The organism is Natrinema sp. CRL1 (assembly GCF_059162405.1).
In genome coordinates, this window is the sequence record NZ_JBLVOY010000007.1 from 112,923 (window position 1) to 166,339 (window position 53,417).

Consider the following 53,417-nt stretch of genomic DNA (forward strand, 5'->3'; position numbering starts at 1 on the left):
CTCGCGGTAGACGACGTGGGGGAGCATGTTCGGGCTGCCCGTGTGGAGGTCGACGAGGGCGTCAGTGGCCGTGACGTACTCCCAGAGGCGCGCGGCCATGCGCTGGTGGAGGCTGCCGTCACCCTTGCCGGGCCAGGTCCGGTTCATGTTCGGGTTGACGCTGTCGAGTTGCTCCGGGGTGGTGTAGGAGACGCGATCGAAGGTGAGCGGGTTCGCGACGGGGACGGCGATCACGGTTCCCGACAGCGACTCGAGGGGCAGGCGCTCGTGAAATCGCCGCAGTACCTCCGTCCCGTTTATCTCGCGGCCGTGCTGGGCCGCCTGCACGTACAGCGTTTGGCCCGGCTCGTCGCCGTGATAGGTGTGGACCGTCGTCGTCAGTTCCACGCCCGAGGGCAACCGGGCGAGCGTGATCCGCTCGGCCGTGTGCGTGCCTGCACTCATGTCCGGCCGTTCGACGGCCGACGGTATGTACCTGCGGCCGGCCGTCGACGTTCGATACCGCAGGACCGGGGCGAGTCGGCGAGCGGCCGTCAGGATCGCAACTCGAGACCACTAGCGTTTTCACTCGTCCCGCCGTTCCGATGGGTATGGGAGACGTTACTGCGACGCTGCACACCAACAAGGGCGATATCGATGTCGAACTCTACGACGAGCGCGCGCCGCGGACCGTCGACAACTTCGTCGGGCTCGCGACCGGCGGCAAGACCTGGGAAGACCCCGAGACGGGCGAAGAGGTCGAGGGCGAGCCGCTGTACGACGACGTGGCCTTCCACCGCGTCATCGAGGACTTCATGATTCAGGGCGGCGACCCGACCGAGACCGGTCGCGGCGGCCCCGGCTATCAATTCGACGACGAGTTCCACGACGAACTCCGCCACGACGACGAGGGCATCCTGAGCATGGCCAACTCCGGCCCCGACACGAACGGCTCGCAGTTCTTCATCACCCTCGACGCCCAGCCCCACCTCGACGACCGCCACTCTGTCTTCGGCAAGGTCACCGACGGCATGGACGTCGTCCGCAACATCGGCACCGTCGACACGAACGCGAACGACCAACCGAAAGAAGAGGTCATCCTCGAGTCGGTCTCCGTCGACTACGAGTAATCGCCGGCGAGCGAGGATTTTTCGATCGGTTCGCGGTAGTTGGCGCGCTCAACCAGCGGGCTCGAGCGCAACCGGCCACCGATCGCGGTCCGAATCCGATACCGTTAGGTCGACCCCGCGCCCACGAGCGGTATCACTCGCTATCGACGACCGCTGCTGGCCGGTGTCGCCTCGAGTCTCGGGCTCTCGCTCGCGGGCTGTGCGAGCGACGGCGGGGACGATGCTGACGGAGAGACGGCTCCCGATGCCGATGAGACGAACGAAGAAACGGGTTCCGACACGGACGAGTCCGCGACGACGACCGCTGTGGACGGCACCCGCACGGCGACGCTGTACACGAACGAGGGCGATATCGAGGTCGAACTCTACGGCGACCGCGTGCCCCGAACCGTCGAGAATTTCGTCGGCCTCGCGACGGGCGAACGCGCGTGGACCGACCCCGAGACCGGCGAGGAATTCGAGGGCGAACCGCTGTACGACGACGTGGCCTTCCACCGCGTCATCGAGGACTTCATGATCCAGACCGGTGATCCGACCGGCACCGGTCGCGGCGGTCCCGGCTACCGGTACGAGGACGAATTTCACGAGGACCTGCGCCACGACGACGCGGGGATTCTGAGCATGGCCAACTCCGGCCCTGACACCAACGGCTCACAGTTCTTCATCACGCTCGCCCCCCAACCACACCTCGACGGTCGCCACGCCGTCTTTGGGAAAGTCGTCGATGGAATGGCGACCGTCCGCGACATCGGCGGCGTCGAGACCGACGGCAACGATCGACCGACGGACGATGTCGTCCTCGAGTCGGTCTCGGTCAGCGAGCAGTAACTGGCTCGCTGACTGTTAGTCTCCCCGTCACCGGCACGTACGTTAAGGGTACTCGTCGTCCCTAGGGAACGTATGGGCTGGACAGCAGACGAGATTCCCGATCAAAGCGGACGGACGATCGTCGTGACGGGCGCGAACAGCGGCATCGGTCTCGAGGCGACACGCGAACTCGCGCGCAACGGCGCGACGGTGATCATGGCCACGCGGAGCACCGAGCGCGGCGAAACCGCGGCCGACGAGATTCGCGAGGAGATTCCCGCCGCCGACCTCCGCGTCGAGGAGTGTGACCTCGCCGATCTCGAGTCGGTTCGTGCCTTCGCGGACCGACTCGCGGACGAAACGGTCGACGTGCTGATCAACAACGCGGGGGTCATGGCGATCCCGCGGTCGGAGACCGAAGACGGCTTCGAGACCCAGTTCGGCGTCAACCACCTCGGCCACTTCGCGCTGACCGGACTACTGCTCGAGAACCTGGCGACCGACGAGGGCGAGCCGGCGCGGGTCGTCACCGTCTCGAGCGGCGTCCACGAGCGCGGCGAGATCGATTTCGACGATCTTCAGGGCGAGGACGCCTACGACAAGTGGGACGCCTACGCCCAGTCGAAACTGGCGAACGTCCTCTTCGCGTACGAACTCGAGCGGCGGTTCCTCACCGCCGAGATGAACGCGGAGAGCATGGCGGTGCATCCGGGTTACGCGAACACGCAGCTACAGGTCCGCGGGCCCGAGGAGAGCGGCAGCCGGCTCCGGAAGGCGGCGATGCAAGTCATGAACGCGGTAGCCGCCCAATCGGCCGAAATGGGCGCGCTCCCGACGCTGTACGCCGCAACTTCGTCCGAGGCCGAGGGCGGCGCGTACTACGGCCCCGGTGGACTCATGAACATGCGCGGCACGCCCGAGCGACAGGCCTCGTCGGATCGCTCCTACGACGAGGAGACCGCCCGCCGGCTGTGGGCGGTCTCGGAGGAACTGACCGGCGTCACGTACGACCTACCGGAGCCGAAAGCCGAGGTCGCGGCATAAACCGTCGAGCTTCCGCGCTCGTCTTGCCCTGCGCCAACCGTAACGCGAAAGACGATACAGTCGAACACCCACGTAATGAGCGACGACGACGGCATTCAACGCGCGAGCGACATCGGGTCGGCCGACGAGCCGCCGGTCGAGGAGAAACCGTACAAGATAATCTTCGAGGCCAACAAGTGCTTCGGCGCGGGCAAGTGCGCCGAGGTCAGCACCAACTGGGAGATGTCCATCGCCTCGGGCATGGCCCAACCCGAGGAGTACTTCTTCGGCGAAGAGGATCTCGAGCACAACGTCCGCGCCGCGGAGGTCTGCCCCGCGAAAAAAGACGAGGGCTGTATCCACGTCGTCGACCGCCGGACCGACGAGGAGATCGCACCGAACCCCCACGGCGACGGCACACTGAGCGTCGACTGGTAGGGCCCGTCTCGAGGCACAGTGCCGCCCGCTCGGCCCGCTCGCTCCCGTCGGTCACTCGCGGGACACACCGAAACGCACATCCCCACCCCGTGACAACGATCGAGTGCCTTCTGTGCGAGGGTAGCCAAGCAGGCCAACGGCGGTGGGCTTAAGACCCGCTCCCGTAGGGGTCCGAGGGTTCAAATCCCTTCCCTCGCATACAGACGGCTCCGCCGTCTATTGATTTTCAGGCGTCCGAGCAATGTGTACGTCAACCAACTATCGCCCAACATCGTTCGATGTAACTGCCAAAAACGCAAGACGGCGGCGACTTTGACGATTGGGCTACACCCGCTCCCGTTCGATGAAATGGGTTCGGACGCAACATGGTCGAAATCAACTTCGAAATCGTTCCACGGAAGGCCGAAACGTATCTGAACAGCAAACAGCTCGTCGATTACGAGAACAAGCGCCGCGAGTTCATCGAGTGGCTCCTCGTGTTCGGTAAGCGACCCGAGAAGGTCGAAGGCTACTCCGAGTACACCGCGCGGGCCACGGCGTACCGCATCGGCGTCTTCGAGCGCTACGTGTGGGAGAAGGAAGATGAGTACGTCCCGGTGCTGACTCGAGACCACGCCGACGATTACGTGATGCACCTGGCGAAGGAGGACTACAGCGGTTCGCACAGGTGTAACACTCGAGACGCGCTGGTTCGTTACTTCAAGTGGCGACATCACCAGCACGGCGAGGAGAAGTGGGAACCGAAGATCTCCTTCTCGAAGGATCAGAACACGCAGCCGCGTGACTTCCTGACCGTGCAGGAGCGCAGAAAGGTGCGGGAAGCCGCGCTCGATTACGGCTCGATCCCGAGTTACCGCTCGCTCTCACCGGAAGAGCGTGCGGAGTGGAAGAAGTACGTCTCCCAACGGTTGCGGAAGCCGCTCGAGGAGGTGTCGCCCGACGACTGGGAGCGAGTCAACGGATGGAAATTGACGTCGATCGCGTGGACGAGCTTGGACGCGGGCCTCCGACCAGCGGAAGTTGGCCGCGCGAAAGTCTCGTGGGTAGACACGGAAAACGAAGTCCTCCGTATCCCCGTCGAGGAGTCCACCAAGAACCGCGACAACTGGCTCGTGGGCGTCTCTTCACAGACTGCGGAGGCACTCGAGCGATGGATCGAAGAACGCGACCAGCGGGAACTCTACGACGATACGGACGCCCTGTGGCTCACCCGCTTCGGAAACCCGTACGATTCGCAGTCGCTCAAACGGCTGCTCCACAACCTGTGCGAGGAAGCCGGTATCGACACGGAGAACCGGAAGATGAGCTGGTACTCGATCCGACACTCGGTGGGAACGTACATGACTCGAGAAGAGGATCTGGCGGCTGCACAGGCACAATTGCGTCACAGGAGCGTACAGACGACGATGAAGTACGACGCTGCCCCGGTCGAAGATCGCCAGGACGCACTCGACAGGATGGGATGACTATGACGACGTACAACACAGCGGAAGTGCAGGAACTGATCGACGCCTACCCGGAGGCGCGAACGCAGCGAGAACGCCGCCAGGTCGAGACCGCGATCCTCGAAGCAACCGTCTGGCGAACCGAGGAACTCGAGACCGAAGAGTGTGGGTTCGCGGCGTTCAGTGAAGATGAGCTTCGTCGGATCTACGCCTGTATCCCTGACGGGAACGAGGATGTCAAGCGGCTACTGAGACGGCCATACCTGAGGATGTTCTAACAACTCGGAACTCTCTTTCGGGGACAGTAGCTTCGAGACGCCCGGATACGGTGTTTTGGCAGATCAAGCGATAGAGCGTCTGAGAGGGATCTGATCCCAGGTACAATCACTTTAGCGGGATAGAGAAAAGCCGATAGCGGCGATTGTACGGATTCCGATTTTAGGAATAAAAGTGATTCCAGTCGTATGGTCCACTATCTCCAGAATTGCCTAACCGATTGGTTCTTCAGTCTTAAACCCGTAACTACTAACCTTACGTATGGGAGCTAACAGTCTCATCGAAACCAGTAAGAGGCTACCTCCCTAATGAATTGACAAGAACAGAAACTGCTCGTGGATAACAAATTCAGATTGGTATTATGAGAGAATTTAGACTCTGGGTGAAGATTGCGCTCTTCGCCAGTTCGTATATCCCTTTTTATGTTATAATGGCAGTGATAACACGGGACCTAACGGTCACTATCAGTGGTTATGAAATTCCGTGGTCCACTGTTCTCTTTACAGTTCTATTAGTCGGCTCTGGGGCTGTTCTTTACAAGATAATGAATCTGCGCGAGAGTGAAGAACCTAATCCAAAACATCTCTCATCAGTCCGTCGCCGCAACGACCTACTGACGAGCTACTTAGTTGCCTATATCTTCCCATTTGTTAGCATAGACTACGGACTATGGGAGAGCTGGTTCATTTTGGGCGTGTTCTTTGCAGTATTAGGATCTATTCAGGTCCAGTCAGACCAGCTCTATGTCAACCCCGTATTAGCTGCATTTGGCTACCACATTTACGAGGTCGAAGATGCAGATACAGGGAATGTTGATCTTGTCGTCGCTCCTCGATCTGAGCAGATCTCCACCGAAACCCACTTAGATGCAGTGCGTGCCGGATCGAACGTTTACATAGCAGTATAAGGATAGATTTTTAACATCAGTATTCAATCATCCCTACATCATGCCATTGAGCGACGAGGAACTCACAGAGACTTTTTCTGAAATTCCTGAGTTCCTTACGGATGATGGGGAGTTAGCAAGGAATGATGCTAACCGATATAGAGACTTCATTATCGCGAAGAAATACGATGACGGTGAAAATGTCTCATTCTCATTTGGTGAGGTAGAACTTCCACGAGAATCCTTAGATGAACTTCAAGAACTCGTTCGTAGACGAGTCAAAGTAAGTGCAGCGGCACTTCGTGATGATCGAAAGAGAATATGTAGGTACGGAGAGGCCAGAGATAACCTCGAATATATAAAATACCTCACAGAAGACGATTTTCCGCTACTTGAACAAATTGAGGAGCTTTTCAATGAACGTGACCTAAAGAATACCAAATACCACAAAGACATAGATCCCGATTTCCAGGCAGTTCGAATCCGTGATCATGAAGACAACATGGTCGTCGGGTTACAACACTACTGGAAGAATCAACTTCTGGGGAATACGAGCCTCTTTAATCTCTATTACAAGGATGAAGGCCACGTCCCTATGGACGAACCGATCATTTCGATCCCAGACCGTTTAGATGCAGTCTATTACGATGAGAAGCTATTCATATTTAATGACTGGCGGTTTGAACAAATGTTTGACTACCATAGGGTCTACGAAGAGGTCGCTGAAGACGTAATTGAGACTGTAAAGGATAATGATATTGAGTTTGAAGATATGGAAATGGTTGAGGATGCAGTTCTTAGCAATCCGATTATGATGAGAAAATTCGATGACATCCAACAGACGGGACTCTATGACGTGATCGATATGGATGATATTGAGTGGGTGATCACTGAGTACGAACGTGACGGAATTGACGTAGTAGAAGAAAACGGTGATCAATGGATCGAAGTAGAAAATAAGCAAAAGGTCTGGGAACTTATTCATATTCTCAACGACGATCACGTGGAATCTCGTCTAACGGAACGAGCATACCAAACGACAGGTGATAAGAAGGAAATTTGATTTTAAGAAATTCTGTCTTTAGAGCTTGTAGCATCCACACTCAGACGTTCGAGAAGCCTGCCTACCCAGTAGCTCTCAATGAGAGTATCTACTTCGCTGGTAGCAGAGAGAACACTGTGGTCGCCCGCCTTCTCGAACCATTTCCTGTGGATCGAGAAGGGTATCCAGTCAGTGTTTTTATGCTGTTGCAGCAAAGCCTTGTCAGTCACCATTGGTAACTAACCAGATTGTATTAACGGCCTTATGAAACCGCCCAGTTCGTTGGCGGGTTGCTGTACATCAGCCGCTCTTGCTTCGGACCTTCCTAAGAGATGTTAGTCGCCACGCACGATCATCGGTTGTACCAGGTTGTGTTCCCCAGTATTGACCTCTCGTACGTGGCCCCTCACCATCCGGACACAGGGGGCGAGATGCACACCCAGTGGAGATGCACCTTGACCTCGAGCGTACAGCGTATGTAGCTCACATACTGACGTTAGCCGTCAGTTCGATCGCTCGAGCAGCGTGAGCAACTACTCAAGTGGGAACTCCGAGTTACCAATGTCGATTTCGAAAACCGATTCACGGAGTAGGAGAGATAGCACAAAATAGCTGCGAGAGAGGCTGTATCCTCTCTTCTCCCCAATACCATCGCGCCTGAGAGATATAACACTTTCGCTAAAATAACTAATTAGTGATAGGATGTTCAGAAGACTTCTGTGGTTCCTACCAGTTACAGACGATGTCCAACGAGTCGTGTTGAATAGACAGAGCGTATCTTGCATAGAGATACATACCGACTGGGGTCCTCAAGTGGTTGAAACGCTCGAGCAACGGTGGTGTTTCTTCAGTGGCACCTCTATTTTAGATAACATCAGTGACAAGAGACACTTTGGAGATTATGGAAAGACGTCTGCCGACGAAAGCGGTATATGATTATAATGTGAAGCGAGGCTGTGGTGAAGCTGTCCACAAGAATAGATCATCTGAGAGAGCGAATATCTGGCTCTCAGGCGCGGGTTCAACGCTTTGCAAACGAGTACCCCCAAGTGACTCGTTACTGGGTTCTCATCCTGCTGGCCTCAGCTATAATTGCTGTTCCCACTACCCTCCTTTCTGATCAATTGACACGGCAGAATACCGTCAATCCGCTTCTAATCGGCGTTATCACGTTATTCACAATAAGCTTGACCGTCACGATAATGGGTATCCAGGTAGCTACTAATCGTTACTCCCACAGGGTCGATTCCACCGTCCTACAGAAATGGGCTATCTGGCTTCATTTCACACCCCATCTTATTGCTATCCTCTTCGCTATTTTTCTAATATCGACAGGAAACTACGTCTCTTGGGCGTTCGGTATCTATATCTTCTTCATATTAGCCTCTATTTTGAGCATCTTCCCTTTCCTCCGATGGCTTCTCCGTTCTCTATCACCGGAGGTGATGCTGGATACCTCTATCAACAGAATTGACTCCGAATTTCTTGAAAGGGTTGAGAATGTAGTCCAAGAGGAAAGAGAAGAAATCTACGAAAGCCAAGAACGAGAACAAATCATGGACATATTTCGAATTGTTTCCTACCTCGATATCTCGGAAGATGACCCAGTCGATATGTTCATGGATATTGTTCGATCAAGGATAATTGATGATGATACCGAGACTGTTACAGCGTTACTCGACCAGTATCAGGATCACGTAGAATCTGTTTTGGAAAACCGGTACTCGGAGTTCAAGGTATCACACAGTGATTCCCAACTCGTTGCCTGGTATCTTTTCAGCCCGTTCGAGGACACGTTCCGGATAGCTGTCAAGGAGGAGAACCACAGAGTTGCAGAACACGTTATCTCTCAGCTTAGAGCATCTATCCAGTCTTGGGCTGACAACAGCCCGAAAGGGATCCCTGAAGTCTTCTTCCGCATCTTTGGTGCTATCACAGTGGAATATGTTTCCCAGTGTGATCCAGGCCAAGCGAAATCGATTGCCGAAGATTACAACAAGATTTCCCGTGTTATTGCTTCAGATATTGATTCACCGGGTAATGAGGCTACCTCAGCTATGACTATGACTTTCGTCAACTTTTGCCTGGACTTTGCGGTAAGTTCTCTCAAGGAAGGGTATGACGAACCTGCTTGGGTGATCAATAATGGACTCCGTTCTATTGTCGAGGCGAAGTTACGGTACCCCAGCAGTAATCCTGACCGAACACTACTGATTATGGGTTTGATCGGCGAGCAGTTTGCTGTCGAGAGGGCGAAGTCGAAGACCATTGTCGAAATTGCGAATGAGGTCATGGTAAGGGACCGAGCAGAGTGGACTGTTACGACGCTTGTGACCTTTAAGGACAAAATCGAAGAGTATGGGAACGACTACGCTTCCCAGGATCAGTATCTGGAGTCAGTGATGCGGGAGATCGACCGTGTGAACGATGCTTTGGAGGATAAAGACCGTAGAATCGCCGAACAGGTTGACCAGAATGAGGATCTGGTGTTGCAGGTGGTCCGTGGAGGGAGATTATTCCGGAGCTCGTTTTCCGTCGAGGACTTGGTTTCTGAGTTAGAATTCTCAGTGTCAGAAGATGAGGTTGAGGAAGTTTGCAATTCTCTCGTTGAAGTTGGTGCTTTGGAATCTCGGGAGGGTGGTAAGTTTTTCAAGTCATACGAAGATTTCTAACCTGACAGCTACCGGAGGGATCGATTGCAACTCAGGTAATACCTTTGCCTACTTATCGTTGAGGTGAGACCAGAACAGTCTATTTTTCGTTGAACTCGTCAGGATCGTAGCCATCCTTCTCACCGACGAGATTTCCCATAACACTCACAATGTCGTCCATCAATTCGCTGGCGGACTCGGCCTTCTCGTTCTTCATCTGCTGCTTACGAGTGATACCGAGCGAGTCCTTGATCTTTTGGATGAGCCGGACCTGAGACTGCATGACTTCGGTTAGCGCCTCCGGTACGGTCTCCGAGTCGATCTGCTGGCCGTCAGGGAGATACACGGCCTTCTGCGTTACCTCACCGTGACGGAGCTGGTAGTCCTTGCCCCTCACTTCCCGAACGATTTCGATAGCCAACGTTTGGAAGTCGTGAGCAGCTGATGGATCGGACTCGAGGTCAATCCCATAGGCCTCTGGCCAGGAGAGAACCCAGTCGTAGAGTTGCTCCTCACGCTCGCTCATGTTCTCGAGAAGATGATCGTCTGTAGCGTACATACCGTGTTTGAGATTAGGCAGCTTTTCGAGGTTCTCGAGGCGGGGAACTACGCACCCACCGTGGTGCTTACATCGTCCGTTCTTCTTGACGTTCTGTGAGGCGCAATAGCGCGGCGGCCCGTCGTATTCGTCGGGCTGTCGTGGAATCTTTGCCAGGCAGTACTTCTCGTCAAAGGGTACAGGATGGGTGTGCGATCTCTGTAATTCCTGAAGTTCCGTCTTCGTCTTGCCGGTCACTTCGTTCGCTGCCATGTATCAAAAATTTGTTAGAGTGATGAGAGAGAACTTGCCATCCTGTCCGTACCGTTAGAAGTGCCACAAACTGGTGACACCCTCGAGTGCCTACTTCGTGTCCGCCTGTAACTGGTGAAAAGCTCCTTCGTCCGAGAAGGCCGCCGGACCCAGATTTGTCCTGTCCGCCACGCCCTGTAACTCGAAGTGGAATCGAAGGCCAGCTACGTGGTGAAACTGTAGAGAGGGAGTCCGCCGTGACCACTAATTAGTGACTCTCAGAGGTGGCCCGCTAACCCCGGAATCACTTCCTTCACCCTTAGTAATAGACACTGGTATATATAGGGGGTCAGGGGTTTATATACTACAAGTTGGGAATTTGTTACTATTGCCGGCAACAACATCCTATACCGAAAGATACCACTGGAGAATGTCGGAGTAGCACGGCCCCGGGCGCGTTTGCCGGTATCTCGAGATAGTAGCACGGATCACTAAACATAGCGCTGATTTTGAAAAATTTCTGAGCCAGTTGCCTCACACAGCAGCGCGTCCCCCGTTCGAATGGTGTTCTAACCTCCAAAGGGTAAGGAAAGGGATCAGGGATGATCGATTGGCTGGGCGCGTTCTCGCACGTCTGCCTGTACACGTATGCTTGAGTGGGTGAGCCGATCGTGTCCTATTCAATGAGGAAGGCAGAGCAATTAGATCCCTATAACTCACAGTAATCGTCCAAAGCTGTTGGTCCACGATTCGCTGTAAGTGCCAAATTCGAGGGTTTGAGCGAGATCACTACCTTGCTTCTGGCGACCCCTTCCACGATCCCCAGATTCGCCCAGGTGCGTCTTTTGACCTTCAATGATGGAATACATTCAGAAGATATGAAAACGCGACTCCGAGTCCCACAGGCCCCTTAGATTGGCTGGTAGCAAGAATGATCGGGTCGATTTCCGAGCTGGCACTCCGTATCGACCTGTCGAGTCGCCAATAAGGGGGACTATAGGGGAATTCACTACTGAGTGACCGGACACTTCTCGGTGAACTACAGCGTGACACGGTTCAGTGCAAGAGATGTGTGACTATTGAGTGTCCAAGTACTTGGTTCGAGAAGGCGGCATATACAGAGTAGAGTCTATTACTTAGTCAAGAGACATACAACTACTTGCTGTAATGAGTGTTACAGAGTGACCACGAATTACCCTCTTACCAGCAGGTTTGGGAATCGTCGTGTGAGTGAACCATACCTTTTTTGACCTACTACTGTCTCGGGACAATCCATGACCGACGCTGCGGAGTTCGTTGATACTCTCTACGGGATCTCGGAACGGATCGACGACGACATGAGCGAGAAGGACGTCGAAAACGCCTATCTCAACGAAGGATTCTACAACGATCTCGGCTACAGGGGTGCTGGCTACGATCTCCGTAGCGAGTGGTCTCTTCCTGATAACCGACGACCGGACTACGTAACGCTCGACGAGAACGAGTCAGTTACAGCTGTTTACGAGTTCAAGACGTCGGGAGAGGATCTCGGCTCACACACGGATCAGCTCTTCCACTACGTCGATGTGCTGAAAGCCGGCTACGGTGTGCTGACGAACGGAGAGGAACTCCGCTTGTATCGGCGGGACGAGACCGACCCCCTTCTCGAACTAACCCTTGCCGACGCGACCGAGACCCACGCTCGAGATCTAATCGCTGCACTCGAGAAACCCGACTGGGACATTACGGACCCGGAGAGCGTCAACGACTATCTGACTGGCCTCGATCCGGTTGGACTCGACAGCGAACTGGGGCAGGAACACTTCTTCGATACCTTCCGGTTGGAAGAGGGGAGTCCCTTTGCCGATCTCGTCGTCGCTTCGATGGATCTGCTCGAGGAGCTGCGCGACGAGCAAGAAGCCAAGTTCGTGAAAGGCGCGTACGATTTCTGGGATGCCAGCTACGCCAGCGAACCGGACGAAGTCCCCGATTCGTGGGAAACGTTCGTCGATGGCAACGGCGACCTCAGGGACTTCATGTTTTGCCTCGAGAGCGGGCACGCCCTTCTCGCACGGTTACTGCTCGCTAAGGCAACGGAGGATCACGACTTCTTCCCGGACGATCGCGGTCTCCGACGCTACTTTGACGAGTTGCAGGGCTTCAGTGACGAGATCAATCTCGACGCCTATCCGGTCGCAGCCAACGGGCTGATGGAAGATATGCACCAGCAGCTCGTGGAGAGCCTCTTCGAGGACGACATCTTCATCTGGTGGACGGACGGCTACCAGGAGGAGACATCTCGGCTACACGCCAACCCGTACAATCGCTTCCGTGACGTCGCTCAGGAAGGCAGTAACATCACTCGAGTCAGTTCTGCGACCAAGGAGCGATTCAGTCGTGCAATCGCCCACGTCTTCTTCTCGGTGTTAAAGTTCGACTTCGCTGCCATTGAGGGCGACCCACTGGGTGATCTGTATCAGCGGTACTTCGACCCAGAGACGCGCAAGGCACTCGGTGAGTTCTACACCCCACAGCCGGTGATCGAATACATCATGGACGGCGTGGGGTACGACGTCGGTGTCTCGAACGAGCGACTGATCGATCCCTCATGTGGGTCGGGGACCTTCCTGGTCGAAGCCGTGAACCGGTATCTCGAGGACGTCCGTCGCTACGAGGATGATCCCGATTGGGAAGAACACCTGACGGAGCTATGCACTCGACCCCGTATCGTCGGTCTCGACATTCATCCCTTCGCAGTCCTGATGGCACAGATCCGGTTCATGGTAGCGATCCTTCCCGAATACCGTGATGCCAAACGTCAGAACTCTTCGTTTACGATCCGTCGCTTGCCAATTTTCAGGACCGATACGCTGCGAAACGAGCGAGATCTAACTGGTGTTGATCTCGGTAATGATGGAGGCAAGCAGTTGACGTTTGAGGCGCTGACTGAAGACGAGCAGGACGTTCTGGTTCCTGTTCCGCTCCCTGTTGAGGTTGACGAGGAGGATGTCCCCGAAACAGAGCGTGACGGAGACTTCTTGCTCCAACGGGTTCGAATGCCGAAGTTCAATACGATCCGATTGGAAGCAGGGGTCCCCAATTTCGGAGAGTACTTCGCAGCCCTTCAGGGTGTTCTCGACGTGGTAAAGTACCACATGACTGAGAGTCTATGGGAATACCACGGCGGTCTCGAGGAAGGAGTTAATCGCTACACATCACAAGAGTACGAGGGAATTGAAGAGTTCTTCGCGCCGTATGTGGACAACATCCTCGAGACAGTGCAGTATCTCCGCGAAGAACACGGAGACGGACGTCTGTTCAAAATGTTCGAGGACAGCGTTCTTGCACTCGTCGTGAAGAATTATATGGAATATGAGTATGTTGTCGGGAACCCGCCATATGTTCGGAAAGAGTCTATCCCCGCAGATTACAAGGAGAATATCCTCAAACCCCTCTATTCGGAAACTTATACAGGGAACGCGGATCTTTCGATTTACTTCATTAAACGAGGGTCCGAGTTTCTCGCTGATAACGGAAAACTTGGCTATATTACGTCTTCAAGATTCACGAGTACTGCCTATGGTTCCGGTCTGAGACAGAGTTTATCTGAGAGTGTCACGATAAGCGAATATTCTAACTTTGAGCTGAGTAATTTCTTCGAAGACGCAACAGCATATCCGTGTGTTGTCATCCTTGAAAACAGTAAACCAAGTGACGACTACGAAATCGACGTAGTATATGGCCGAGAAAAGCCGGACGATTCGGAAGTCGAATCCGTTCTTGACGAAATACGGAACGTAATCTCCCAAGACCAACGAAAAACAACAGAACACTATGCGACCTATAAGACACTATTTTCCGACCTGACTAATCGAGAATGGCGGTTCACACCATATGAAGCAAATGAGGCGTTTCGGAAGTTGGAATCCCAAGCAGACTATCAGCTATCCGAAGTCACTAAGGAGATCTCCGCAGGGATAAAGACCGGAAAGAATACGGTTTTCATCCTGTCAGAAGATGAAGCAGAGGAATTGGACATTGAAGATTCAATACTGAAACCGATCTATAGAGGAAGTGACATAGAGCGCTACCAGATGGCAGAGCCGGAGGAGTATCTAATTTACACAGAAGGCATAGATATTGAGGAATATCCCAACGCACACCAGTATCTTAAACAGCACAAAGAATCTCTTGAAAACCGAAAGGATGCCACTTTCAGGAATAAAGACAAGGAATGGTATGAGCTAAACGTTCCATATTCGGCTGAGGTGATGGAATCAGATAAAATAATCTGCCCGGAGATGTCCCGCAGAAACAACTATGCTCTCGACAAAAGTGACCGATATATCCTCAATAAAGTCTTCTTCTTACGGACGGAAGAGGACTTTGAGGGGAGCTTAGAGTTCCTTCTTGGTCTTCTCAATTCCTCTACGCTCGAGTTTTTCGTCAAGCAAACCAGTTCACCGCTTCAAAATGGCTACTATCAGTTCCTTACTCGGTATCAAGAAAGACTCCCTGTGAAAATGGATGATCAGAAAGAGGCAGAGATCTCAGACCATGTTGCATCTATTCGAGAATTTATTGATATACGAAATCGAGTGGAAAGCTTCCCTGCACGGTACATTAGAGAGTACAATGGTGAACTCGAGTATATCGACTACGAGTGGCAGACTCGTCGGTATCCTGTGAATGCCAGCGTAGAAGAAATTGAGGACGAACGCTTCGCCGTGACCGCAGGAAGGTCTGACGAGATCACCGATCCCCGGATGGAAGCCTCTACGGAAGATATGCGAGAGCAACGAGCAAAGTACGTTCACGCCGCAGTAGATGGTCGTAACGTAAAGAAAGGCGAAGAAATGACGATACCGATCCCACGTGATGGCGATGACGTATTGGCTCTCCTCGACCAGTGGGAGACAGATAAACAGATCGTTGAAGAAACGAATATCGAAGAACTCGAGGCAGAGATCGACGAGACGGTGTATGATCTCTTCGATCTCACGGACGATGAGCGCGAAGTGATTGAAGAATACTTGGAAGTCTTCTGAGTACGTAATTACATATAATTAGACAATCACGTCACAAAACATATATTGTAGAAAAACGTTTGTTAGAATGTCTCCACCTGAGAGTAACCCGGAGACTGAAGACAAATGCTCAGCACGTACATCCCGATTCTCCGAAATAAGCAGAATGAGCGAGAAGTCCTCCAATCGTTCGGCGGCTTCTCGAACTTTGAAGAAGAGAATCAGTTGGACTTGTCGCTTCAGCCGGTCGTGGAAATCACCAGCGAGGAAGATCTCGAAAGCCTCGGACCATTCGAAGACGCCGCTGATTCGGTTTTCATCGACTTGCCGGAGTACCATGCCCGACGAGATACAGAGTTCGGTAACGAGATCGAATCGACCATTGAAGAGCATGGTAGCCGCGAAGAGTTCTACTTGAAACACGCTGACGAGATCGATCGGCCAGTTATCTCTGGGACAGTCGAGCATATAAACGACACAGCTGACTACGAAATTCACCAGCAGATACACAGAGAACTCGAAGACACGTACCCGTCTATTACTCATCGAGTGATGGTCCGTATGAATGGACCGTTCACTGATGACCAGCAAGAAGCTCTAACTGACTTAGAGCGAAGTCTCCGCACCGAAGACCGTGTGTTCTTCGACGTAATTGACGTAGGGGTTGATGACGACCTGCTCGAGGATCTCCAATTTCTTTCGGAAACCTTCGAAAGCTACGATCGGGCAGTTCTCAACGTCTTCAATCCGTTCGATAATGATCGGCGGAACCGAAGCCCGGAGATAGCAGAGAAATTAGGAGTTCGCGCGTTCGGTGACTTCGCGATCAACGTGCGCCATCCTGACGGTGGAGGGCGTAGAAACGGAGCGACGATCAGGCACTACCATCCAAACCATGCTGTCGTTCGCGAATTTGAAGGTGGTACGTACGAGGAGGCTTCAGACGAACTCGTAGCATGGGAAGAGTGGAAAACAGACCACTGTGGTTACTGCCGGGACGCTAAGCGCCTCTCCAAGGGCGATCCCAGTACGTGGAAACGGATTCGAATGGGACACTACCTCACATCTGTTCTGCGAAACGAGATCTGAGGATCAGTAGCGACATTTTTTGGTTCGGGAAGGTCCCTTATTCAGGTTCTGTTCCGCTACTGGTGCTTCTCTACCGCGTTCACGGTATTTTTATAATCCTTTAGACATACCAGCCACCATGGTAAGCTCTAATATGGACCTTGAGGCGGAGGAATTGCGCCTCATTGACCTCTTGGGGGAAAAGACTCGGATCTTCAAAGTCCCGATCTTCCAACGAGAGTACAAATGGAAGGAAGAACAACGAGTAGCCCTGTGGAACGATATTAGCAGTATCGGGACCGATTACAAGGGATCTCATTTCGTTGGGCAGGTCATCCTCGTAGAAGACCACGATGAGGGTGATGACGATGTTCAGGTCTACAAGATCGTTGACGGGCAACAGCGACTGACTACGTTTTCGATCCTCGTCTGTGCTATCCGTGACATAGCAGGACTCCCTGACGATCATAAAAACGTCGAGAGTATCCTTACTACGCACGATCAAACTGGGGAAGCGGTTCGTACACTACATCTTCTCGATAACGATGACCCTGCCTATCAGCACATCTACGACGGAAATGTAGAAGAGGTAGATACCGATCATCCTATCCGAGAATGCTACGACTTTTTCGCGGACAAAGTGTCTGATCTGACTGCAGAGGAACGAGAAGATGTCCTTCGAAACGCCGTTCATAATGTAAATCTCGTCCGGACCTCCTGCGGGAGCATGACTGCTGCCTACCAGGTGTTTCAGACGCAGAACGAGCGCGGACTCGAGCTGTCTCCGATCAATCTCGCCAAAACTAAACTTTTAGAAGAAGCTACGAAGGCGGGATTAGACGAAGAAGACGTTCGACGACGATGGGAGGACATTAGTACGCGACTCGAAGAGAACGACAAAGTCAGCAGTGCAGCCCCACGACGGGCGATAACTCACTATCTCATCGTAGATGATCAGTATCAGGCACGTGGACGGATTACGACCAAGGACTTCTATCGCGCCTTCACTGAAGCCCTCGATACCCACGACGGTCCCACGGAAATTCGACAGTTCGTCGGGAAGTTAGAGAACTACACGGACACCTATATCGATCTTCACGAGGGTACGGTTCGGAAGTACCCCCGAAACAAGCGTAACCAGATCAACAAGCAGATGCGGTTCTTCCAATGCAAAAATGCGCACGCACCAATTGTTCTACTCTATCTCGTAGAGAACGTTGACGACGCGGATGAGATGGAGAAACTTCTCCGACTCGCAAATAAGCTCAACGTACGGCTAAATCTCGAGGACGCGAATCCGGCTCACCATCGAGATAGTATGTATCAGTTCGTGAGCCAGCTGAAGGACGCCGAGCGGAGTAATTGGGAGTCCAAGATCGAGAAGTTGATCAAAGACCGCACAGTCGAAGACGAACAGTTGTTCGAGATTCTGAAGGGGCGTGAGCTGCCAAACAGCGCGTTCACCCGTAATATGCTCCGTACGCTCGAGGAGGATTACTACCAGGCAGGAACACCCGAAACGCAGCTCGATTTCGATCGGGTTGAGTTAGAGCATATCGCCCCACAGAGAGCGATGTCATCGAACAAGTACAGCTCCTGGCAAGCAGTATTCGATAACAACGAAGAGCGGTTCGATCTCTACAAGTCCCGACTGGGGAACCTGACACTGCTCGCAGATAGCCAGAACGTTCGAGCGAGCAATAATCCGTTCGCCGAGAAGTGTGCCGAGTATCGCAACTCGAAGATCGAGATGACGAAGGAAATCCCTGAAAAGCACGATGAATGGGGATTCGAGGCTATCGATGATCGAACAGAGCAACTCGCGGATGACATTATCAACTTCTGGGGGACGTAACTCCTCCTGCTTAGACTGACTTGGCGAAGAGATCGGTTTGCCTGCTCTGCAAGTCATTGAAGGTTGGTTGGGCTATGACCACCCTCGTTGGGATTTATATAGATACGGTACATTCTAATTGACAAGGACGCCCGAAATCGTTGCGAGGACTCCGAAACGAGGCACGCTTTGCCGGAATGTCTGAATTTCGGTAACGAAGCGGTGTCAGGGCTTAAGACCCGCTCCCGTAGGGGTCCTTGGGTTCAAATCCCAACCCTCGCATGTCGCCGCGAACACATCGTGAGCGGCGACTGCGCTCTTGGATTTGAACGAGAGAAGTCGCAGCCCGGACGTGAGCGAACGCGAACGTCCCGGAACGTCTTCGCGTTGTTCAAATCCCAACCCTCGCATGTCGCTGCGAGCAACCCGCGAGCAGCGACTGCGTTCTTGGATTTGAATCAGACCGAGGTTCAAATCCCACCCCTCGAGAGCGACGTTGGCAAGAGTAGCCATCTCGAGGACAACGGATAGCCGGGACAGCCGAGCGGTCGACCGGCTGCTGGACCCCACCGTGCAGGAGCGCGCAGGTCCAACTGTTTCACCCGATCGGGTGGGAGTCGCCGGCGTTCGATGAGTGATCGGAACACCGCGAATCGAGACGGCGAGGGGTCACGGATCGCGACGAATCGAGCGGCGGCCGCTATCACCGTCGGGTCGCTGCTGGCCGCGGGCGCGATCGCGTTGCTCGCCCGGTGGGGCCTGCTCGAGGTCCTCACCGCCCGCGGGATCGCCGTGGATGCGCTGCCGATGTATCTGCTGTTCGTCGTCCTCGTACTCTGGCTCGTGATCTGGAGTTGGAGTCGGCTGGTGTCGCTTTTCCAGTGAGACCAGCGGTTCGACTCGAGTATAGCGCTGCCGCCGCCGTCACGCGTAGCGCCGGGGGAGCAAGACCGCGAGCGGGGCGTAGATCGCCGCCGTGATGACGAGCGTCGCGAGGACGCCAAAGCGGAGGTTCTCGGAGACGAGCCGCCACGTGAGCAGCAGAATTCCCGCGGGCGGCAGCGCGAGACCCGCCGCGGTTCGGTGGAACTGGCGGAGCCGGCGGCCCGCTTCTACCGACGTAAGCGCCGGCTCGCTGTGCTCGTCGCCGTCGTCATCCGCCATGAAGGCGGGCATGGAGAGGTACATCCCGAGTCCGACGACGAGCCCGACGAACGCGCCGAAGACTGGATCACCAAAGAGTTCGAGTCCGACGTAGGCAAAGACCGGCACGTCGAGCGCTCCGACGGCGACCCCGATCAGTCCGGGCGACAGCTGTCCCTCCGTGGCTGACTCCGATCGCTGACGACCTGACCCGCTCATGCGTACGTCGACCGATTCACCCCAGCCATATGACGTTGCTGTCACGCGAGTCAGCCGGCGGCGGTCGTGTGCGCTATCGCGGGTCGCGATTCAATTCGGCCGGCCGCCGGCTCAGTCGTCGCCGTCGACGACATCCTCAGTGCGGAGTTCCTCGCTCGCCTCGCGGACCTCCCGCATGACCGTCGAGATGCGCTCTTCGGCCTCGAGTTCGTCCTCGACGGAGAGGTCGACACCCTCGACCTCGAGGAGGAACTTGGCGACCTCGGTGGCCTCGTACATCACGTCGTCGAGCTCCTCGGCGGTAAAGAAGTCACACATCGCGCCGTAGAGGAAGGTCGCGCCGGCGGTACGAACCTTGTCCTCGAAGGAGGAGCGGGCCTGATTGACCGCCTGTGGCGTGTAGGTGTCGGTCATGAACGGGACCAGATCGGGGAGGTTCTCGCCGATCTTGGTCATCTCGACGCCGGTCTCGGTCCGGAAGTCCGAACAGAGGCGGGCGATGGCCCACTCGCGGGCGGTGATGTAGGTCCGATCCCGCAAGAACTCGTTGACACGGTCGTACTGCGCGCCGTCCATTTTCTTGAAGCGGGCGTATTTCTGGACATCCTCGGGAACGTCGTTTTCTTCGGGTTCGGGATCCGGAACGCCCGGCATGGATCCCTCGCCGTCGCTCGCGGACGCCTGTTCGTCGCTGTCCGCCGCGGGTGCATCGTCGTCCCTCGGCGGCTCGCTCGCGCCCGTTACAGCGTCCGCGCCACTCGAGTCCTCGTCGGCTCCGGCCGACCCGTCGGATCGTTCCGGGCGGTCGGAATCGGCCCGATCGACCGTCTCGTTGCCGTCCATGGAGGGCCATTACCAAACGGCGGGCAAAAGGATTCCCCTCCCCCGTTGCGGTTTGCGATAGAACCGGATCGCCGGCAGCGGCCGCTCAGACGCCAGTCGGCGGTCGTAAACGGTTTTCCCGTCCTCGAGAGTTCGACCGGATTTAAGGTCGTGAGGGACCTTCGGTAGTATATGTCACAGACGCCAGTCGTGGTCAAGGCAGTCCGGACGCCACAGGGGAAAGAAGACGGCGTGTACGCCGACGTTCGCAGCGAGGACCTCTCGGTGCCGCTGATCGACGAAATTCTGGCCGAGACCGGCCTCTCCGGCGAGGAGGTCGACGATCTGATGTGGGGCTGTGCCCAGCAGCGCGGCGAGCAGGATAACAACCTCGCCCGGGTTATCGCCCTGCTCTCGGAACTCGGCGAGTCGGTGCCGGCGACGACGATCAACCGCTGGTGTGCCTCCTCGATGCAGTCGGTCATCTCCGCGTCCGACGCCATCGCGGCCGGCAACCGCGACGCCATCATCGCCGGCGGCGTCGAGAGCATGAGCCGCGTCCCGATGGGCGAGGGGTACGGACACATCCACCCGCGACTGGCCGAACTGTACGACCTCGGTGACCTCCAGATGGGAATGACCGCCGAGAAGGTCGCCGAAGAGCACGGGATTAGCCGCGAGGAACAGGACGAGTACGCCGCACGAAGCCAGCAGCGAGCCGTCGAGGCCACCGAAGAGGGCCGCTTCGACGACGAGATCGTCCCGATCGAAACCGAGGACGGCACCGTCGAGGAAGACGAGGGCCTCCGTCCCGGCACGACCCCCGAGAAACTCGCCGAACTGCCGACCGTCTTCAAAGACGACGGCTCGGTCACACCCGGCAACGCATCCCAGATCTCCGACGGTGCCTCGGCCCTGCTGATCACGAGCGAGGCCTTCGCCGAGGAACACGACCTCGAGATCATGGCCGAGATCGGCAAGAACAACGTCGCCGGCGTCGACCCCACGGTCATGGGTATCGGCCCGGTGCCGGCGACGAGGGGCCTGCTCGAGCGCAACGGGCGCGACATCGACGAGTACGATCTGGTCGAACTCAACGAGGCCTTCGCCAGCCAGTCGATCTACTCCCGCGACGAACTCGGCATCGACCCCGAGATCTTCAACGTCAACGGCGGTGCGATCGCGATCGGCCACCCACTGGGAGCCTCCGGCGCTCGTCTCCCGGTGACGCTGATCAACGAACTCCAGAAGCGCGGCGGCGGCCTCGGGCTGGCGACGCTGTGTGTCGGCTTCGGGCAGGGTGCGGCAATCGAATTCGACGTCAACTAAACAGCGGCCACTGGCCCTTTTGGTCCAGATTTTTCGAGGAGGGGCGTGAGCGGAGCGAACGTCCGCTCCGAAATAAAAGGTGGTCGCGTCAGGGTGCAGCGATCGAGTTCGACGTTAACTATAGTAGCCACTGACAGTCAGTGCACACCTGATCGCACGACAGCGTCGTGATCAGTGTGTACATCGTTTCAGTGGCTACTATAGAGAGTGCGGACTGGGCAATAATGTGGCTGGACAGGTACTGGCGAGGGCGAAGCGGTCGTCTTGCTCCCATGGCAACGATGAGATACCACGCCCACCCCAGCCGACTCGTTCGCTTCGCTCACTCGTCCCTCGCGCGGGTTCGAAACGCGGTTCACCGGTGGCTCACCGCGTTCCAGCACGCGCCACAGCGGGGGTAACGCGCTGGTACTCGGCAAACCAGTAGTATCGTCCGAGTCACGAAACCCGCGTCCCTGAGCCCCCCGTCATTTGGCCGGTCGTTTAGTACCCTCGAGTCCGTACGTTCGCGCATGCAAACCGGCCTCCTCGCAATAATCGTCGGAATCCCGCTCGCGTGGCATCTCGGGCTCACCGCGCTCGCCTACTGGGACGCCGGCCGGGTCGGGCTCGAGCCGCCGCGGAAATGGGCGGCAATCACCTTCTGTCTCCCGCTGATCGGCTTTTTCATCTACCTCTTCGAGCGCAGCGAACTGTCCTACGACCCCGAGAGCGACCCCTACCGCGGGAACAACGTCAACATCCATCCCTCTCGAGCCGACGACACGTCGCTGCCGTCGCGGGGCGACGATCGGCTGTCACCGAACGACGGCCGGGACGACGAGGAGTAGTCGATCACTGTCGGATCGGGAGACTGGCACTCGCGACAGAAAAGAATCCTCGAGTCGCACCGAAACGTGGTCAGGTTAGCCGCTCAGTCGTCGGCCGGCGTGCCGTGACCGCTCTGGAACTGCGCGTCGGGGACCGTTCCGTCGTCGTTCCAGCCGCGTTCGGCGTAGTACTCCGCGAGCCCTTGCTCGAAGTCCGGAATCTCGTAAGGGAGTCGATCGTCGGCCCGATCGAAGCCGCGCTGGTTGTTGAAGTGGCGCTCGAGCGTGACGACCTCGCCGCCGAGTGCGAGTAGCTCCTCGTAGTCGGCGTCGAGCAGGCCTTCGAAGCGCTCCTCGGTGATGAAGTCCCGCGAGAACTTACAGAGGACGGCGCTGTCTTTGATGACGTTGATGTTCTCGAGTTCGACGACCTTCGGCGGTTTCCCCTCGAGACCTGCCTTGTCGAAGGCGTCGTCGGCGTCGACGAGCGGGTACTCGTAGGGGTAGAACTCGGCGTACATGTGGTCGGCACCGCGGTTCGAGGTGGCGAAGGCCAGTCCCTGTCCGTTCAGGGTGCGGCCGTCGTGGGCGGCGAACTCCATGCCCTTGACCGACCAGTTCTCGACGCCGAGGTCGTCGTGGATGCGGTCGACGCCCTCCGCGAGCTGATCGCCGACGCCCTCGCGGTAGGCGATCTTCTCGACGAGGTCGTGGATCAGGTCGACGTTGCCGAACTCGTCTTCGCTGGCGAGGTAGGCCGCGATGGTGTCGCCCGCCGAAATCGTGTCCAGTCCGTACTCGTCACAGAGCTTGTTCGACTGCATCACGTCGACGATGTCGTCGACGCCCGAGTTCGGGCCGAAGGCCATGAGCGTCTCGTACTCGGGACCCTCGGTCTCGAGGCCGGATTCCTCGTCGCGGGTCGGCAGTTTGCAGGCGAAGGCACACGACGAGCAGGTGCCTTTCTTGTACTTCTTCTCCTCGACTCGGTCGCCGTTGACCCCCTCGATACCCTCGAAAGAGAGCTCCGAGAAGTAGTAGCTCGGCAGGGCCTCGACCATGTTCGCGTACTCCGCGACGGAGGTGGTCCCCTGGTCTCGCATCGGGCTGTCGGAGTTTGCGGCCTCGCCGTGGATCTCCATCTGGAGCGACGGGATCTCGACCTCGCGGGTGGAGTCGCCGTCGAAGGTAATCGCCTTGACGTTCTTCGATCCCAGCACGGCACCGAGACCGCCGCGGCCGAAGGCTCGCTCCTCGGAGGTCATGATCGAGGCGAACCGGACCTGATTCTCGCCGCCCGGCCCGATAACGGTCGTGTGCTCCGAGCCGAGGCCGTGTTCGTCCTCGATGTACTCGCAGGTCTCGGGGACGGTCGCCTCCTCGAGTTCGGGTACGGGTTCGAACTCGACGCCCTCGTCGGTGACGTGGACGATGACGAGTTCGTCGCTCGCGCCGGTAATTTCGACGGCGCTGTACCCCGTGCCGGTGAAGTTTCGTGAGAGGAACCCGCCGGCGTTCGAGGACAACAACCCGTCGGTCAGCGGCGAGACGCCGGTCGCCGACATCCGGCCGGTAAAGCTCATCATCGAGTGCTGGAGCGGCCCCGTCGCGAAGAACAGCCGGTTTTCGGGGCCCAGCGGGTCGGCGTCGAACGGGATCCGGTCGTGGGCGAGTTTCGTCCCGAGCGCCCGTCCGCCGATCGACGACTCGAGGAGGTCGTCGATGTCCTCGGTCTCGGCACTGCGCTCGCCGACATCGATCGAATACAGCGGTCCCCGTACGTGTTTCATAGTCTCACAGTGGTGGACACGGCCGCAAAACGGTATCGGTTTTCGAGGTTGCGGTCGCGGTTCCACCGGCGACGAGAGCTGTCACGGGCGGTCGACGGCGTTAGAGCGGAACGAGACGCCGCCGCGAGCGGGTCGGTGACGGGTGTCCCCAGCACCCACTCTCGAGAGAGCAGAACGTTTATCCGAATACCGGAGAAGCCGCCCGCATGGTCAGTACGGCGATTCTCTTCGCACTCGGTGCATTGCTCTTGTACGGCGGCTGGGCGGTTGCCGGCGGCGTCGCGACGCGGTCGCTCTCGCCGGTGAACGCGGTATTTCTCTCCTACGTCGCGAGCATCGTCATCGCCGGCGGCTACGTGCTCTCGCTGCGGCGTCCCATCTCCGGGACCCGCATCGACATCGCCTTCGCGCTCGTCTCCGGGGCGTTCCTCGCGGCCGCGTCCATCAGCTTCTACGCCGGTCTCGCTCGCGGAAACATGGCGATCGTCTCGGCCATCGCCGCCCTCTACTTCGTGATTCCGGCGGTCGTCGGCGTCCTCTACTTCGAAGCACAGCTCTCCCCGACGAACGTCGTCGGCTTGGCGCTCGCGGTCGTCGCCGTCGGCCTCGTCGCGGCCTGAGTCGGGACTCGCTCGATCGATCGATTTCAGAGTGTCGCGTCGCCGTCCCCCGCAACCTCCCGCAGGTGATCGATACCCAGCGGCGGGCCGCGGACGAGCAGCGTCTCGCTGGCCGAACACGGGCGGTCGGCGGCGGGGTCGAACGTCCAGCCGTCGCCGGCGTGGATCGCGAGGACGACGACGCCGGTCCCCTCCTCGAACTCGAGGCCGGCGACGGTCGTCCCGTCGAGGTCGCTGCCCGCGCCGACCGAAACGGCCGCAATGGCCTCCTCGCTGTCTTCGAGGGCCGCGCCGAAGACCGGCGGCAGTTCCACCTCGCGGAGGACGACCTCGGCGATGTCGACCGCGGCGTCACAGATGGCCTCCGAGGCCGCCGCGAGGTGGAGCAGCCCGCGCAGTTGCTCTGGGCTGCCGATCTCGTCGCCGGCCTCGATGAGCCACGTCTCGAGGCGTGTTTCGTGTTCGTCGGAGGCCGCCTCGAGCGTGAGTACTTCCCGGGCGAGGTCGTCGCTGTCGAACCGGGCCGCGCCGTAGGCCAGCCCGGCCGCGAGTTCGGCTATGTCCTTGAGTTCGACGACGGCGTCGGCCGCGCGGGCGATGTCCTCGTTTTCGGTCTCGGCTGCCGACGGTTCGGGGGCCGGGAACGACTCGCCGGTCGCCCGCCGGTAGACCGCCTCGATCCCTTCGCGCGGGCCGCGGCCGACGATCACGTCACCGGCCGAGAGCCTGTCCTCGCCCTCGGGTGCGAACGACCACTCGCCCTCGCGGCGGATGGCGATGAGGAACACGCCGGTCTCGCGGTCGAGCTCGAGGTCGCGCAGGCGGGACCCCGCGAGGTCGGAGTCGGCGGCGATGGTCGCCCTGACGAGCCGTTCGTCCGCGTCGGGGAAGGCCCGCTCGAAGGCGTCGGGGACGCCGCCGTTAGCGCGGACGATCCGGGCGATATCGGCCGCGGCCTCGGTGATGCGAACGGCGCTCGCGGCGACCTGAAAGAGGCCGACTAGTCGCTCGGCCTCCTCGGCGCGCTTGGCCGCGAGCATCAGCGCGATCCGGGCGTGGTACTGTAGGTAGCTGACCCGCGACTCGAGTTCGAGCACCTCGTCGGCCAGGGCGGGGTCGTCGTACCGAACGGCGGAGTAGGCGAGATCGACCGCGAGCTCCGAGGAGTCTTTGAGTTCCACGAGGATCTCCCGGACGTTCCGGGGCTCGTAGCTGATTTCGCGCATTATCCTCCCGTCGCTCGGGAAAGTAATCAAGATTAGGCCCGAGAAGCGGGTCGGCGAACCAATGCTTAATGCATCGGCGATACACCTTGTGACAGATGTTGGGTCACGACTCCGCCCTCGACGTGTATCGGCAGGCGCTGCCGGTCGTTCTCGTCAGCCTCGTCGCAGGCCTCTTCGCTGGAACGGTATTGGGAACCGAAACGATGCGCCAAGGGATCGAGAGCGTCCCCGGAATCCTGCTGTTGCTTCCCGCCTTTCTGGCCACCCGCGGCGGCGTCTACGGTTCGCTCGGCGCGCGCCTCTCCAGTGGCCTCCATCAGGGCGTTATCGAACCCCGCTTCGAGTGGACCGGGCAACTGCGAAACGCGATCGTGGCCTCCTTCCTGAACGGGATGATCGTCTCGGTCTTCATCGCTGTCCTCGCGTGGGGCGTCATGCTCGCGCTTGGCCGCCCGGCGAGCCTGCTCGAACTGCTCATCGTCCTGTCCGTCGCCGCCCTGTTGAGCGCGGTCGCGATGCTCGGGGTGTTGCTGACCGTGATCTTCAAAGGCTATCGGCGGGGGCTCGACCCCGACAACGTCATCGGCCCGGTCGTGACCACCGTCGGCGACGTCTTCGGCGTGGTCTTTCTGCTGACCGGCATCGCCGCGGCAGGGGTGGTGCTGTGAGCGTCGGCGGCGACCTCCTCCACGGCGAGGACCTCGAGAACGACCTGCTCGACGACTGGGGCGTCGGTCACATCGTCACCACGCTCGTGCCCCTGCTGGCGATTCTCTCCGTCCTGCAGATGGTCTCGGGGACGGTCCTCGAGAGCTACGAGGAACAGCTACTCGAGAACCCGTCGCTGCTCGTCTTGGTCCCGGTGATGATCGGAACCGCCGGCAACCTCGGCTCGATCATGTGCGCCCGGCTGTCCACGCAGTTGCATCTGGGAACGCTCGAGTTCTCGCCGTCGAATCCGAACATTCGGGCCAACATCGGGGCGGTCATCGGGCTGGCGGCGACGGTGTTCGTGCTGCTGGGAATCGCCTCGTGGGGGATCGGCCGGGCCCTCGGCGGGACGCTCGGGCTCGGACGGCTCATGGTGATCACGGTCGTCAGCGGGATGGTGCTCGCGGGCTGGGTCGTCGTCGTCAGCTCCGTCGCCGTCTACGCCTCCTATCGACTCGGCTACGACCCAGACGACACGACGATCCCGGTGGTGACGAACGTCTGTGACATCACCGGCGTGCTTATTCTCTTTGCCGTCGTCGGGCTCGTGCTGTAAATCGGCTGCCCAGTGGCGCAGTAGAGCCTATATCGGCGTTCCACACTGCTCGATCGTCTCGCGGACCGCCTCGGTCCGGCCGATGAGCGTGATGTGATCGCCCCGCTGGAGTTCGACATCGGGCGTCGGCACCTCACTGGTCCCGTTCCGACTCACGAGTGCGATGAGGACGCCGTTGGGGAGTTCCCCACCGATGTCGGCGATCCGCTTGCCGATGAGGTTCTCGCTGGTGACTTCGATCTCCTGGACGTCGCCGGAGCGGCCGAGTTCGGACATCCAGTTCGACAGCGCGGGCCGTTCGATCTGATTGTCGATCGCCCACGCGGTCGACTCGGCCGCCGAGATGGTCTGGACGCCAAGTTCCTCGAACGCCGACGCGTTCGACGGATTGTTCGCTCGAGCGATCACGTTCTCGACGTCGAAGTTCGACTGGGCGAGCTGTGCCACGAGGAGGTTCGCGTCGTCGTCACCGGTCGCCGCAACGACGGTCTTGGCGTTTTCGGCACCCGACTCGCGTAACACCTCGACGTCGGTCCCGTCGCCCCGCTGAGCGGTGAAACCGTCGTTGCGAAGTTGCTCGAGGACCGCTGGATCCTCTTCGATCAGCACTACGTTTTCACCGCGCGCTTCGAGCCGTTCTGCCAGCGAGCGACCGACGCGGCCGCCGCCGATGATGAGTACACGCATTGGAATCACGTCGAGTGTCTCCGCGATTTGTCGGGCGAGCCCGCCCTCGAGGACGACCGTGATGAGGATGACGAGAAAGACCGTGCCGACGAGCAGGTCCGCACCGGCCGGGTTCGTCGGAGCGGTCTCGGTCTGGAGCCGGATCGCGAACAGAGTCGCGACCGACGCAGGGATGATGCCCCGCGGGCCGACGAAGCTCATAAACAGCGTCTCTCGGAGCGTAAACCGGTCTCCACGGGTCGTCAGAAAGACCAAGAGCGGTCGCAAGACGAACATCACGACGAAGACGACCGCCACGCCGCCGAGCCCGAGCGCGAACAACTGGTCGAACTCGAGCAATGCCGCGAGCGTGATGAAGACGAACGAAAGGACGATCAGCGTAATATCGCCCTTGAACGCCTCGATATCCTCTTCGTAGGGGAGCCCGGCGTTCCCGAGGATCAGTCCGGCCGTGGCCGCGGCCGCCACGCCCGCCTCCGAAAAGACGTAATCGGCCGTTCCGTAGGCGATGATCGCCCCCGCGAGCGTGAGCAATCGAGCGTTTTGGGGCGCGTTGTCCGGTGAGAGATCGACGTACTGAAGCACCGACCAGACGACCGCGGCGACGACGACGCCGACGAGCAGTCCCGTGCCGAGCCGTTCCGCGAACAACTGGAGGTAGAGCTCGGTGGTTAGCGTCTCCTCCCCGACGGTCATCGCCTTGAACAACACGACCGCGAGGATCGCCGCCGTCACGTCGTTGACGATCCCCTCCGTCTCGAGGGTCGCCGCGACCCGGTCGCGGACGGGGACGACCTTCAGAATCGGCGTGATAACCGTCGGCCCCGTCGCGATCAGGAGCGCGCCGATCAGCAGCGCGATGTCCCAGTCGGCCCCGAGGAAGAATCGCACCGCGCCGGCGGTTCCGAGAAACGCGATCACCGCGCCGATCGTGGTCAGCCGTAACACGGCCCTCGGCGCTTCTTTGATCTTGTCGATCTTGAGGTGGAACGCGCCCTCGAAGACGATGACGGCGACGGAGAGGCCGACGATCGTCGAGAGCCCGCTCTCGCCGAAGGAATCGATGGTCAACACGCCGAGCCCTTCCGGGCCGATCGCGACCCCGGATGCGATCAAAAAGAGGACGCTCGGCACGCGGAACCGGGCCGAGAGAAGCTGTGAGAGAACGCCGAGGCCGACGATCGACGCGACCAAGAGGAGCAGATCGGCACCGCCTTCCGCGCCGGTCATGGTCGTCGGTGTCGTCCCGCGCTCGAGTCGCGTCCCGCTACTGCCTGTCCGTCCATTCGTGCGACTTCACTCGGTCCACTCGGTTAAATCCTGTGAGAAACGGCTGTAATTTGCCCGAAACGGGTTCCGATCGTCACAGCGAGCGCCCGCGAGGGGACGGCATTATCGCGCCGAGAACGGAGCAGTCAGTCGTCTTCGTAGAGCCGATCGACGCGGTCGTCGAAGCGGTCAAGGATGACGCGGCGCTTCTTTTTCATCGTCGGAGTCAGCATGTCGTTTTCCTCGGTGAACTCCAGGGGCACGAGTTCGAACCGCTTGATGGTCTCGTGTTTCTCGAAGTTCTCGTTGACTCGGTCGACTTCCCGCTGGATGTACTCGCGGACCCGCTCGTCGTCACACATCGCCTCGGGGTCCTCGGGCAGGTCGATCCCCTGCTCGTCGGCCCACTCGCTGACGTGGTTCGCGTTGGGGACGAGCAACGCGCCGATGAACTTCTCGCCGTCGCCGACGACCATCGCCTGCTCGACGATCTCGCTGGCGGCGAAGGCGTCCTCGATCGGACCGGGCGCGACGTTTTTGCCCGTCGAGAGAACGATGATCTGTTTGAGTCGATCGCGAAACTCGAGGTAGCCGTCGGGCCGCAGGTGGATGATGTCGCCGGTACGGAACCACCGTGTGCCGTCCTCGTCTTCCGTAAACGCCCCTTCGGTCGCACCGGGCTTGTTCCAGTAGCCTTCGGTGACGTTCGGTCCGTTGACGAGGAGTTCCCCGACTTCGCCGGGGTCGTCGGCGAAGGCCTCCTGATCGGCGACGGTTTCATCGACTGTCACGTCGACGTTGGACAGGGGTGGGCCGATCGTCCCGATCTCGACCGCGTCTTGGGGATTCGTCGCGACGACCGGCGAGGTCTCGGTCAGCCCGTACCCCTCGAAGATGGGCAGCCCCATCGCGTGATAGAGCCGACAGAGTTCCGGCGAGAGACTCCCGCCGCCGCTGATGAGCAGGTCGATCTCGCCGCCTAACGCCTCCCGAACCGACGAGAAGACGAGTGTGTCCGCGACCGCCTGCTTGGCCGACAGGATCGGTCCCGGCGAGTCGGCGAGTTGGTACTCGACGCCGACGTCGGTGGCCCACTCGAAGATCCGTTCGGAGACCGCAGACCCGCTGGCCTCCTCGCGGATGGCGTCGTAGATCTTCTCGTAGACCCGCGGCACGCTCGTGGCCGTCGTCGGTTCGACGATACTGAAGTCCTCCTGGAGCGTGTCCGGGCTCTCCGCGTAGGCGACGCAGGCACCGCTCGCAAAGAGCACGAAGTGGCCGGCCGTCCGCTCGAAGACGTGGGCCAGCGGCAGGTACGACATCGCCACCGACTCCTCGTCTAACACCGGCACGTCGTCTGCCTTGTCCGGCCGCGGCGCGAACCGCTTCCGGATGCCGTTGACGTTCGACCGGAAGTTACGGTGGCTCAACTGGACTCCCTTCGGCTGGCCCGTCGTCCCACTGGTATAGATCAGGCTCGCCAGATCGTCCAACTCCGTCTCCGCGATCCGTTCCTCGTAGGCCTCGAGCTCGAACGTCTCCTCGCCGCGGGCGTAGACCTCACCGAGGGTCAGAACGTCGTCGCGGTCCTCGTAGCCGTCGATCTCGTCGATCGAGACGATAAACTCGAGGTCGAGGTCGTCCTCGACTTCGAGAACGTCCGCGAGCAGTTCCTCGTTTTCGACGACGACGCCGTCGGCGTCGGGGTCGTCGAGCAAGTAGCGGACCTGATCGGGCGAGGAACTCGTGTAGACGGTAGTAACGACCGCGCCGGCCGAAAGCAGGGCGAAGTCCGACTGGGCCCACTCCATGCGGGTGTTCGCAAAGAGGCCGACCCGATCGCCCGTTTCGACGCCCAGATCGCGAAAGCCGGCCGAGAGCGTGCGGACGATATCGCGCATCTCGGCGTAAGAGATCGTCCGGAACTCGCCGGGCGTCGCGGCGGGAAGGACCGACTCGGTCAGCGATCGCTCGTAGATGCCGCCCTTGTACTGCTGTGCCGGTCGGTTCGCGTTCCGCTCGGCCGCGTCCTCGAACAGCCGCGCGAGGGTCGTCTCGCCGATTACCTCGTCCTCGTACTCTCGTTCGGCGTCCCGCAAGTCCATATCCCTATGAGAGTATCTCCCGTACGATAAAACGTGATGAAACTAATTGCATCGTCGACTACGTTTCTCGCGCGCTCTCGAGGTCCCGAATCCCGACGAAACGGCCGGTAACCGGCCGTTCCGCGGAATCGAAACAACCGGCGGGGAGTTCCGGGGTCGGCCGGCGCTGCCGGCAGCCGCCCGCCGGTTTGTGGGCCACGATTCGCTGCTCGAGACCTCACTCCCGGTGCTCGAGATAGCCGAGCACGCCCCGCGTGTTCAGTTTCGCCTCCTCGCTGGCTTTCTCGTCGCCCCAGACGCCAGTCATCTCGGTTGCGTTGGCGAAGTGCTCGACGACCGCCTCGTCGTCTCCGAGCGCCGTCCGCCGGTCGGCGACCGCCTCGACCCACTCCTCGAGGACGGTCGCGTACTCCTCGAGCGCCCGGTCGACATCGCCGTCGACGTATCGTGGGCCGAAGTGCGGATAACAGAACACGTCCGGATCGATCGCCGACAGCGTCTCGAGGTCCGCGAGACACTGCTCGAGGTCGAAGTTCGAGGGGGGCGAGGTCTCCCGGATCGCCTCGATCTCGGGGACCCAGATGCCGGCGGCGTCGGCGACGAAGACCGCGTCGTTTTCGGGGTCCTCGAAGACCACCTGATGGGGGGCGTGGCCGGGTGCCGCGTGGACGCGCAGTTCGTGGGTGCCGAGGTCGATGGCGTCGCCGTCCTCGATCGTGACGATTCGATCTTCGGGAATCGGCTCGGGTTCGACGTAGTACTCCCACTGATCGCCGACGGCGTTTTTCGTCCCCGCGACCAGCCGCGACGGGTCAACGAGGTGGTCGACGCCGATCGGGTGGACGTAGACGTCGGCGTTCGGGTAGTCCGCGGCGAGAAAGCCCGCGCCGCCGGCGTGATCGAGGTGGATGTGGGTCAGCGCGATGACCTCGAGGTCGTCCTCGCCGATGCCGACCTCGGAAAGCGCCTCGCGGAGCAGGTCGTAGTTGGTGCCGATGCCGGTGTCGACGACGGCGGGGCGCTCGTCGTCGAGGATGTAGACGGCGCCGTACTCGTTCGTGTCGTACATCCCCGTATCGAGGCAGTAGAGGTCCGAACAGTCGCCGGTAGTGACTTCGCGGACGTCTCCGACTTCCATATCGGTAGCCCGTCGTCGGACGGGATAAAAGCTCGCGTCGCGGCGACTCGAGGCGAGTACGGCCGAGTCGGCCGCCACTGCTCCTCGAGTAGCGCCCCGTCTCAGCGATCCTCGACCGATTCCTTCCACTCGCCGATTCCCGAAGGGTCGAGGTGGACGTGTGCGTCGCCGACGTCCTCGACGTTCCGCAGCCGATCGACCAGTTCCGACTCGATGTCGTGGGCCTCCCGGAACGGCATGTCGCCGTCGACCTCGACGTGGACTTCAACCTCGAGGACGGTGCCGTCGTAGAAGACGGTCAGGTCGTGGACGCCCTCGACCGCCGCGTGGCTCCGCAGGCGGTCGGTGATCTCGGCCCGTTTCTCGGGGCCGGGCGCGGCACCGATGAGGTAATCGACGTTCTCCCTGCCGATCTCGACGCCCTGATAAACGACCAGCAGGCTGACGAGGCCGCCGGCAAGGGGGTCGAGTATCGGGTAGCTGACCAGCACGCCGAGGACGCCGACGATCGCGGCGACCGAAGTGTAGATGTCGTTCAGACAGTCTTTCGCGAGCGCCGCGAGCGCGGTCGACTGCAGGGATTCGTTGATGCCGATCGTGTAGCGATAGACCAGATACATGTCGGCGACCGAGAACGCGAGTGCCGCGAGCAACAGGACGCTAAACTCGATATCGGGGCCGGCGACGAGCCCCTCGACCGAGCGATAAAGCAGGTTCAACCCGAGCAGTGCGATCACCGCGCCGACGAACAGCGCCGTCAAGGGCTCGATCCGGGCGTGACCGTGCGGGTGGGTGTCGTCCGGTTCGTCGAACGCGCTCCGACCCCAGACGAGGACGACGACGCTGGCGACGAGATCCGCGACGGAATGGGCCGCGTCCGCGAGCAATGCGACACTACCGAAGACGTAACCCGCCGCACCCTCGACGACGATCTTGACGACGTTGCCGAGGACGTTCGCCCACGACGCCCGCGCGAACGCGTTCCGGCCGCCGTCGCCGTCCGCGCCACCCTCTTCGGACATGGCTCGGTTTAGAGCCAGTCTAACCTTGGGTCTTTTCCTTCCCGTCCTCGAGTCGAGAGTGTCCGAACGGTCTTCGCAACGCTCATTTCGATCCTCCGAGAACCGCCGGTATCCGGGCGATGGGGCCCGCCTGAACCAACCGCCGGAGAAACGCCGACCGGCCGGCTTGCCGCCGGCAGGGTCGAGCGTCGGTCGGCTGACGGTCCCTGTGACCAGCCAGCCATGACAGACGCTCACCCGCTCGTTCGACTCGAGACGCTCGCACTGATCGCCGTCGGCGGCTTTGCCGGTTCGAACCTCCGTTTCTTCGCGATGGGGGCGCTCCCGGACGTGCCGTCGATCGTCCTCGTCAACGCCGTCGGAAGCGCCGCGCTCGCTTTTCTGGTCTACGAGGCCGAATACGCGGGGTACGTCGGGTCGCGCACCCGGCTCGTCTTTGCGACCGGCTTTCTCTCCTCGCTGACGACCTACAGCACGTTCGCGCTACAGGCCGCGCTCGCGTCGACTCCGCTCGCCCTGCTTGGCATCGTCGCGGCCAACTACGGGCTCGGAGCCGTCGGCGTGCTCGTAGGACGGGCGCTCGCTCACCGGATCGGCGACCCGCGGCCGATCGGGGGTGAGACGGCATGAGCCCGACGCCGTTCGAGTCGCTCGTCGGCGCGCTCGTCGCGATCGATCCCGAACCGGCCCACGTCGTCGGCACTGGCGGTGCGATCGGCGCGATCCTCCGGTATTGGGTCTCCGAATGGGTTTCCGATCGGGCCTCGAGCGATCGGTTGCCGCTTTCGACGTTCGCGGTCAACGTCGTCGGCAGTTTCGTCCTCGGGCTCGCGGTCTTTGCGGGCGCGGGCGAGTCGACGCTATCGCTCGTCGGAACCGGGATCTGCGGCTCGTTTACGACCTTCTCCTCGTTTTCGGTCGAGACGCTCCAGTTGTACGAACGCGGCGATCGGGCCCTCGCGGCCGGCAACGCCGCGGCCAACCTCGCGTGTTCGCTCGCGGCGATTGGCCTCGCGTGGGCGCTCGTCGCCGTCAGCCCCGTCTGAGTCCGAACCGAGGACCCGGGCCGGGACTCGTTAGCGATCGGTCACATGCGGTAGTTGTTCCCACGCACTCGAGCGATCCCCTCGCGTTCGATCCGTGGTAGGTTTATGGTCGGGGCGCGTGAAGCGACGCTATGGAGGCTCGCCAGGAGGCGTGGCGCATCTACCGCGAGTCACTCCCGATTCTCGCAGTCAGCCTCGCCGGCGGCATCTTCGCGGGCTCGGTCCTCGGATCGGAAGGGATGACGGAAGGATTCGAACGATTTCCCGGACTGCTCTTATTACTTCCCGCCTTCCTCGCGACTCGAGGGAACGTCTACGGCGCGATGGGGGCGCGGATCTCGAGCGGACTCCATCAAGGGATGATCGATCCGTCGTTTTCGTGGGATCGACGGCTGGTCAACGCGGTCGTCGCCTCGTTTATCAACGGCATCGGTATCTCGGTGTTCATCGCCGTCCTCTCGTGGGGCATCTTGCACGCGTTGGGGCGTGAATCCGCGAGACTCGTCGAACTCGTCGGCATCATGTTGGTTTCGGGTGTGCTCACCTCCGTAACGTTGATCTTCGGGCTGCTGGCGCTGGTGTTTGCCAGTTACGAGTACGGACTCGATCCCGACAACCTGATCGGCCCGATCGTTACCACGCTGGGCGACATCTTCGGCGTCGTCTTCCTCTTCGTCGCGATCACCGTCGTCGGAGGGATCTTCTGATGGCGGCGACAGAGTCCGAGGACTCGCTCGGCTCGTGGTCGGTCCGCACCATCGTCGCCACGATGTTCCCCATTCTGATCGCCCTCTCGATACTCGAGATGGGGTCGGGCTACGTCCTCGAGGAACTCGAGGAGACCTACCTCGCCAATCCGACGCTGCTGGTGCTCGTCCCCGTGATGATCGGCATGGGCGGGAACCTCGGCGCGATCCTCTCCTCGCGGCTCTCGACGCGGCTCCATCTGGGGCTGCTCGAGTTCGATCCGCGAGACGAGGTGCTGTGGACGAACGTGATCGCGATTATGGGCCTCGCGATCACGATCTTCTCGGCGCTCGGGCTCATCGCGTGGGTCGTCGGACAAACCATCGCCGCACCGATGGCGCTCGCCGATCTCATGCTCATCTCGGTCGTCAGCGGCATGTTACTCGCCGCGATCGCGACCGTCCTCAGCATCGCCGCGACGTACATCTCCTACACGCAGGGGTTAGATCCCGACGACACGACGATCCCGGTGGTGACGAACGTCTGTGACATCCTCGGCGTGGTCGTCCTCTCGGTCGTCGCGATCGTCGTGCTGAACTGAAGCGGACGGCTCGAGCGAGGACAGTTTGAGCGGAGGTACGGACCAATCGCGAGACCTGCGTCTCACAGGTCGATACGGAACGACTCGAGAAGGCGACGTTCTCCCGTCGTATCTACAGCTTGTAACCAAAGCCACTTAAAGAGATATCGGCGCAATCCGAACTGCGGACAACGACTGCTGACGACGCGGCGACTATCGATGTAACTGTGGACCATAAGTCCTCGAGAACGACCAGTCTCCCGTCATAGCTTTACCTTGTGACCAGAGTTACTTAAACCCCGAACGGAGACGCGGCGTTTTGTGGCGACCGGAATTTCGCCCAGCAGACGAACGCCGACGGCTACGCCGATGCGAGGTCTCGGAACGCCGCCGCGGCCGTCCGGGTCCCCTTCGAGATGAGCACGTCGCCGCCGCGCAGTTCGGCGTCGGCGTCCGCGACTAGCAGCCACCCCTCGCCGGGTCGGCGAATAGCGATCACCGACATCGTCGACTCGGCGTCGGGAACGCCGGCGGTCACTGCAGTGCCGTCGAGGTCGCTCCCCTCGGCGACCTCGACGCGGGTAATGATCTCGTCGCTCTCCTGGACGGCCACCTGCACGACCGGGTGAACGTCGATGTCCCGAAGAACTCCCGCACTAATCTCGATCGCAGCGTCGCTGATCCGCTCCGTACAGTTGCCGAGTTGGATCAGCCCCCGCAGGACGACCGGATCGGTGGCGTCCGCGGCCGCCCGAAGCGTCCACGCCTCGAAGCGCGACTGCATCGCGTCGACCTCGACCTCGAGGTTACGGACCTCTTCGGCCAACTCCTCGCTGTCGAACAGCACGCTGCTGTAGGCCAGATCGACCGCCAGTTCGGAGAAGTCTTTCATGTGGACGATCGTGTCCACCGCTCGCTCGAGGTCGTCGATGTCGGGCGTCTCGACGCTCGGGGCCTCGTAGGCGGTGCCGGTCAGCTCCTCGCAGACGTTGCCGATCGCCGACTCGGGCCCTCGGAGGAGCGCGACATCGTCGGCCTCGACCCGCGTCATCGGCCCCGGGTTGAGCAGCCAGTCGCTACCCCGCCGAAGCGCGATCACTCGCACGCCCGTCTCAGACTCGAGGTTGATGTCCTGTAGCGTGCGCCCGGCATAAGAGGAATCCGCCGCGACGACGCCCCGCAGGAGCGCTTCGGCGGCGTCGGGCAGCGCTGCTCGCATCGCCTCGGGCAGGCCCATGTCCTCGAGGACGATCTTCGCGATGTCGCCCGCGGCGTCGCTGATGCCGTCGGCGGCTCCGACGATCCCCAGCACGGGCGCGAGCTGTTCCGCGTCGGCCGGCTTTCGGGCGGCCATCAAGAGGCTCATCCGCGCGCGAAGCTCGAGAACGTCCATCCGCTCTTCGAGCCGGAGCACCTCCGTCGCGAGCTCCTCGCTCTGGTGGAGCACGGCCGAATACGAGAGGTCGATCAACAGCTCGGCGGTGTCTTTCATCTCCACCAGCACGTCCTTGACGCTGACGGGCTCGTACTCGATCGGGGCCGACGACGTCTCGCCCTCGAGCGGATCCATACCTCGAGAGTGGCGGCCCCGCGGAAAAAGGGTTTCCCGCTCGAGGAGGGCCGGTCGAACGATCAGCCGACGCGACCTTCCGACACGGTTTTGCCCGGGCGCAAAGAACGCACGACCAATACCAATGCTCGACCGGACTTATCTGCGCGAAAAGCCCGAAGAGGTACGCGACGCCCTCGACGCCCGCGGGGCTGACGTCGATCTCGACGAGCTGCTCGAACTCGACGAACGTTGGCGGGAGCTGAAAGCCCGCGGGGACGACCTGCGCAACGACCGCAACCAGATCACCGAGAAGATCGGGACGCTCGTCGCCGAAGGGAAAGACGAGGAACGGGAGGAGGCCATCGAGCGGTCACGGGAACTCAAAGCCGAAATCGAAGAGGTCGAAGACGAGGCCGTCGAACTGCAGGAGAAACTGCAGGAACGGATACTCGAGATCCCGCAGGTCCCCCACGAGAGCGTCCCGCTCGGAGTCGACGAACGCCACAACGAGGAGGACCGCCGCTGGGGCTTCGACGACCTTCGCGACCTGCCCGACGAGGTCACCCCCCACTACGACCTCGGCGAGGAACTGGACATCATCGACGAGGAACGCGCCGCCAAGACGACCGGGTCCGGCTTCTACTTCCTCAAGGGAGAGGGCGCACAGCTCGAGCATGCCCTGATCCAGTTCATGATGGACATCCACCGCGAGCAGGGCTACGTCGATCTGTTCCCGCCGGTGCCGGTCAAGAGCGCCTCGATGCGCGGCACCGGTCAGCTCCCGAAGTTCGCCGACGACGCCTACCGACTGGGCGGCAGCAACGAGGAGGAATACGAAGACGACGATCTCTGGCTCTGTCCCACCGCGGAGGTGCCGGTCACCAACATGTACGCAAACGAGATCCTGTTGGACGACGACCTCCCGCTCAAACACCAGGCCTACACGCCGAACTTCCGGCGCGAGGCCGGCGAACACGGCACCGAGACCCGCGGAATCGTCCGCGTCCACCAGTTCAACAAGGTCGAGCTCGTCAACTTCGTCGAACCCGAGGAGAGCTACGACCGCCTCGAGAACCTCCTCGAGGAAGCCGCAGACATCCTCGAGCGCCTCGGCCTTCCCTACCGTATCCTCGAGCTCTGTACCGGCGACCTGACCTTCGCCAGCGCCAAGACCTACGACATCGAGGTCTGGGCCCCCGGCGACGACATGGACGACGGCCCCGAAGACGGCGGCCGCTGGCTCGAGGTCTCGAGCGCGTCGAACTTCGAGGACTTCCAGGCCCGCCGCGCCGGCCTGCGCTACCGGCCCGAACGCCACGAGTCGGCCGACTACCTGCACACCTTAAATGCCTCGGGACTCGCGATTCCCCGCGTGATGGTCGCCATCCTCGAGTACTACCAGAACGAGGACGGTACCGTCACGATCCCCGAGCCGCTGCAGCCGTACATGGGCGGCAAAGAGGTCATCGAGGGGCACGAAAAGGTCGGCGAGAGCGCGCTCGGTGCGGGCGAGCGGGAGTAGACCGGATCGTCGTTTCGCGGTTCGCCCGAGTTCTGTCAACGAGAACGATTATAATTGTGACCCCGGATCTACCGGTATGTACATCGATCTCCGCCAGAAGCTCGTCGCCTCGATTATCGGCGTGCTGTTCGTCGTCGGAGCGTTCGTGCTGGCCACGTGGTGGCTCGCATTGGTCGTCTTCTTCGTCATGGCCCCCTTCTTCCTGAAGGTGCTGACGGCGTGACGACGCGACCAACCCCGCAGTGAGTATCGGACGACGAAGTCCCGCAACGCGTGGGACGCGTCGCACTCGGAAAACGACGTTCTCTACGCGGTACGAAACGGCAGCGAACGTACCGCGAGCGTCGAAGATGCGAGCGGTCTTCCTCGTGAACGCAGTGAACGAGGGCTCGGAAGAGCGTAGCTCTTCCGGCGTTTTTGGTCGAGATTTTTGACTAGGTTCGAGCGCGACCTTCCGCCGCGCGAGGAGCCGATTAAAAAAAGGTCGGCGGCTTAGATGTAGTCGATACTCGGCGGCAGCTCGAGTTTCATGCCCTTGCGCTCACGGATCTCCATGATCTTGTCGCGCTGGAGCGAGTCGGACATGACCTCGAAGCCGGCGTTCTCCGTGTTCCAGGAGGCACGGCCCTCGGTCGCAGAGCGGATGTCGGAAGCGAAGCCGATCATCTCGCCGACGGGCGCGATGCCCTCGACGACCATCAGATCGCCTTCCTGGTACATGTCGTCGACGCGACCACGACGGCCCTGAATCTCGCCGGAGGCAGCGCCCATGTGGTCGTTAGGCACGTCGATGCGGACGTCCTGCATCGGCTCGAGCATCTTGATCTTGCCGTCGATCAACGACTTGTGAACGGCCTCGCGGGTCGCGGGGATGACCTGTGCCGGACCGCGGTGGATGGTGTCCTCGTGGAGCCGTGCGTCGTGCAGGCGGATGAGCGATCCCTGTACGGGCTCGTTGGCCAGCGGACCGTTATCGAGGGCTTCCTCGAGGCCCTCGATGACGAGTTCCATCGTTTCGTTCAGGTGCTGGATACCCTTCGTGTCGTCGATGAGGATGTTGGTCCCGTGGATGTGCTCGACTTCCTGGGAGTCGTCTTTGTCCATGCCGGCCTCTTGCAGGGCCTCACGGCGGTCCTGCTCGGGCATGTCCATCGAGGCCTCGCCTCGCTTGATCGTCTCCACGAGCTCGTCGTTCATCGGCTCGATGGAGATGTAGAAGCGGTTGTGGCGGTTCGGCGAGATACCCTCGACCTGATCGCTTGCCTGCTGGGGCTGCTCGCGGTAGACGACGATCGGTTCGCCGGTGTTGACCGGGATGCCCTGGTTCTTCTCGATACGCTGGGTGATGACCTCGAGGTGGAGCTCACCCTGCCCGGAGATCAAGTGCTCGCCGGTGTCCTCGTTGATGTTGATCTGGATCGTCGGGTCCTCCTTGGAGACTTGTCGAAGCGTCTCGATCAGCTTCGGCAGGTCGTCCATGTTCTGGGCCTCGACGGACTTCGTAATGACCGGCTCCGAGATGTGCTCGATCGACTCGAACGGCGTCATCTCGACGCTCGAGACGGTCGAGCCGGCAATCGCGTCCTTGAGACCGGTGACGGCGGCGATGTTCCCGGCGGGAACCTCGTCCACTTCCTCGCGCTCGCCGCCCATGTAGACGCCGACGGACTGGATGCGGTTCTTGCCCGCAGTCCCGGAGACGTACAGCTCCTGGCCCTTCTCGAGGGTTCCCGAGAAGACGCGGCCGGAGGCGACTTCGCCCGCGTGGGGGTCCATCGCGATGTCGGTGACCATCAGGACGACTTCGCCGTCCTCGTCGACCAGACGCATCTGTTCGGCGATCTCGGACTGGTCGTCGCCACGCCAGACGCGTGGGATACGTCGGGGCTGGGCGTCGATCGGGTTCGGGAAGTGCTCACAGACCATGTCGAGCACGACGTCCGACAGCGGCGTCCGCTCGTGGAGCTCCTGGCGCTTGTCGGCACGCTCGAGTTCCATGATCTCGGCGAAGTCCATGCCGGTACGCTGCATCGAGGGCATGGAGACACCCCACTTGTAGAGTGCGGAGCCGAAGCCGACGGTCCCCTCTTCGACGGAGACCGTCCAGTCGTCGATATCGTCCATGTCCTCAGTCATCCCGCGGATAAGCTCGTTGACGTCGCGGATGACCGAAAGGAGTCGCTCCTGCATCTCCTCGGCACCTTCCTGCAGTTCGGAGATGAGGCGGTCGACCTTGTTGATGAACAGAGTCGGTTTGACGCCCTCGCGGAGCGCCTGTCGCAGCACCGTCTCGGTCTGGGGCATGGCCCCTTCGACGGCGTCGACGACGACGAGCGCGCCGTCGACGGCGCGCATCGCTCGAGTGACGTCGCCACCGAAGTCGACGTGGCCCGGCGTGTCGATGAGGTTGATCAGGTGGTTCTGATCCTCGTACTCGTGGGTCATCGAAACGTTGGCCGCGTCGATGGTGATCCCGCGTTCCTGTTCGTCCTCTTCGGTGTCCATCGCGAGCTGCTCGCCGGCGGTCTCGTCGGAGATCATGCCGGCACCAGCCAGGAGGTTGTCCGTAAGGGTCGTTTTTCCGTGGTCAACGTGAGCGGCGATGGCGATGTTCCGGATGTTCTCCGGGTCGTCCATCAGCCGTTCACACTCTTGGACGATCTTCTTGCGTCGGCCCATATATCCCCCAATACCGCCAGCGGGGTCAAAAGGGTAGTGTTTCGTCGCCGCCGGATTTCGTCGTTCTTTCCGGTCCAAGCGTTTGAATATCCAGTTTGAGTGAGTGAACGGTTCTCATAATTCCGCGGGCCGTGGCGACGGCCGAGTCCACGACTGAGTTGTCACCCGGCTGGGGACCGGTCCGCGCTGACGACTGCCGACAGTCCGTCGGCAGGCAGAGGGCGGTTCGGTTCCGTGCAACCGCACAAAAGAGTCAAATCCCGTCGGACTCTTGGTACTGTTACACATGGATATTCGAGTACAGGGACCGGGGCCGACTTCTCCATTCCTCAGCGCCCGCGACCTCTTCGAAACCGAACAGGACCTCTCGCTGCCGGTCTACGTCCGCCTGCGGGACGACCCCGACGAGCGGACCTGGGCCGGCCACTACGACGACCGCCACGTGCTGAACATCTCGAGGCAGGCCGCCTCCTCGGCGATGGCTCGTGAACTCGCCCTCCACGAGTTTGCCCACATGGCGCGTCACGAACAGGAACACCCCTCCCACACCCAGTCCACCGAAGAGGTGCTCTACCTCGCACTGGCCGGCAAGAGCGTCGAGCGGCGCAAGCTTTCACACTGTTACCAGATCGCAAATCACATGAAAGACATCTACGCCGACGACATCACGCTCTCGGTCGGCCCCGGCGAGAAACTGCTCTCCTTCCTCGAGTCGAGTCTCGCGGCGGCCGTCGCCGACCGGCCCGAAACGCCGTCCAGACCGGGCTTCGAGCGGCTTTCGGCGAGCGCCGATCCCGAGATCACGGCGGTGAACGCGGCCTTCGCGCTGGCACTCGCAGAGCGACACGATCTGGTCGACGAGGACCACCGGCTGTACGACCTCGCGCACGCGGCCGCGATGGACGCCCCAGAAATCGACTTCGACGGGTTCAAACGCCGCTTTCGGGAACTCGCGCGGGAGCCGGACACGAGCGCGTACCGGCAGGTGCTCGTCGACGCGACGCGGTCCTACGTCGGCGGTGAACATCGCGCCGCAGACTGAGTTAGCCGCGGAGCGAGCTGATGGCTAAAACTGTCGATAGCGACCTGCAGTCTCGAGAGAAAACAGCTGAAAAACGGTCCGCTTAGCGGGCGGCAGCCGCGACGCGTTCTTTCTCCTCTTTCTGACTGACCGCGTAGGTCTGAACGTCGTAGTTGGCCGCGCCGATGAGCTGGCGGGCGATGGCCTCTTCGACGTCAGTCGTCGTCTTGAACGAGTCGTTGTAGACGCCCTCCGCGAGGAACTTCAGCGCCTGATCGACGCGGCGCTGGGGCGCGACGTCGACGGCCTTCGGGACCGAGATACCACCGTATTTCAGGCGGACGGTCTCCTCTCGTGGGGCCGCGTTCTCGACTGCCGTGACGAGCACCTGAATGGGGTTGTCCTCGGTGCGCTCGTTGATGATGTCGAAGGCGTCACGGACGTAGTTGAGCGACTGCTGTTTCTTGCCCGTGTTCTCCTCGGTCTGCATCAAGCGGTTGATAAAGCGCTCGACGATCGAGATTTCGGACTTTTTGAACTGCTTGCTGGCGTGGCGACCCGCGGTGTGAGCGACCGGCGAGACCGTGATGTAGCGCTCGGTCGAGGGGTCCGCGTACTCGATTTCGACGAGGTCCCACGTGCCGAAGAGCTTTGCCGAAACGTCTGCACCACCGGCCGGCGCGTCCGGATCTGGTTGATCTTCTGCAGCCATGATTATCGCACCGGTTTCTCCGCGTTCCCGCGAACGAGTTCTTTCAGCGCGACGCCGTTGACCTTGTCGACCTTGTAGTTGACACCGGAGAGGTCACCCATCGCACGACCCTTCGCCCCACCGATACCGGCGATGGTGACTTCGTCGTGTTCGTCGATGAACGAGATCGCACCGTCACCGGGACAGAACGCGGTGACCTGTTTCCCGTTTTTGATCAGCTGGACTCGGACGCACTTTCGGATCGCCGAGTTGGGCTGTTTGGCTTCGATGCCGACCTTTTCGAGTACGATACCGCGAGCCTGAGGTGCGCCCTCGAGTGGGTCGGACTTCTCGCGAAGTCCACGGGCGCGGCGCGCGTAGTCCGAGTCGGACCACCGCTGATTCTGGCGGTCCTTCTTGAGCTTGCGCGCGGCGTATTTGCCGTTTGCCATAGGGGCCGCTATCCGTCGAAGGCACTTAAGCGACCTGTTTCGATCCGGCGTTACGGCTCGAGATCGCTTTAGGAACAGTGCTCGCCGAATCTGTGGGCGTTTCGCTGACTCGAGTTACCGATCGAGCGCGGGTTAGCGACCCTCGGCGGGCGAGAGGCGTCCGAACGGCGGTCGGCTACGCCGATCGGTCGCTGGCGAAGTTACCGCTCTCGAAACGGGAAAATCACAGCGATCGACGCCCTCAGATCAGCTGCACGTCGTCGATCCCGAAATGCCGCGCCGCGAGCGTTCGAGCGGCGTCGATCGTCCGCCCGTTCGTGCCGATCGCGACGCCGTGGTCGTCTTCCGCGACCTCGACGTAGGCGACGGTGTCGTTGTTCTCGCTGATCGTGACGTTGTACACCGCCGCGGGCGCGAGGAGGTTCGCGACGAACCCCTCGGCCGTCTCCGCCCCTTCGACGAGGCGGACCTGCGCGTTGACCCGGTCCTCGAGGCGTGCTACCGTCTGGCCGCCGGGGCCGATCGCCTCGCCCATGCCGCCACGTTCGACGACGATCAGGAGCCTGTCACCGCCCTCGGTGACGAGGCAGTCCCGGCCGTCGACACCCGTTACATCCTCGAATGCGGCGAGGTATTGGCGGGCGTCGTCATCGAGGGTAACGCCCATCGATCAGTCGGCCTGACTGCTCCCGGAGGAGGTCGATCCCATGCGGAGATCGACGTCGCCGGTCCCGAGCTTGATCGGCTTGCCGACGATGACGTTCTCCGTGACGCCGTCGAGGTCGTCGACCTCGCCGTGGATCGCGGCGTTGAGCAGGTGGTTGACCGTCACCTCGAACGCCGCGCGGGCGAGGACGGACTCCTTCGAGCCCGAGATGCCGTGGCGACCGATCGACTCGATCTCGCCGCGGTTGCTCATCATGTCCGCGACCAGCATCAGGTGCCGGACGTTGACGTCGTCGAGTCCCTGCTCGGCGAGCGTGTTGTTCGTCTCCTCGATGATGGCTTCGCGGGCGGCTTCGATGCCGAGGTTGCGGTGGATCTCGTGGATGTTGTTACACGTCGTCCGCGAGGCGTCGACGCCCTCGATATCGAGGACGTCACCGAAGGCCGATCCCTCGGTGTAGAGGACGAACTCCTCGTTGCCGTTGTCGAGTTCCTCGCGGCGGATAACGACCCGCGAGACCTCTTCGATCCCCTTGAACGTGATGTCGCGCAGTTCCTCGACGAGCTGGAGGAGATCGCGATAGGACGGCTCTTCGGGACCGAACTCGATCTGGGATCCCTGCTGGACCGTCTTCACGCCGAGGGAATCCTCGATGATCTCGGCGACTTCCTCGGCCGAGATCATCCGCTCTTTGAGGGTGTCCTCGTTGAGCGCGATCTGGACGCGCATGTCGGCGACGTTCGTCGACACGTCGCCCAGCGCGAGGATTTGGGTCGCCTCGATGTTCCAGACGACCTCGTGGGCCTTCTCGCGTTCGGTCGCGTACTCGCCCTCGAGGTAGACGGTCATCATCGGCGTGTCCGGGGTCTTCCGGGCGTCGACGAGTTCGATCAGTCGGGGCAGCCCCTGGGTCACGTCGATTTCCGCGACGCCGGCGTAGTGGAACGTGTTCATCGTCAGCTGCGTTCCGGGTTCGCCGATCGATTGGGCCGAAACCGTCCCGACGGGGTCGAGCGGGTCGACCCGCGTGTTGAGATAGCGGGTTTCGACGGCCTCCGCGAGTTCGTTGGCCTGCTCGACCGTCGCTCCCTCGCGGGCCTCGAGGCTCTCGTAGACCTCGTCTTTGAGCCGGCGGGGCAGGTCGGTGTCCTCGACGACCGCGATCGTATCGTCGTCGACAGCGTAGTCGACGCTAGTCATCGGAACTCACCTCCGCACCGTCGGTCAGTCGATCGTCGGCGTGTTCCGAGAGGTTCGTCGGCTCAGGTCGCGTACCGAGGAACTCGTCTCGTTCCGTCTCGGAGTCGAACTCGGAGTCGAGTACGCGACTCGCAATCTGGTCGACGTCGATGTCGTTGTCGTCGCCCGAGGAGACCTTCACGGGACTGGTGCCGTCCTCGCCGAACTCGAACTGGATGATGGTGTCGCTGGAATCGCGAACCGTTCCGTCGTACTGCGTCTCGAGTTCGTGGAGGGCGTTGATCAGCCGCCGCTGCAGGTAGCCGGACTTCGAGGTCCGGACTGCCGTGTCGACCAGGCCCTCGCGGCCACCCATCGCGTGGAAGAAGAATTCTCGAGGGGTCAGGCCGCTCGTATAGGAGTTCTCGACGAAGCCGTGTGCCTCGGCCGAGAGGTCGTTTGGCTCGTAGTGAGAGAGGGTGCGGTCCTCGTAGCCGCGGTTGATGCGCTCGCCCCGAACCGCCTGCTGGCCGACTGCGCCGGCCATCTGGGTCAGGTTGAGCATCGACCCACGCGCACCGGAGTTGGCCATGACGACGGCGGGGTTGTCGTCCTGGAAGTGCTCGTCAGCGATGTTCCCCGCGTTGTCACGCGCACGCGAGAGCGTCTGCATGATCTTCATCTCGAGGGTCTCGTCGATCGTTCGGCCGGGGAGACTCTCGAGTTCGTTGTTCTCGTAGGCCTCGATCAGCTCTTCGACGCGGTCGTTTGCGTCCTCGATGGTCTCGTCGATGCGGGCCTGTGCTTCGCCGGGGATGGTCTCGTCGTCGATCCCGATCGAGAACCCGAAGTGCATGATGGCACGCATCGCCAGCGTCGAGACCTCGTTGACGAAGATCCGAGCGCGGGTGTTGCCGTAGACCTTCGTGATCGTGTCGACGATCTCGCCGCCGAATTCGCCGACCTCGTCCTCGGCGATCGTCCCTTTGAGCAACTGGCCGTCTTCGATGACGACTTCGTCGCCGACGGTGCCAGTAAACTCGAGGTTCAGATCGTCGGGTAGCAGTTCGGAGAAGACGTCGTACCCGGTCCAGAACGGCTCGCCCTCGTCGTCGACGCCGCTGGGTTCCGGAAGCTCGTCGATCCGGGTCGCACGGAGCAGGTCCAGTGCCTGCGTTTCGTTGAATCGGGGGTTGTCGTGAGTCAGGAGGTACATCCCACTGATGTGGTCCTGAATGGCTCCGATGATGTTCTCGCCGAACCGCGGCGAGAGCATCTGCTCTTGGACACGCATGAGGACACGCGCTTCGGCGCGGGCCTCCTCGTTTTGGAGCGCGTGCATGTTCATCTCGTCGCCGTCGAAGTCGGCGTTGTACGGCGGACAGACGACGGTGTTCAGCCGGAACGTCTTGTACGGCATGACCACGACCTCGTGGGCCATGATCGACATCCGGTGGAGCGACGGCTGCCGGTTGAAGATGACGATGTCGCCGTCGATCAGATGTCGGTTGACTTCCCAGCCGGCCTCGACCTTCTCGGCGAGTTGTTCGCAGTTCTTCTCGGTCACCTTGAGCCGGCGACCGTCGGGTCGTCGGACGTAGTTCGCGCCGGGGTGGCCCTCGGGGCCGTTCGAGACGAACCGGCGGGCGTCCTCGAGGTTGCGCTCGGTGACGTTCATCGTCTGGGTCATCTCCTTGGCCACGCGGTCCGGAACCCCGACCTCGTTCAGCGAGAGGGTCGGGTCCGGCGAGATGACGGTTCGGGCTGAGAAGTTCACGCGCTTCCCGGACAGCGAGCCGCGGAAGCGACCCTCTTTGCCCTTGAGCCGCTGGGAGAGGGTCTTCAGGGGCCGACCGGAGCGGTGGCGAGCCGGCGGTGTCCCCGAGATCTCGTTGTCCATGAAGGTGGTGACGTGGTACTGCAGGAGTTCCCAGAGGTCCTCGATGATCAACTGGGGCGCACCCGCCTCGCGGTTCTCCATGAACCGCTGGTTGATCCGGATGATGTCGACCAGCTTGTGTGTCAGGTCGTCCTCGGAGCGCTGGCCGTTATCCAGCGTGATCGACGGTCGCGCGGTGACCGGCGGAACCGGAAGGACGGTGAGGATCATCCACTCGGGCCGGGAGCGTTCGGGGTTGATCCCCAGAACCTCGATGTCCTCGTCCGGGATGTTCTCGAACCAGTCCCGGATGTCGCTGGGCATCAGCTTGTTCGTGTCTTCCTCGGTCAGATCGATGTCGAGCGCCTTCTCGATCGCCTTGCGCTGGTTTTCCCGCGGGCGGAACGAGCCCGAGAGGATCTCGTTGACTCGAGTGAGTTCGATTTCCGTTTGCTCGGCGAGCTCGTCCGGCGTCGTTCGTTCGACGCCTTCCTCCTCGTCGCCTTGCATCGCACCGGCGATGCGCTGGGAGTACTCGCTCGTGAGGACCTGCTGGACCTCGTAGTAGGTGGTCGGCTTCTCGTGATCGATGTCGTACTGGATTTCGCCACAGAACGGACACCGGTCTTTCTTCCGAGCCTGCCGGATTGCCGCCTTCGTCACGTCGTTGAGATCGCGGCTCAGCTTTCGGGATTCCGTGAGCTGGTCGCGGAACTCGTCGCGTTCGTCCTCGGTGAGGAGGAGCTTCGAACACTCCCGACAGGTCCCTCGCAGGAGCCGCCGGATGAGCTTCGTAAAGCCGACGTGGATAACGGGTGCGGCCAGTTCGATGTGGCCGAAGTGACCGTTACAGGAACCCGAATGCTTCCCGCAGGTCTTACACTCGAGGCCGGGGTCGATCACGCCCAGACGCGGGTCCATCAGCCCCATGTCGATGGGGAACCCGTCGTCGTCGTAGGTGTCAGCGGTGATGATCTTCGTCGCGCTCATCTCCCGGTACTCCTCGGGCTCCATGAGCCCGAAGGAGAGCGAACCGATGTCTTTGGGTGTCGTGTCTTGCATGGTTTAGACGGCGTCCTCCAGTTCGAGTCGCGGTGCGATACCCAGCGCCTTCATCTCGTCTAAGAGGAGCTTGAAGGCGTAACTCATCTCGATCTCGTGGATATCGGTTTCCTCGTCGCAGTTCGGACAGTAGACACGCCGTTGTTCGACGTTTTCGACCGCGCTCATCCCACAGTTTGCACAGACGTGGATGAACTCGCGGTCGGACTCGTCGAGGAGTCGTTCTTTCAGCGTCATTGCAGCCCCGTGGCCGATGAATACGTCGCGTTCCATCTCCCCGATACGGAGTCCGCCCTCGCGGGCGCGTCCCTCCGTCGGCTGCCGGGTCAGCACCTGCACCGGTCCGCGCGAGCGGGCGTGCAGCTTGTTCGAGACCATGTGGTAGAGCTTCTGGTAGAAAATAACGCCGACGAAGATCTCGGCCTCGATCTTCTCGCCAGTGACGCCGGAGTACATGGTCTCCTTGCCGGCCGAATTGAAGCCGGCGTCCTCGAGTCCGCCGCGAAGTTCGTCCTCGTCCTCGCCGAGGAATGGTGTCCCGTCGACGCGGCGACCCTCCATCGCACCGAGTTTGCCGCCGATCATCTCGAGGATGTGACCGACCGTCATCCGCGAGGGCAGCGCGTGCGGGTTGACGATGAGGTCCGGAACGACGCCCCCCTCGGTGAAGGGCATGTCTTCCTGGGGTGCGAGGTGGCCGATGACACCCTTCTGTCCGTGTCGGCTGGCGAACTTGTCCCCGAGTTCGGGGATCCGCTCGTCGCGCACCGAGACCTTCGAGAGCTTCGAGCCGTCCTCGCCCTCCATGAGCGTGACGGTGTCGACGATCCCGGACTCGCCGGATCGCATGGTGACGGAGGTTTCGCGTCGTTTCTGTGGCGAGAGACCGCCCATATCGTCGGGTTCCTCGAGGAATCGCGGCGGGCTCGTCTTCCCGAGCAAGACGCTGTTCTCGTCGACCGTCGTCTCGGGGTTAACGAGGCCGTCCTCGTCGAGGTGGTTGTAGGCTTCCTCGCCGCGGGCACCGCGGACGTCCTGGGAGGGAATCTCGAAGCGGTCTTCCTGACCGCCGGGGTAGCGGCGTTCCTCGCCCTCGTAGGTCCGGAAGAAATGCGAGCGCGCGAGCGCGCGTTCGACGCTGGCCTTGTTCATGACCAGCGCGTCCTCGATGTTGAACCCTTCATAGCTCATCACGGCGACGACGAAGTTCTGTGCCGCCGGCCGCTCGTCGTAGCCGATCTGCTCGGTCGTCTGGGTCTTGACCATCGAGAGCTGCGGGTAGTGCAGCAGGTGCTGGCGCGTGTCCGGTCGAATGCGGTAGTTCGCGCTCGGCAGACCAAGCGACTGCTTGATCATCCCTGCTCCCATCGTAATGCGGGGCGAGGCGTTGTGCTCGGGATACGGGATCATCCCCGCACCGATCGAGAAGATCAGCGACGGGTCGATCTCGAGGTGGGTGTGTTTCTCGGTCAGATCGTCCTCGTCGACGGCGACGAGGATGTCCTCTTCCTCCTCGGCGTCGATGAACTCGATGTAGCCGTGATCGACCAGATCCTCGAACTCGAGGTCGCCCTCCTGGAGTGCCTCCATCTCCTGGTCGGAGATGCGCGGTTCGCCGTCCTCGACGACCAGCAGCGGTCGGCGGGCCCGTCCCGCGTCCGCGTTGACGATCACTTCGCGGGTTCGATCTTTCACCGAGACGTTGACCATCTCGCTGACGTCGCCGATGCGTCGTGCTTCCCGGATCTGTTCTGCCAGTTCGTGCGGATCGGGATGGGTCCCCACCAGCGATCCGTTGACGTAGACTTTCGCCTCTCGTTGTTGGCTGCTCATGATTTAGTCGTCCCCTGAGGCCGCCGTTCGTTCGATCCCCTCGAGGCCGGGAATGCCCTCGACCCCCATGGATGCCAGTTCGCGTTTGAGTTCCTGTTCGTCCTCGACGTTCTGGGAGAGCTCCATCGATTGGGCGAAGTTCTTCACCAGCCCACAGTTCGGACCCTCCGGCGTCTCGGAGGGCCCGATGCGACCCCACTGGGTCGCGTGTAGGTCCCGCGCTTCGAAGTGTGGCTGCGAGCGCGAAAGCGGGCTGCGAAGCCGGCGCAGGTGCGACAGCACGCCCATGAAGTCCGTTCGGTCGACCAACTGGCTCACGCCGGAGCGGCCGCCGACCCAATTACCCGTCGCGATCGGGTGCTCGAGTCGCTCGGTCAGGACGTCCGAGCGGACGACCGTGTTCACCGAGAGCTGCCGGTTGCGCATGTTGGCGCGCTCGAGTTGGTATTTCACGTCCCGAGCCAGCTTGTTCAGCGCGGTCCGAAACAGGTCTTTCATCAGATCGCCGCTGACTTTGAGCCGCTTGTTCGCGTAGTGGTCCTTGTCGTCGGACTCGCGCCGACCGAGCGCGAGTTCGAAACAGGCCTCGGCCATCCGGCAGAGGTAGTGTGCCTTGTTGATCCGCACGTCTTCTTCCTCGACACCGTCCTCGTGGAGGTGGGGCAGCAGATAGCGGTCGATGACGTAGTTGGCCCGCTTGAGCTGGTAGTTTTTCCCCTGGCCGGAGGCGACGCGTTTGCCCAGTTCCTCGATGGCCCCCTCTTCGGTCTGGACCTCCGCTTCCTCGAGGTTTTCGAGCATGTACTTGACGACCTCGGGGTCGTTCGAGACCTTGTGGACGATCTCCTCGTCGCTCTCGAGTCCGAGTGCGCGCACGAGCGTGACGAAGTTGATCGATCCCGACACCGACGGGAACGAGACCTCGAGCAGCCCTTCACGGTTCCGTTCGCAAAGCACCAGCGCGCGGTAGCCACGGCGCTGCGAGAAGGTCTTTGCGACCTGAATCTCGTCGCCGTACTTGGTGTCGTACTCGGCGAGGATCTTGTTTGGTGCGAGGTCCTCGCTGGTCATCAGGACCCGCTCGGAGCCGTTGACGATGAAGTACCCACCGGGATCGGCGGGGTCCTCGCCGATCTCGATCAGTTCCTCGTCGGAGAAGCCGGCGATGTTACACTTATCGGAGCCGACCATGATCGGCATCCGGCCGATCTTCGTCTCGGTCGAGTCGACGACCCGCTCGTCGCCTTCCTCGCCCTTGACGATGGACATTTCCATGAACACCGGCGCGGAGTAGGTGATGTTTCGGAGTCGGGCCTCCTGTGGGTACAGCAGTTCTTCGGAGCCGTCGGCCTCCCGGACACGGGGCGTGACGACGCGGACGTCGCCCAGTTCGACGTGGACCGGCTCCTCGCCTTCCTTGTCACCGATGTCCGTATCGATCGTCTCCTTCTCGTCGACGACCTCCTGCATCCCCCGGTTGAGGAAGGCGTTAAACGAGCGGTAGTGGTGTTCGGCGATCCGTTCCTTCGAGAAGTATTCGCGCGAAATCTCTCGTCGTTTGTCGCGGTTGAGTTCCATTGCCATTTATTCCACCACGAGTCGATAGACGACTGACTGCTCGGTCGTCCGTGAGTCGCGAACGATCTTGATTACGTCGCCGAGCTCTGCGTCGTCCGGCAGCGCGGCATCGTTGCGCTTGATCTTCGGCAAATCTGTACGGTCGATATCGTATTCCTCGAGCACGTCCTCGAGGGCCTCCTCCTCGAGGACGGTGTGCTCCGGAACCAGTTCGTGTTGGCTTACGTCTACCATGTATTGGTGTGAGTGTGGGTGTGCGTGTCGGCTATTGGGAGAGAAGCGGCTGTCACGAGATACTACAGGCAGGTAGCGGCGGGAGGCATTTAACGGTTACTAACTCGACGCACAAGCAGGGCTACCCGGCCGGGCGAACCTGACCGGAACCGTCGATCACACTCGAGAGTATCCGGTTCTCAGTTATATTCCTTGTGGGTCGTGTGCAACGGTGTCACGGGACAGTTGTGTGACTGGCTCGAGCCGGGAATCACGTGGCGGTTGCCCGTACCATACGGCGGTTAATTGAAAAGCCTTAATACTAGCAGCGGGCAACGATGTGATGGAGCCCGGGTGGTGTAGTGGCCCATCATACAACCCTGTCACGGTTGTGACGCGGGTTCAAATCCCGCCTCGGGCGCTTTTTCGAGGACCAAATCGACGAGCGACGCGTGGCGCGTAGCGTCTCAAGCAGATGCTCTCGCATGCAAACGCGAACGGCGGGCATGGAACCGATCGGAGAGAGAGAGAGCAACGGAACCGCCGTGACCCGCACTCTCATCGGGAAGAATATTTGCCACAGTCATGCCAATTTGTCGATGGGAATATATTGACTCGAGAGGACAGAGCCGTGATCACTGCTGGCAAATCGTTCGTCTCGAGGGAGGTTTTCTGTCACTGGGCTGTCTTAATAATCTCGGAACAAAACCCTTAATACTGTGACCGGGCAACCAAGAGTTGCAAGCCCGGGTGGTGTAGTGGCCCATCATACAACCCTGTCACGGTTGTGACGCGGGTTCAAATCCCGCCTCGGGCGCTTTTCCGAAGACGGCTCTGGTGAATCGCTGTACGGCGTCGGCTTCAACCGTCAGAACTAGAAAGATGAAGCGGGAAACCGTCGATGTCCATGTCGAAAATTTCCCGCTTCACGAGCAAAGTCGTTCAGTTAGCTAAA

Annotated in this window: 46 protein-coding genes and 3 tRNA genes (1 of these 49 only partly in view); 29 read left to right on the top strand and 20 right to left on the bottom strand. The window is 60.6% G+C overall.

Translation table 11 applies throughout. The features are described 5' to 3' along the window. Positions 1-444 carry the 5' portion of a succinylglutamate desuccinylase/aspartoacylase family protein gene (locus tag ACJYUO_RS19670; RefSeq protein WP_494347037.1) on the bottom strand. 528 nt of this gene lie to the left of the window's left edge, so only the first 444 of its 972 coding nucleotides appear in the window; the start codon lies at positions 442-444; the stop codon falls past the left edge of the window. A 146-nt stretch (positions 445-590) separates the two neighbouring features. Between ACJYUO_RS19670 and ACJYUO_RS19675 the strand changes: the two genes are divergently transcribed. From ACJYUO_RS19675 to ACJYUO_RS19720, 10 genes are all read left to right on the top strand, one after another. Continuing rightward, positions 591-1,109 (top strand): peptidylprolyl isomerase, encoded by a 519-nt coding sequence (locus ACJYUO_RS19675; RefSeq protein WP_494347038.1) that lies wholly within the window; start codon positions 591-593, stop codon positions 1,107-1,109. Positions 1,110-1,415: 306 nt separating this feature from the next. Further along, entirely contained in the window at positions 1,416-1,937 is a 522-nt protein-coding gene (locus tag ACJYUO_RS19680; RefSeq protein ID WP_494347039.1) for a peptidylprolyl isomerase, read from the top strand. Positions 1,938-2,009: 72 nt separating this feature from the next. Continuing rightward, a complete protein-coding gene (locus ACJYUO_RS19685; RefSeq protein ID WP_494347040.1) occupies positions 2,010-2,960 on the top strand; it encodes an oxidoreductase in 951 nt (316 codons plus the stop codon). Positions 2,961-3,035: 75 nt separating this feature from the next. Beyond that, positions 3,036-3,377 carry a ferredoxin gene (locus tag ACJYUO_RS19690; RefSeq protein WP_494347041.1) on the top strand — a complete coding sequence of 114 codons (342 nt, stop codon included), beginning with the start codon at positions 3,036-3,038 and terminating at the stop codon, positions 3,375-3,377. Positions 3,378-3,491: 114 nt separating this feature from the next. Beyond that, a tRNA-Leu gene (locus tag ACJYUO_RS19695) sits at positions 3,492-3,575 on the top strand. Between the two features lie 167 nt (positions 3,576-3,742). Further along, the gene (locus tag ACJYUO_RS19700; RefSeq protein ID WP_494347042.1) at positions 3,743-4,843 is read left to right on the top strand and encodes a tyrosine-type recombinase/integrase; all 1,101 of its coding nucleotides are present in this window, start codon (positions 3,743-3,745) and stop codon (positions 4,841-4,843) included. A gap of 2 nt (positions 4,844-4,845) precedes the next feature. Then, positions 4,846-5,100: a hypothetical protein gene (locus ACJYUO_RS19705; protein ID WP_494347043.1), complete on the top strand. Its 255-nt coding sequence runs from the start codon at positions 4,846-4,848 to the stop codon at positions 5,098-5,100. Between the two features lie 359 nt (positions 5,101-5,459). Beyond that, positions 5,460-6,005: a KwaA family protein gene (locus ACJYUO_RS19710; RefSeq protein WP_494347044.1), complete on the top strand. Its 546-nt coding sequence runs from the start codon at positions 5,460-5,462 to the stop codon at positions 6,003-6,005. A 40-nt stretch (positions 6,006-6,045) separates the two neighbouring features. Next, complete coding sequence (locus ACJYUO_RS19715; RefSeq protein ID WP_494347045.1) at positions 6,046-7,047, top strand: Kiwa anti-phage protein KwaB-like domain-containing protein; 1,002 nt, start codon at positions 6,046-6,048, stop codon at positions 7,045-7,047. Positions 7,048-7,985: 938 nt separating this feature from the next. Beyond that, complete coding sequence (locus ACJYUO_RS19720; RefSeq protein WP_494347046.1) at positions 7,986-9,698, top strand: DUF2254 domain-containing protein; 1,713 nt, start codon at positions 7,986-7,988, stop codon at positions 9,696-9,698. Positions 9,699-9,777: 79 nt separating this feature from the next. On the opposite strand, the gene ACJYUO_RS19725 is transcribed toward ACJYUO_RS19720, so the two are convergent. Next, entirely contained in the window at positions 9,778-10,488 is a 711-nt protein-coding gene (locus ACJYUO_RS19725; protein ID WP_494347047.1) for a hypothetical protein, read from the bottom strand. A gap of 1,253 nt (positions 10,489-11,741) precedes the next feature. Here ACJYUO_RS19725 and ACJYUO_RS19730 point away from each other — a divergent pair. From ACJYUO_RS19730 to ACJYUO_RS19745, 4 genes are all read left to right on the top strand, one after another. Beyond that, on the top strand, positions 11,742-15,494 hold the full coding sequence (locus tag ACJYUO_RS19730) for an Eco57I restriction-modification methylase domain-containing protein (protein WP_494347048.1): 3,753 nt from the start codon (positions 11,742-11,744) through the stop codon (positions 15,492-15,494). Positions 15,495-15,599: 105 nt separating this feature from the next. Next, entirely contained in the window at positions 15,600-16,562 is a 963-nt protein-coding gene (locus ACJYUO_RS19735; protein WP_494347049.1) for a hypothetical protein, read from the top strand. Positions 16,563-16,695: 133 nt separating this feature from the next. Beyond that, positions 16,696-18,396 (top strand): DUF262 domain-containing protein, encoded by a 1,701-nt coding sequence (locus ACJYUO_RS19740; RefSeq protein ID WP_494347050.1) that lies wholly within the window; start codon positions 16,696-16,698, stop codon positions 18,394-18,396. Between the two features lie 609 nt (positions 18,397-19,005). After that, positions 19,006-19,260: a hypothetical protein gene (locus ACJYUO_RS19745; RefSeq protein ID WP_494347051.1), complete on the top strand. Its 255-nt coding sequence runs from the start codon at positions 19,006-19,008 to the stop codon at positions 19,258-19,260. Positions 19,261-19,299: 39 nt separating this feature from the next. Here the strand turns inward: ACJYUO_RS19745 and ACJYUO_RS19750 are convergent, their stop codons facing one another. Both ACJYUO_RS19750 and ACJYUO_RS19755 read right to left on the bottom strand, forming a co-directional pair. Beyond that, positions 19,300-19,737 carry a hypothetical protein gene (locus ACJYUO_RS19750; RefSeq protein WP_494347052.1) on the bottom strand — a complete coding sequence of 146 codons (438 nt, stop codon included), beginning with the start codon at positions 19,735-19,737 and terminating at the stop codon, positions 19,300-19,302. 111 nt (positions 19,738-19,848) lie between these two features. Then, positions 19,849-20,580, bottom strand: a complete 732-nt coding sequence (locus tag ACJYUO_RS19755) for a DUF5806 family protein (RefSeq protein WP_494347053.1) — start codon at positions 20,578-20,580, stop codon at positions 19,849-19,851. Positions 20,581-20,751: 171 nt separating this feature from the next. On the opposite strand from ACJYUO_RS19755, the gene ACJYUO_RS19760 reads away from it, so the two are divergent. From ACJYUO_RS19760 to ACJYUO_RS19770, 3 genes are all read left to right on the top strand, one after another. Beyond that, positions 20,752-21,888, top strand: a complete 1,137-nt coding sequence (locus tag ACJYUO_RS19760) for a thiolase family protein (protein WP_494347054.1) — start codon at positions 20,752-20,754, stop codon at positions 21,886-21,888. A 272-nt stretch (positions 21,889-22,160) separates the two neighbouring features. Then, positions 22,161-22,289: a hypothetical protein gene (locus ACJYUO_RS19765; protein WP_494347055.1), complete on the top strand. Its 129-nt coding sequence runs from the start codon at positions 22,161-22,163 to the stop codon at positions 22,287-22,289. 111 nt (positions 22,290-22,400) lie between these two features. After that, positions 22,401-22,718: a hypothetical protein gene (locus tag ACJYUO_RS19770; RefSeq protein ID WP_494347056.1), complete on the top strand. Its 318-nt coding sequence runs from the start codon at positions 22,401-22,403 to the stop codon at positions 22,716-22,718. 83 nt (positions 22,719-22,801) lie between these two features. Here ACJYUO_RS19770 and ACJYUO_RS19775 read toward each other — a convergent pair whose 3' ends face one another. Next, positions 22,802-24,487 carry an aldehyde ferredoxin oxidoreductase family protein gene (locus tag ACJYUO_RS19775; RefSeq protein ID WP_494347057.1) on the bottom strand — a complete coding sequence of 562 codons (1,686 nt, stop codon included), beginning with the start codon at positions 24,485-24,487 and terminating at the stop codon, positions 22,802-22,804. A 206-nt stretch (positions 24,488-24,693) separates the two neighbouring features. Here ACJYUO_RS19775 and ACJYUO_RS19780 point away from each other — a divergent pair, with 206 nt between their 5' ends. Further along, entirely contained in the window at positions 24,694-25,107 is a 414-nt protein-coding gene (locus ACJYUO_RS19780; protein WP_494347058.1) for an EamA family transporter, read from the top strand. A 26-nt stretch (positions 25,108-25,133) separates the two neighbouring features. Here ACJYUO_RS19780 and ACJYUO_RS19785 read toward each other — a convergent pair whose 3' ends face one another. Next, a complete protein-coding gene (locus tag ACJYUO_RS19785; protein ID WP_494347059.1) occupies positions 25,134-26,333 on the bottom strand; it encodes a potassium channel family protein in 1,200 nt (399 codons plus the stop codon). Positions 26,334-26,428: 95 nt separating this feature from the next. Between ACJYUO_RS19785 and ACJYUO_RS19790 the strand changes: the two genes are divergently transcribed. After that, on the top strand, positions 26,429-27,001 hold the full coding sequence (locus tag ACJYUO_RS19790; RefSeq protein WP_494347060.1) for a magnesium transporter: 573 nt from the start codon (positions 26,429-26,431) through the stop codon (positions 26,999-27,001). Next, a complete protein-coding gene (locus ACJYUO_RS19795; RefSeq protein WP_494347061.1) occupies positions 26,998-27,600 on the top strand; it encodes a magnesium transporter in 603 nt (200 codons plus the stop codon). Before ACJYUO_RS19790 ends, ACJYUO_RS19795 begins: the two co-directional genes overlap by 4 nt. Before the next feature lie 27 nt (positions 27,601-27,627). On the opposite strand, the gene ACJYUO_RS19800 is transcribed toward ACJYUO_RS19795, so the two are convergent. The 4 genes from ACJYUO_RS19800 to ACJYUO_RS19815 all read right to left on the bottom strand — a co-directional run bounded on the left by ACJYUO_RS19800 (position 27,628) and on the right by ACJYUO_RS19815 (position 33,821). After that, on the bottom strand, positions 27,628-29,517 hold the full coding sequence (locus tag ACJYUO_RS19800) for a cation:proton antiporter domain-containing protein (RefSeq protein ID WP_494347062.1): 1,890 nt from the start codon (positions 29,515-29,517) through the stop codon (positions 27,628-27,630). Positions 29,518-29,702: 185 nt separating this feature from the next. Beyond that, positions 29,703-31,661, bottom strand: coding sequence for an AMP-dependent synthetase/ligase (locus ACJYUO_RS19805; protein WP_494347063.1), 1,959 nt, complete (start codon positions 31,659-31,661; stop codon positions 29,703-29,705). 217 nt (positions 31,662-31,878) lie between these two features. Next, positions 31,879-32,799 (bottom strand): MBL fold metallo-hydrolase, encoded by a 921-nt coding sequence (locus tag ACJYUO_RS19810; RefSeq protein WP_494347064.1) that lies wholly within the window; start codon positions 32,797-32,799, stop codon positions 31,879-31,881. A gap of 101 nt (positions 32,800-32,900) precedes the next feature. Continuing rightward, a complete protein-coding gene (locus ACJYUO_RS19815; RefSeq protein WP_494347065.1) occupies positions 32,901-33,821 on the bottom strand; it encodes a cation diffusion facilitator family transporter in 921 nt (306 codons plus the stop codon). A 222-nt stretch (positions 33,822-34,043) separates the two neighbouring features. On the opposite strand from ACJYUO_RS19815, the gene ACJYUO_RS19820 reads away from it, so the two are divergent. From ACJYUO_RS19820 to ACJYUO_RS19835, 4 genes are all read left to right on the top strand, one after another. Continuing rightward, the gene (locus ACJYUO_RS19820) at positions 34,044-34,451 is read left to right on the top strand and encodes a CrcB family protein (protein WP_494347066.1); all 408 of its coding nucleotides are present in this window, start codon (positions 34,044-34,046) and stop codon (positions 34,449-34,451) included. Further along, a complete protein-coding gene (gene crcB, locus ACJYUO_RS19825; RefSeq protein ID WP_494347067.1) occupies positions 34,448-34,867 on the top strand; it encodes a fluoride efflux transporter CrcB in 420 nt (139 codons plus the stop codon). Before ACJYUO_RS19820 ends, crcB begins: the two co-directional genes overlap by 4 nt. Positions 34,868-34,998: 131 nt before the next feature. Continuing rightward, a complete protein-coding gene (locus tag ACJYUO_RS19830) occupies positions 34,999-35,574 on the top strand; it encodes a magnesium transporter (RefSeq protein WP_494347068.1) in 576 nt (191 codons plus the stop codon). Next, positions 35,574-36,155, top strand: a complete 582-nt coding sequence (locus ACJYUO_RS19835; RefSeq protein WP_494347069.1) for a magnesium transporter — start codon at positions 35,574-35,576, stop codon at positions 36,153-36,155. The genes ACJYUO_RS19830 and ACJYUO_RS19835 overlap by 1 nt, the downstream gene beginning before the upstream one ends. Before the next feature lie 340 nt (positions 36,156-36,495). Here the strand turns inward: ACJYUO_RS19835 and ACJYUO_RS19840 are convergent, their stop codons facing one another. After that, entirely contained in the window at positions 36,496-37,704 is a 1,209-nt protein-coding gene (locus ACJYUO_RS19840) for a potassium channel family protein (RefSeq protein WP_494347070.1), read from the bottom strand. 124 nt (positions 37,705-37,828) lie between these two features. Between ACJYUO_RS19840 and serS the strand changes: the two genes are divergently transcribed. Continuing rightward, positions 37,829-39,208 (top strand): serine--tRNA ligase, encoded by a 1,380-nt coding sequence (serS, locus tag ACJYUO_RS19845; protein WP_494347071.1) that lies wholly within the window; start codon positions 37,829-37,831, stop codon positions 39,206-39,208. 76 nt (positions 39,209-39,284) lie between these two features. After that, positions 39,285-39,431 carry a hypothetical protein gene (locus ACJYUO_RS19850; RefSeq protein ID WP_494347072.1) on the top strand — a complete coding sequence of 49 codons (147 nt, stop codon included), beginning with the start codon at positions 39,285-39,287 and terminating at the stop codon, positions 39,429-39,431. A gap of 269 nt (positions 39,432-39,700) precedes the next feature. On the opposite strand, the gene ACJYUO_RS19855 is transcribed toward ACJYUO_RS19850, so the two are convergent. After that, positions 39,701-41,887 (bottom strand): elongation factor EF-2, encoded by a 2,187-nt coding sequence (locus ACJYUO_RS19855; RefSeq protein WP_494347073.1) that lies wholly within the window; start codon positions 41,885-41,887, stop codon positions 39,701-39,703. A 286-nt stretch (positions 41,888-42,173) separates the two neighbouring features. Here ACJYUO_RS19855 and ACJYUO_RS19860 point away from each other — a divergent pair, with 286 nt between their 5' ends. Next, on the top strand, positions 42,174-42,929 hold the full coding sequence (locus ACJYUO_RS19860) for a DUF5781 family protein (protein WP_494347074.1): 756 nt from the start codon (positions 42,174-42,176) through the stop codon (positions 42,927-42,929). Positions 42,930-43,011: 82 nt separating this feature from the next. On the opposite strand, the gene ACJYUO_RS19865 is transcribed toward ACJYUO_RS19860, so the two are convergent. From ACJYUO_RS19865 to ACJYUO_RS19900, 8 genes are all read right to left on the bottom strand, one after another. After that, positions 43,012-43,620 carry a 30S ribosomal protein S7 gene (locus ACJYUO_RS19865; protein ID WP_006432288.1) on the bottom strand — a complete coding sequence of 203 codons (609 nt, stop codon included), beginning with the start codon at positions 43,618-43,620 and terminating at the stop codon, positions 43,012-43,014. 2 nt (positions 43,621-43,622) lie between these two features. Then, on the bottom strand, positions 43,623-44,051 hold the full coding sequence (locus ACJYUO_RS19870; RefSeq protein WP_004267302.1) for a 30S ribosomal protein S12: 429 nt from the start codon (positions 44,049-44,051) through the stop codon (positions 43,623-43,625). A gap of 241 nt (positions 44,052-44,292) precedes the next feature. Then, on the bottom strand, positions 44,293-44,718 hold the full coding sequence (locus ACJYUO_RS19875) for a NusA-like transcription termination signal-binding factor (RefSeq protein WP_494347075.1): 426 nt from the start codon (positions 44,716-44,718) through the stop codon (positions 44,293-44,295). A 3-nt stretch (positions 44,719-44,721) separates the two neighbouring features. After that, positions 44,722-45,918 (bottom strand): DNA-directed RNA polymerase subunit A'', encoded by a 1,197-nt coding sequence (gene rpoA2 / locus ACJYUO_RS19880; protein ID WP_494347076.1) that lies wholly within the window; start codon positions 45,916-45,918, stop codon positions 44,722-44,724. Continuing rightward, positions 45,911-48,838, bottom strand: coding sequence for a DNA-directed RNA polymerase subunit A' (locus ACJYUO_RS19885; protein ID WP_494347077.1), 2,928 nt, complete (start codon positions 48,836-48,838; stop codon positions 45,911-45,913). Before ACJYUO_RS19885 ends, rpoA2 begins: the two co-directional genes overlap by 8 nt. A 3-nt stretch (positions 48,839-48,841) precedes the next feature. Further along, on the bottom strand, positions 48,842-50,671 hold the full coding sequence (gene rpoB / locus ACJYUO_RS19890) for a DNA-directed RNA polymerase subunit B (protein WP_494347078.1): 1,830 nt from the start codon (positions 50,669-50,671) through the stop codon (positions 48,842-48,844). 3 nt (positions 50,672-50,674) lie between these two features. Then, a complete protein-coding gene (locus ACJYUO_RS19895; RefSeq protein ID WP_193364784.1) occupies positions 50,675-52,255 on the bottom strand; it encodes a DNA-directed RNA polymerase subunit B'' in 1,581 nt (526 codons plus the stop codon). Continuing rightward, positions 52,256-52,483, bottom strand: coding sequence for a DNA-directed RNA polymerase subunit H (locus ACJYUO_RS19900; protein WP_494347079.1), 228 nt, complete (start codon positions 52,481-52,483; stop codon positions 52,256-52,258). Positions 52,484-52,810: 327 nt separating this feature from the next. Between ACJYUO_RS19900 and ACJYUO_RS19905 the strand changes: the two genes are divergently transcribed. Together ACJYUO_RS19905 and ACJYUO_RS19910 are read left to right on the top strand one after the other, a co-directional pair. Continuing rightward, positions 52,811-52,883, top strand: a tRNA-Asp gene (locus tag ACJYUO_RS19905). A 323-nt stretch (positions 52,884-53,206) separates the two neighbouring features. Beyond that, positions 53,207-53,279, top strand: a tRNA-Asp gene (locus ACJYUO_RS19910). Positions 53,280-53,417: the final 138 nt, after the last annotated feature.

What these genes read in the sequence shown, in the direction of transcription:
- ACJYUO_RS19710 (WP_494347044.1), top strand. Translation starts at nt 5,460, where the DNA reads ATGAGAGAATTTAGACTCTGGGTGAAGATTGCGCTCTTCGCCAGTTCG.
- ACJYUO_RS19740 (WP_494347050.1), top strand. Translation starts at nt 16,696, where the DNA reads ATGGACCTTGAGGCGGAGGAATTGCGCCTCATTGACCTCTTGGGGGAA.
- ACJYUO_RS19690 (WP_494347041.1), top strand. Translation starts at nt 3,036, where the DNA reads ATGAGCGACGACGACGGCATTCAACGCGCGAGCGACATCGGGTCGGCC.
- ACJYUO_RS19675 (WP_494347038.1), top strand. Translation starts at nt 591, where the DNA reads ATGGGAGACGTTACTGCGACGCTGCACACCAACAAGGGCGATATCGAT.
- ACJYUO_RS19755 (WP_494347053.1), bottom strand. Translation starts at nt 20,580, where the DNA reads ATGGACGGCAACGAGACGGTCGATCGGGCCGATTCCGACCGCCCGGAA.
- ACJYUO_RS19765 (WP_494347055.1), top strand. Translation starts at nt 22,161, where the DNA reads ATGGCAACGATGAGATACCACGCCCACCCCAGCCGACTCGTTCGCTTC.
- ACJYUO_RS19745 (WP_494347051.1), top strand. Translation starts at nt 19,006, where the DNA reads ATGAGTGATCGGAACACCGCGAATCGAGACGGCGAGGGGTCACGGATC.
- ACJYUO_RS19805 (WP_494347063.1), bottom strand. Translation starts at nt 31,661, where the DNA reads ATGGACTTGCGGGACGCCGAACGAGAGTACGAGGACGAGGTAATCGGC.
- rpoB (WP_494347078.1), bottom strand. Translation starts at nt 50,671, where the DNA reads ATGAGCAGCCAACAACGAGAGGCGAAAGTCTACGTCAACGGATCGCTG.
- ACJYUO_RS19850 (WP_494347072.1), top strand. Translation starts at nt 39,285, where the DNA reads ATGTACATCGATCTCCGCCAGAAGCTCGTCGCCTCGATTATCGGCGTG.
- ACJYUO_RS19785 (WP_494347059.1), bottom strand. Translation starts at nt 26,333, where the DNA reads ATGCGCGAAATCAGCTACGAGCCCCGGAACGTCCGGGAGATCCTCGTG.
- ACJYUO_RS19830 (WP_494347068.1), top strand. Translation starts at nt 34,999, where the DNA reads ATGGAGGCTCGCCAGGAGGCGTGGCGCATCTACCGCGAGTCACTCCCG.
- ACJYUO_RS19725 (WP_494347047.1), bottom strand. Translation starts at nt 10,488, where the DNA reads ATGGCAGCGAACGAAGTGACCGGCAAGACGAAGACGGAACTTCAGGAA.
- ACJYUO_RS19800 (WP_494347062.1), bottom strand. Translation starts at nt 29,517, where the DNA reads ATGACCGGCGCGGAAGGCGGTGCCGATCTGCTCCTCTTGGTCGCGTCG.
- ACJYUO_RS19700 (WP_494347042.1), top strand. Translation starts at nt 3,743, where the DNA reads ATGGTCGAAATCAACTTCGAAATCGTTCCACGGAAGGCCGAAACGTAT.
- ACJYUO_RS19900 (WP_494347079.1), bottom strand. Translation starts at nt 52,483, where the DNA reads ATGGTAGACGTAAGCCAACACGAACTGGTTCCGGAGCACACCGTCCTC.
- ACJYUO_RS19885 (WP_494347077.1), bottom strand. Translation starts at nt 48,838, where the DNA reads ATGCAAGACACGACACCCAAAGACATCGGTTCGCTCTCCTTCGGGCTC.
- ACJYUO_RS19815 (WP_494347065.1), bottom strand. Translation starts at nt 33,821, where the DNA reads ATGTCCGAAGAGGGTGGCGCGGACGGCGACGGCGGCCGGAACGCGTTC.
- ACJYUO_RS19780 (WP_494347058.1), top strand. Translation starts at nt 24,694, where the DNA reads ATGGTCAGTACGGCGATTCTCTTCGCACTCGGTGCATTGCTCTTGTAC.
- ACJYUO_RS19820 (WP_494347066.1), top strand. Translation starts at nt 34,044, where the DNA reads ATGACAGACGCTCACCCGCTCGTTCGACTCGAGACGCTCGCACTGATC.
- ACJYUO_RS19855 (WP_494347073.1), bottom strand. Translation starts at nt 41,887, where the DNA reads ATGGGCCGACGCAAGAAGATCGTCCAAGAGTGTGAACGGCTGATGGAC.
- ACJYUO_RS19715 (WP_494347045.1), top strand. Translation starts at nt 6,046, where the DNA reads ATGCCATTGAGCGACGAGGAACTCACAGAGACTTTTTCTGAAATTCCT.
- serS (WP_494347071.1), top strand. Translation starts at nt 37,829, where the DNA reads ATGCTCGACCGGACTTATCTGCGCGAAAAGCCCGAAGAGGTACGCGAC.
- crcB (WP_494347067.1), top strand. Translation starts at nt 34,448, where the DNA reads ATGAGCCCGACGCCGTTCGAGTCGCTCGTCGGCGCGCTCGTCGCGATC.
- ACJYUO_RS19840 (WP_494347070.1), bottom strand. Translation starts at nt 37,704, where the DNA reads ATGGATCCGCTCGAGGGCGAGACGTCGTCGGCCCCGATCGAGTACGAG.
- ACJYUO_RS19790 (WP_494347060.1), top strand. Translation starts at nt 26,429, where the DNA reads ATGTTGGGTCACGACTCCGCCCTCGACGTGTATCGGCAGGCGCTGCCG.
- ACJYUO_RS19860 (WP_494347074.1), top strand. Translation starts at nt 42,174, where the DNA reads ATGGATATTCGAGTACAGGGACCGGGGCCGACTTCTCCATTCCTCAGC.
- ACJYUO_RS19775 (WP_494347057.1), bottom strand. Translation starts at nt 24,487, where the DNA reads ATGAAACACGTACGGGGACCGCTGTATTCGATCGATGTCGGCGAGCGC.
- ACJYUO_RS19770 (WP_494347056.1), top strand. Translation starts at nt 22,401, where the DNA reads ATGCAAACCGGCCTCCTCGCAATAATCGTCGGAATCCCGCTCGCGTGG.
- ACJYUO_RS19730 (WP_494347048.1), top strand. Translation starts at nt 11,742, where the DNA reads ATGACCGACGCTGCGGAGTTCGTTGATACTCTCTACGGGATCTCGGAA.
- ACJYUO_RS19760 (WP_494347054.1), top strand. Translation starts at nt 20,752, where the DNA reads ATGTCACAGACGCCAGTCGTGGTCAAGGCAGTCCGGACGCCACAGGGG.
- ACJYUO_RS19810 (WP_494347064.1), bottom strand. Translation starts at nt 32,799, where the DNA reads ATGGAAGTCGGAGACGTCCGCGAAGTCACTACCGGCGACTGTTCGGAC.
- ACJYUO_RS19865 (WP_006432288.1), bottom strand. Translation starts at nt 43,620, where the DNA reads ATGGCTGCAGAAGATCAACCAGATCCGGACGCGCCGGCCGGTGGTGCA.
- ACJYUO_RS19735 (WP_494347049.1), top strand. Translation starts at nt 15,600, where the DNA reads ATGCTCAGCACGTACATCCCGATTCTCCGAAATAAGCAGAATGAGCGA.
- ACJYUO_RS19875 (WP_494347075.1), bottom strand. Translation starts at nt 44,718, where the DNA reads ATGGGCGTTACCCTCGATGACGACGCCCGCCAATACCTCGCCGCATTC.
- ACJYUO_RS19705 (WP_494347043.1), top strand. Translation starts at nt 4,846, where the DNA reads ATGACGACGTACAACACAGCGGAAGTGCAGGAACTGATCGACGCCTAC.
- ACJYUO_RS19895 (WP_193364784.1), bottom strand. Translation starts at nt 52,255, where the DNA reads ATGGCAATGGAACTCAACCGCGACAAACGACGAGAGATTTCGCGCGAA.
- ACJYUO_RS19870 (WP_004267302.1), bottom strand. Translation starts at nt 44,051, where the DNA reads ATGGCAAACGGCAAATACGCCGCGCGCAAGCTCAAGAAGGACCGCCAG.
- ACJYUO_RS19835 (WP_494347069.1), top strand. Translation starts at nt 35,574, where the DNA reads ATGGCGGCGACAGAGTCCGAGGACTCGCTCGGCTCGTGGTCGGTCCGC.
- ACJYUO_RS19750 (WP_494347052.1), bottom strand. Translation starts at nt 19,737, where the DNA reads ATGAGCGGGTCAGGTCGTCAGCGATCGGAGTCAGCCACGGAGGGACAG.
- rpoA2 (WP_494347076.1), bottom strand. Translation starts at nt 45,918, where the DNA reads ATGACTAGCGTCGACTACGCTGTCGACGACGATACGATCGCGGTCGTC.
- ACJYUO_RS19685 (WP_494347040.1), top strand. Translation starts at nt 2,010, where the DNA reads ATGGGCTGGACAGCAGACGAGATTCCCGATCAAAGCGGACGGACGATC.